This window comes from Helicobacter winghamensis ATCC BAA-430, from assembly GCF_028751035.1.
GTDB lineage: Bacteria > Campylobacterota > Campylobacteria > Campylobacterales > Helicobacteraceae > Helicobacter_D > Helicobacter_D winghamensis.
In genome coordinates, this window is the sequence record NZ_CP063533.1 from 749,729 (window position 1) to 807,399 (window position 57,671).

Annotated in this window: 63 protein-coding genes (2 of these 63 running past the window's edge); 40 read left to right on the plus strand and 23 right to left on the minus strand. The window is 35.6% G+C overall.

Going from position 1 to position 57,671, the window contains the following annotated elements; all coding sequences use genetic code 11:
• The 7 genes from IP358_RS03830 to ccoG all read right to left on the minus strand — a co-directional run.
• A protein-coding gene (locus IP358_RS03830) for a pyridoxamine 5'-phosphate oxidase family protein (protein WP_006803159.1) crosses the window boundary here: on the minus strand, positions 1-55 show its 5' end (the start). The gene continues 533 nt to the left of window position 1, outside the view; only the first 55 of its 588 coding nucleotides appear in the window; it begins with the start codon at positions 53-55; its stop codon lies beyond the left edge, outside the window.
• A gap of 1 nt (position 56) precedes the next feature.
• Positions 57-1,037 (minus strand): iron-sulfur cluster assembly scaffold protein NifU, encoded by a 981-nt coding sequence (locus IP358_RS03835; protein ID WP_006803158.1) that lies wholly within the window; start codon positions 1,035-1,037, stop codon positions 57-59.
• A gap of 10 nt (positions 1,038-1,047) precedes the next feature.
• Positions 1,048-2,220: a NifS family cysteine desulfurase gene (locus tag IP358_RS03840; protein WP_006803157.1), complete on the minus strand. Its 1,173-nt coding sequence runs from the start codon at positions 2,218-2,220 to the stop codon at positions 1,048-1,050.
• A 150-nt stretch (positions 2,221-2,370) separates the two neighbouring features.
• Entirely contained in the window at positions 2,371-3,084 is a 714-nt protein-coding gene (kdsB, locus tag IP358_RS03845) for a 3-deoxy-manno-octulosonate cytidylyltransferase (RefSeq protein ID WP_006803156.1), read from the minus strand.
• Positions 3,085-3,086: 2 nt separating this feature from the next.
• A complete protein-coding gene (locus tag IP358_RS03850; protein ID WP_006803155.1) occupies positions 3,087-3,368 on the minus strand; it encodes a TFIIB-type zinc ribbon-containing protein in 282 nt (93 codons plus the stop codon).
• 156 nt (positions 3,369-3,524) lie between these two features.
• The gene (locus tag IP358_RS03855) at positions 3,525-4,592 is read right to left on the minus strand and encodes an AI-2E family transporter (RefSeq protein ID WP_006803154.1); all 1,068 of its coding nucleotides are present in this window, start codon (positions 4,590-4,592) and stop codon (positions 3,525-3,527) included.
• Positions 4,593-5,960 carry a cytochrome c oxidase accessory protein CcoG gene (ccoG, locus tag IP358_RS03860; protein ID WP_040498853.1) on the minus strand — a complete coding sequence of 456 codons (1,368 nt, stop codon included), beginning with the start codon at positions 5,958-5,960 and terminating at the stop codon, positions 4,593-4,595.
• A gap of 182 nt (positions 5,961-6,142) precedes the next feature.
• Here ccoG and rpsU point away from each other — a divergent pair, with 182 nt between their 5' ends.
• Positions 6,143-6,355 carry a 30S ribosomal protein S21 gene (rpsU, locus tag IP358_RS03865; protein WP_006803152.1) on the plus strand — a complete coding sequence of 71 codons (213 nt, stop codon included), beginning with the start codon at positions 6,143-6,145 and terminating at the stop codon, positions 6,353-6,355.
• Between the two features lie 44 nt (positions 6,356-6,399).
• Here rpsU and alaS read toward each other — a convergent pair whose 3' ends face one another.
• From alaS to IP358_RS03895, 6 genes are all read right to left on the minus strand, one after another.
• Positions 6,400-9,291 (minus strand): alanine--tRNA ligase, encoded by a 2,892-nt coding sequence (gene alaS / locus IP358_RS03870; protein ID WP_006803151.1) that lies wholly within the window; start codon positions 9,289-9,291, stop codon positions 6,400-6,402.
• Between the two features lie 114 nt (positions 9,292-9,405).
• Positions 9,406-10,317 carry a hypothetical protein gene (locus IP358_RS03875; RefSeq protein ID WP_006803150.1) on the minus strand — a complete coding sequence of 304 codons (912 nt, stop codon included), beginning with the start codon at positions 10,315-10,317 and terminating at the stop codon, positions 9,406-9,408.
• Positions 10,317-11,393 (minus strand): chorismate synthase, encoded by a 1,077-nt coding sequence (gene aroC / locus IP358_RS03880; protein WP_006803149.1) that lies wholly within the window; start codon positions 11,391-11,393, stop codon positions 10,317-10,319. Before aroC ends, IP358_RS03875 begins: the two co-directional genes overlap by 1 nt.
• Before the next feature lies 1 nt (position 11,394).
• The gene (rnc, locus tag IP358_RS03885; RefSeq protein WP_006803148.1) at positions 11,395-12,066 is read right to left on the minus strand and encodes a ribonuclease III; all 672 of its coding nucleotides are present in this window, start codon (positions 12,064-12,066) and stop codon (positions 11,395-11,397) included.
• A 5-nt stretch (positions 12,067-12,071) separates the two neighbouring features.
• Positions 12,072-12,497, minus strand: a complete 426-nt coding sequence (gene rnhA / locus IP358_RS03890) for a ribonuclease HI (RefSeq protein WP_006803147.1) — start codon at positions 12,495-12,497, stop codon at positions 12,072-12,074.
• Positions 12,472-13,569 (minus strand): tetratricopeptide repeat protein, encoded by a 1,098-nt coding sequence (locus IP358_RS03895; protein WP_006803146.1) that lies wholly within the window; start codon positions 13,567-13,569, stop codon positions 12,472-12,474. Before IP358_RS03895 ends, rnhA begins: the two co-directional genes overlap by 26 nt.
• Before the next feature lie 557 nt (positions 13,570-14,126).
• Between IP358_RS03895 and IP358_RS03900 the strand changes: the two genes are divergently transcribed.
• The 29 genes from IP358_RS03900 (at position 14,127) to folE (ending at position 39,942) form a co-directional block, all read left to right on the plus strand.
• Positions 14,127-14,390: a hypothetical protein gene (locus IP358_RS03900; protein WP_370521177.1), complete on the plus strand. Its 264-nt coding sequence runs from the start codon at positions 14,127-14,129 to the stop codon at positions 14,388-14,390.
• 30 nt (positions 14,391-14,420) lie between these two features.
• Positions 14,421-14,666 carry a hypothetical protein gene (locus IP358_RS03905; RefSeq protein WP_197550497.1) on the plus strand — a complete coding sequence of 82 codons (246 nt, stop codon included), beginning with the start codon at positions 14,421-14,423 and terminating at the stop codon, positions 14,664-14,666.
• Positions 14,667-14,770: 104 nt separating this feature from the next.
• Positions 14,771-17,116, plus strand: coding sequence for an autotransporter outer membrane beta-barrel domain-containing protein (locus IP358_RS03910; protein WP_370521176.1), 2,346 nt, complete (start codon positions 14,771-14,773; stop codon positions 17,114-17,116).
• Between the two features lie 371 nt (positions 17,117-17,487).
• A complete protein-coding gene (dnaG, locus tag IP358_RS03915; protein WP_006803144.1) occupies positions 17,488-19,167 on the plus strand; it encodes a DNA primase in 1,680 nt (559 codons plus the stop codon).
• The gene (locus IP358_RS03920; protein ID WP_006803143.1) at positions 19,145-20,122 is read left to right on the plus strand and encodes an argininosuccinate synthase domain-containing protein; all 978 of its coding nucleotides are present in this window, start codon (positions 19,145-19,147) and stop codon (positions 20,120-20,122) included. The genes dnaG and IP358_RS03920 overlap by 23 nt, the downstream gene beginning before the upstream one ends.
• A 2-nt stretch (positions 20,123-20,124) precedes the next feature.
• A complete protein-coding gene (locus IP358_RS03925; RefSeq protein ID WP_006803142.1) occupies positions 20,125-20,724 on the plus strand; it encodes a nitroreductase family protein in 600 nt (199 codons plus the stop codon).
• A 118-nt stretch (positions 20,725-20,842) separates the two neighbouring features.
• Positions 20,843-21,949 carry a methyl-accepting chemotaxis protein gene (locus tag IP358_RS03930; RefSeq protein WP_006803141.1) on the plus strand — a complete coding sequence of 369 codons (1,107 nt, stop codon included), beginning with the start codon at positions 20,843-20,845 and terminating at the stop codon, positions 21,947-21,949.
• Positions 21,950-22,030: 81 nt separating this feature from the next.
• Entirely contained in the window at positions 22,031-22,801 is a 771-nt protein-coding gene (locus IP358_RS03935) for a putative metalloprotease CJM1_0395 family protein (RefSeq protein ID WP_006803140.1), read from the plus strand.
• Between the two features lie 24 nt (positions 22,802-22,825).
• Positions 22,826-23,728 (plus strand): methionyl-tRNA formyltransferase, encoded by a 903-nt coding sequence (locus IP358_RS03940; protein ID WP_006803139.1) that lies wholly within the window; start codon positions 22,826-22,828, stop codon positions 23,726-23,728.
• Positions 23,728-24,366, plus strand: a complete 639-nt coding sequence (locus IP358_RS03945; RefSeq protein ID WP_006803138.1) for a biotin--[acetyl-CoA-carboxylase] ligase — start codon at positions 23,728-23,730, stop codon at positions 24,364-24,366. Before IP358_RS03940 ends, IP358_RS03945 begins: the two co-directional genes overlap by 1 nt.
• Positions 24,367-24,377: 11 nt before the next feature.
• The gene (locus IP358_RS03950; protein WP_006803137.1) at positions 24,378-25,166 is read left to right on the plus strand and encodes a ParA family protein; all 789 of its coding nucleotides are present in this window, start codon (positions 24,378-24,380) and stop codon (positions 25,164-25,166) included.
• Positions 25,166-26,056 (plus strand): ParB/RepB/Spo0J family partition protein, encoded by an 891-nt coding sequence (locus IP358_RS03955; RefSeq protein ID WP_006803136.1) that lies wholly within the window; start codon positions 25,166-25,168, stop codon positions 26,054-26,056. Before IP358_RS03950 ends, IP358_RS03955 begins: the two co-directional genes overlap by 1 nt.
• 72 nt (positions 26,057-26,128) lie before the next feature.
• Positions 26,129-26,554: a FoF1 ATP synthase subunit B' gene (locus tag IP358_RS03960; protein ID WP_006803135.1), complete on the plus strand. Its 426-nt coding sequence runs from the start codon at positions 26,129-26,131 to the stop codon at positions 26,552-26,554.
• Positions 26,555-26,567: 13 nt separating this feature from the next.
• Complete coding sequence (locus tag IP358_RS03965) at positions 26,568-27,089, plus strand: F0F1 ATP synthase subunit B (RefSeq protein ID WP_006803134.1); 522 nt, start codon at positions 26,568-26,570, stop codon at positions 27,087-27,089.
• Positions 27,090-27,626, plus strand: a complete 537-nt coding sequence (locus tag IP358_RS03970; RefSeq protein ID WP_006803133.1) for a F0F1 ATP synthase subunit delta — start codon at positions 27,090-27,092, stop codon at positions 27,624-27,626.
• Between the two features lie 20 nt (positions 27,627-27,646).
• Positions 27,647-29,161, plus strand: coding sequence for a F0F1 ATP synthase subunit alpha (gene atpA / locus IP358_RS03975; protein ID WP_006803132.1), 1,515 nt, complete (start codon positions 27,647-27,649; stop codon positions 29,159-29,161).
• A 16-nt stretch (positions 29,162-29,177) separates the two neighbouring features.
• Positions 29,178-30,065, plus strand: coding sequence for an ATP synthase F1 subunit gamma (gene atpG / locus IP358_RS03980; protein ID WP_006803131.1), 888 nt, complete (start codon positions 29,178-29,180; stop codon positions 30,063-30,065).
• Positions 30,066-30,089: 24 nt separating this feature from the next.
• Complete coding sequence (gene atpD / locus IP358_RS03985; RefSeq protein WP_006803130.1) at positions 30,090-31,493, plus strand: F0F1 ATP synthase subunit beta; 1,404 nt, start codon at positions 30,090-30,092, stop codon at positions 31,491-31,493.
• Positions 31,494-31,502: 9 nt separating this feature from the next.
• Positions 31,503-31,895, plus strand: coding sequence for an ATP synthase F1 subunit epsilon (atpC, locus tag IP358_RS03990; protein WP_006803129.1), 393 nt, complete (start codon positions 31,503-31,505; stop codon positions 31,893-31,895).
• Positions 31,892-32,464, plus strand: a complete 573-nt coding sequence (locus IP358_RS03995; RefSeq protein WP_006803128.1) for a MotA/TolQ/ExbB proton channel family protein — start codon at positions 31,892-31,894, stop codon at positions 32,462-32,464. The genes atpC and IP358_RS03995 overlap by 4 nt, the downstream gene beginning before the upstream one ends.
• Before the next feature lie 15 nt (positions 32,465-32,479).
• Positions 32,480-32,878 carry an ExbD/TolR family protein gene (locus tag IP358_RS04000; RefSeq protein WP_006803127.1) on the plus strand — a complete coding sequence of 133 codons (399 nt, stop codon included), beginning with the start codon at positions 32,480-32,482 and terminating at the stop codon, positions 32,876-32,878.
• Positions 32,871-33,605: a TonB C-terminal domain-containing protein gene (locus IP358_RS04005; protein WP_006803126.1), complete on the plus strand. Its 735-nt coding sequence runs from the start codon at positions 32,871-32,873 to the stop codon at positions 33,603-33,605. The genes IP358_RS04000 and IP358_RS04005 overlap by 8 nt, the downstream gene beginning before the upstream one ends.
• Position 33,606: 1 nt before the next feature.
• Positions 33,607-34,887 (plus strand): Tol-Pal system protein TolB, encoded by a 1,281-nt coding sequence (gene tolB, locus IP358_RS04010; protein WP_040498816.1) that lies wholly within the window; start codon positions 33,607-33,609, stop codon positions 34,885-34,887.
• A gap of 75 nt (positions 34,888-34,962) precedes the next feature.
• Positions 34,963-35,466, plus strand: a complete 504-nt coding sequence (locus tag IP358_RS04015; protein WP_006803124.1) for an OmpA family protein — start codon at positions 34,963-34,965, stop codon at positions 35,464-35,466.
• A 21-nt stretch (positions 35,467-35,487) separates the two neighbouring features.
• Positions 35,488-36,762, plus strand: coding sequence for a tetratricopeptide repeat protein (locus IP358_RS04020; RefSeq protein ID WP_050754835.1), 1,275 nt, complete (start codon positions 35,488-35,490; stop codon positions 36,760-36,762).
• A gap of 15 nt (positions 36,763-36,777) precedes the next feature.
• Positions 36,778-37,290 (plus strand): FKBP-type peptidyl-prolyl cis-trans isomerase, encoded by a 513-nt coding sequence (locus tag IP358_RS04025; protein WP_006803122.1) that lies wholly within the window; start codon positions 36,778-36,780, stop codon positions 37,288-37,290.
• A 15-nt stretch (positions 37,291-37,305) separates the two neighbouring features.
• On the plus strand, positions 37,306-38,427 hold the full coding sequence (gene truD / locus IP358_RS04030) for a tRNA pseudouridine(13) synthase TruD (protein ID WP_006803121.1): 1,122 nt from the start codon (positions 37,306-37,308) through the stop codon (positions 38,425-38,427).
• A gap of 1 nt (position 38,428) precedes the next feature.
• Positions 38,429-39,352 (plus strand): zinc metalloprotease HtpX, encoded by a 924-nt coding sequence (gene htpX, locus IP358_RS04035; RefSeq protein ID WP_006803120.1) that lies wholly within the window; start codon positions 38,429-38,431, stop codon positions 39,350-39,352.
• Between the two features lie 11 nt (positions 39,353-39,363).
• Positions 39,364-39,942: a GTP cyclohydrolase I FolE gene (folE, locus tag IP358_RS04040; RefSeq protein WP_006803119.1), complete on the plus strand. Its 579-nt coding sequence runs from the start codon at positions 39,364-39,366 to the stop codon at positions 39,940-39,942.
• Here the strand turns inward: folE and nth are convergent.
• On the minus strand, positions 39,939-40,595 hold the full coding sequence (nth, locus tag IP358_RS04045; protein ID WP_006803118.1) for an endonuclease III: 657 nt from the start codon (positions 40,593-40,595) through the stop codon (positions 39,939-39,941). The genes folE and nth overlap by 4 nt on opposite strands.
• A gap of 10 nt (positions 40,596-40,605) precedes the next feature.
• Positions 40,606-43,191, minus strand: a complete 2,586-nt coding sequence (locus tag IP358_RS04050) for a YhdP family protein (RefSeq protein WP_006803116.1) — start codon at positions 43,189-43,191, stop codon at positions 40,606-40,608.
• Here IP358_RS04050 and mltG point away from each other — a divergent pair.
• From mltG to IP358_RS04080, 6 genes are all read left to right on the plus strand, one after another.
• The gene (gene mltG, locus IP358_RS04055; protein WP_101312928.1) at positions 43,172-44,071 is read left to right on the plus strand and encodes an endolytic transglycosylase MltG; all 900 of its coding nucleotides are present in this window, start codon (positions 43,172-43,174) and stop codon (positions 44,069-44,071) included. The two genes, IP358_RS04050 and mltG, sit on opposite strands and share 20 nt — an antisense overlap.
• Positions 44,072-44,227: 156 nt before the next feature.
• On the plus strand, positions 44,228-45,169 hold the full coding sequence (locus tag IP358_RS04060; RefSeq protein ID WP_006803114.1) for a malate dehydrogenase: 942 nt from the start codon (positions 44,228-44,230) through the stop codon (positions 45,167-45,169).
• Between the two features lie 97 nt (positions 45,170-45,266).
• A complete protein-coding gene (locus tag IP358_RS04065) occupies positions 45,267-45,578 on the plus strand; it encodes a 4Fe-4S binding protein (protein ID WP_006803113.1) in 312 nt (103 codons plus the stop codon).
• 10 nt (positions 45,579-45,588) lie between these two features.
• Positions 45,589-46,716 (plus strand): 2-oxoglutarate synthase subunit alpha, encoded by a 1,128-nt coding sequence (locus IP358_RS04070; RefSeq protein ID WP_006803112.1) that lies wholly within the window; start codon positions 45,589-45,591, stop codon positions 46,714-46,716.
• A 1-nt stretch (position 46,717) separates the two neighbouring features.
• On the plus strand, positions 46,718-47,551 hold the full coding sequence (locus tag IP358_RS04075; RefSeq protein WP_006803111.1) for a 2-oxoglutarate ferredoxin oxidoreductase subunit beta: 834 nt from the start codon (positions 46,718-46,720) through the stop codon (positions 47,549-47,551).
• The gene (locus tag IP358_RS04080) at positions 47,548-48,102 is read left to right on the plus strand and encodes a 2-oxoacid:acceptor oxidoreductase family protein (RefSeq protein ID WP_006803110.1); all 555 of its coding nucleotides are present in this window, start codon (positions 47,548-47,550) and stop codon (positions 48,100-48,102) included. Before IP358_RS04075 ends, IP358_RS04080 begins: the two co-directional genes overlap by 4 nt.
• 56 nt (positions 48,103-48,158) lie before the next feature.
• On the opposite strand, the gene IP358_RS04085 is transcribed toward IP358_RS04080, so the two are convergent.
• The 8 genes from IP358_RS04085 to IP358_RS04120 are packed head-to-tail and all read right to left on the minus strand — an operon-like array spanning position 48,159 to position 55,434.
• On the minus strand, positions 48,159-48,758 hold the full coding sequence (locus IP358_RS04085; protein ID WP_148401144.1) for a hypothetical protein: 600 nt from the start codon (positions 48,756-48,758) through the stop codon (positions 48,159-48,161).
• Complete coding sequence (locus IP358_RS04090) at positions 48,706-49,014, minus strand: AtpZ/AtpI family protein (RefSeq protein WP_006803108.1); 309 nt, start codon at positions 49,012-49,014, stop codon at positions 48,706-48,708. The genes IP358_RS04085 and IP358_RS04090 overlap by 53 nt, the downstream gene beginning before the upstream one ends.
• Before the next feature lie 2 nt (positions 49,015-49,016).
• The gene (gene hemL / locus IP358_RS04095; RefSeq protein ID WP_006803107.1) at positions 49,017-50,330 is read right to left on the minus strand and encodes a glutamate-1-semialdehyde 2,1-aminomutase; all 1,314 of its coding nucleotides are present in this window, start codon (positions 50,328-50,330) and stop codon (positions 49,017-49,019) included.
• 9 nt (positions 50,331-50,339) lie between these two features.
• Positions 50,340-51,509, minus strand: a complete 1,170-nt coding sequence (locus IP358_RS04100) for a glutathionylspermidine synthase family protein (protein WP_040498812.1) — start codon at positions 51,507-51,509, stop codon at positions 50,340-50,342.
• A 1-nt stretch (position 51,510) separates the two neighbouring features.
• A complete protein-coding gene (locus IP358_RS04105) occupies positions 51,511-52,134 on the minus strand; it encodes a UPF0323 family lipoprotein (protein ID WP_006803105.1) in 624 nt (207 codons plus the stop codon).
• A 34-nt stretch (positions 52,135-52,168) separates the two neighbouring features.
• Positions 52,169-53,848 (minus strand): AAA domain-containing protein, encoded by a 1,680-nt coding sequence (locus IP358_RS04110; protein WP_006803104.1) that lies wholly within the window; start codon positions 53,846-53,848, stop codon positions 52,169-52,171.
• On the minus strand, positions 53,848-54,969 hold the full coding sequence (hypD, locus tag IP358_RS04115) for a hydrogenase formation protein HypD (protein WP_006803103.1): 1,122 nt from the start codon (positions 54,967-54,969) through the stop codon (positions 53,848-53,850). The genes IP358_RS04110 and hypD overlap by 1 nt, the downstream gene beginning before the upstream one ends.
• 12 nt (positions 54,970-54,981) lie before the next feature.
• On the minus strand, positions 54,982-55,434 hold the full coding sequence (locus IP358_RS04120; protein ID WP_006803102.1) for a hypothetical protein: 453 nt from the start codon (positions 55,432-55,434) through the stop codon (positions 54,982-54,984).
• Positions 55,435-55,498: 64 nt separating this feature from the next.
• Between IP358_RS04120 and truB the strand changes: the two genes are divergently transcribed.
• The 4 genes in view from truB to smpB are tightly spaced (each overlapping or abutting the next) and all read left to right on the plus strand, a layout consistent with a single transcriptional unit that may run on beyond the window.
• The gene (truB, locus tag IP358_RS04125; protein WP_006803101.1) at positions 55,499-56,347 is read left to right on the plus strand and encodes a pseudouridine synthase family protein; all 849 of its coding nucleotides are present in this window, start codon (positions 55,499-55,501) and stop codon (positions 56,345-56,347) included.
• Entirely contained in the window at positions 56,341-56,571 is a 231-nt protein-coding gene (gene csrA / locus IP358_RS04130; protein ID WP_006803100.1) for a carbon storage regulator CsrA, read from the plus strand. Before truB ends, csrA begins: the two co-directional genes overlap by 7 nt.
• On the plus strand, positions 56,571-57,401 hold the full coding sequence (locus IP358_RS04135) for a 4-(cytidine 5'-diphospho)-2-C-methyl-D-erythritol kinase (protein ID WP_050754834.1): 831 nt from the start codon (positions 56,571-56,573) through the stop codon (positions 57,399-57,401). The genes csrA and IP358_RS04135 overlap by 1 nt, the downstream gene beginning before the upstream one ends.
• Positions 57,401-57,671, plus strand: the 5' portion of a protein-coding gene (gene smpB / locus IP358_RS04140) for an SsrA-binding protein SmpB (protein WP_006803098.1). 191 nt of this gene lie beyond the right edge of the window; 271 of the gene's 462 nt are visible here — the first part of the coding sequence; its start codon is at positions 57,401-57,403; its stop codon lies off the right edge, out of view. Before IP358_RS04135 ends, smpB begins: the two co-directional genes overlap by 1 nt.

Here is a 57,671-nt window from a genome sequence, read left to right on the forward strand (position 1 = left end):
CTAGCATAGATTCCATCAGCTCGGAATCTATGCATTCAAATTCATTGCGTCTCATTTTATACAGGGAATACCCTAATACTAGAATCTAAAGATTCTTGCAAGACAGATTCAATGGCAAAGAGCGTTCCAGTAGCACTGCTAGCACAACCGCTACAAGCTCCTAAATATCGGATATAAACATCAGTATATCCATCACTTCCATTTTTTAAATCGATGATTTCCATATTTCCACCATCCATCATTAGCATTGGACGGATTTTTTCATCAATAGTGTTTTCAATGGCTTTAATCTTTTGCACCATTGTCATTTCTGTAAATTTCAAATCCCCTTGACTTTGTGCATCTGCTTTTTCTCTTAGGGATTCCTCTTCCATTTCAGCACGCACTTCCTTTAAAATATCAACTAAATAATATTCTCTCTCTTCGTGCCCCCCAGGCTTAATACAGCTTTTGCAAAATGCGCCTGCTTTTGTATATTCTGTGATTTCTTCTACGCTTTTTAAATTATTAAGTTTAATCACTTCTTTAAGTGTTCCAAGACTTACTCTAGCGCATTCGCAGACAATAATCTCATCTTCAAAATCTTCAGGATTTTTTCCTAGATAAAGTGCAGCTGCTTTTTTAATTACATCATATGCCATTACAGAACAATGCATTTTTTGTCCCGGAACTGCTGGAGTATCTGGATTGTCGCGCAAGGCTTTTTCTACATCAATATTTGTGATTTTTACGGCTTCTTGCACTTTTTTGCCCAAGCAAAGCTCAACCATCATATCACTACTTGCAATCGCCGTCCCACAACCAAAACTCTTAAATTTTGCATCTACAATCACATCATTAGAATCCACAAGCCAATATAAACGCACAGCATCGCCACACGCTTCTGCACCATAATCTGCAACAATTAATTTTAAGCCTCTCTTATCGGCTTCTTCTTGTGTGATAACTCCTAAATGCGTGGGATTGTCCATTCTATCGCTAACTTTTTTAGAATATGCGTCCCACAATGCTCCACCTAATAATTCATTTTTTGCCATATTTTTTCCTTTAATAACTGCTTGAAATTTTTCTTAAGCGTTCAATGGATTTCTTAAAAACTCCAATTGCATAATCAATCTCTTCTTCACTTGTAAAGCGGCTAAGTGAGATCCTAACTGCCGTGTGTGCCAATTCTTTATCTGCACCAATAGCACTCATTACTGGATTTGCTTCTAAATCCTCACTTGCACAAGCGCTACCTGTTGAACAAGCGATTCCATTTTTATTTAAATCCCAAAGCATTGCTTCACCTTCAACACCGCGAATGCTAATTAAAATTGTATTTGGCACCCTTAAAGAGCGATCTCCTACCACAAAAGTATCTTTAATCCCTAAAAGCGCGTCTTCTAATTTATCGCGTAATCTTCTAACATTATTGCGTTCAAAGTCAAGATAGAGTGTTGCTTGACGCATTGCTTCACCCATTGCTACAATATAAGGCACATTTAAAGTTCCGCTACGGCGTCCGCCCATATGTTCGCCGCCGTGGAATAGGGGAGTGAGTCTCACATCTTTTTTAATGTATAAACCACCAATTCCTTTTGGTCCATGGAATTTATGCGCACTAAAGCTTAATAAATCAATATTGCACTTTTGCACATCTACGGGAATTTTACCAATAGCTTGCACGGCATCTGTATGAAAAAGGATTCCATATTTTTTGCAGATTGCTCCGATTTCTTCAATAGGAAAAATGATCCCTGTTTCATTATTTGCCCACATTATACTAACAAGGGCGGTTTTATCTGTGATTGCTGCTTCAAGGTCGGCAACACTTAGCGTGCCATTCTCTCCAATGGGTAGATATGTAACATTCACTCCCAAATCTTCCAAGAAGCGACAGGTTGCAAGAATCGCTGGATGTTCCACTTCTGTTGTAATAATATGGTTTTTCTCACCAAAACGCAAAATATCAAAATATACGCCCTTTAAAGCCCAGTTATTGCTCTCTGTTGCACAAGAAGTGATAATAATATCATCTTCATCGCGTGCATTAATACCTTCATAAAGAGACTCAAAGGCTTCTCTAATTGCTGGATGTGTTTCTGTGCCAAAACTATGCAAAGAGTTGGGATTGCCATATTTTTCACAAAAATACACTTCCATTTTCTCTTTTGCTTTTGGATCTAACATTGTTGTGGCGTTATTGTCTAAATACACCCTTTTATTAGATTTCTCCATACTTATTTGTCCTTTCTTTAGTTTAAAATAAATAATATTTAGTTTATGCTGTCAATGTAAATTGCGTTTAGCTTTTACTCTAAAAATGCTTAGATTATTTTTAAGCTTAAAAAGCAAAAGTGAAAATGGAATTTTATGGATATAGCCAAATTAATTAAGATAGGTTTTTAAAGCGCGTTCTAAATCTTCTTGGGTATCAATACCAAAAGATTTTGATTCTACCTTTGCCATTGCGATGGTTTTACCATTTTCTAATGCGCGGAGTTGTTCTAGCTTTTCAACAGATTCTAAAGTGGATTTTGGCAAGGTGCAAAACTCTTGCAAACTCTCTGCACTAAAAGCGTAAAGCCCTAAATGCCCATAGTAAATCACGGAATCCAAATTGTCTCTATTGTAGGGAATTTTAGCGCGTGAAAAATAAATCGCTTCGTTATTTGCATTTAGCACAACTTTGACAAGATTGGGATCTTGTGCTTCTTCTTGTGTGATGATCTTTGCGCAACTTCCCATAAATGGGGTTTTAGTGTTATGCATTAAGTGTTTTAGGGCTTGTATCACTTCAATTTCTAAAAAAGGCTCATCAGCTTGTAAATTTATCACAATTTCAGAGCTTCTAAGCTTCAGAATACGCGCACATTCAGCGATTCTATCTGTGCCACTTTCGTGTGCATTGCTTGTTAAGACAGAAGGAATCTTGTATTGTGCGCAAATATCAACAATACTAGAATCATCACAAGCTACCACAGCATCATCAACTTTTTGAGCGAGCATCGCGGTGCGAACAACCATAGGGATTCCATTAATTTGCGCTAAGACCTTGTTAGGAAAACGCGTAGATTTAAGTCTTGCTGGAATAATAATCATTGCTAAAAATCAAAGAGTTCGCTAAAGAAACTTTCGCGCTTTTTGTATTTATAATCTTTATGATGGCGGTAATCTTGGGGGTGGTGCTGTGTGTTTTGGTAGTTTGGTTGTGGGGCTTGCTGATAATTTTGCCTTTGCTCTCCTTGATTATTGGAACGCTCAATAATTTTATCTAACTCTCCACGATCAAGCCAGACGCCGCGACATTTTGGGCAATAATCAATCTCAACGCCACTTCGCTCACTCATTACTAAATCTACACCGACACAGACAGGGCATTGCATAATCACTCCTTTTAAAATTAAAGTAGCATTATAGCAAAATGAAGTCAATTATACAGATAAAAAAATATTTTTTTAGAATAACTTGCAGAGGGTAAAAATCAATGCAATATTTATTGCATTGATTTTTAAGAATTAAAATAGATTAGAAGCTTAAAATTAATCCTTGTTTGAGTTTAGAAGTGTTTGGTAAATCCTAAGTAATGCAATAAATAGTGCAGTAATTGCAGGTCCAAGCACAATTCCCCAAAATCCAAAGCTTGTAAGACCAGCAATGATGGCAAAGAATATTAGCATTTCATTAATTTGCACAGGGGTTTTAATTAACACGCGGTTAATAAAAGCAATGATAAAGGGTTTTATGCCATTATCAGCAAGGGTTGCAATGATAATAATAGAGTAGAGTGCAATAACAATAGCATTTGTGTAATTACCAAGATAAAGTTCATACCCGACAATAGGAAGCCACACAAGAGAGCCGCCAACAACTGGAACAAGGGAAGCAAAGCCATAAAAAACAGCAAGTAAATAGGAATTGTAGCCAAAAAAAAGCATTAGGATTCCAAAAAGCGTGCCTTGTAAAATCATTGAAAAAATAGAGGAATAAAACACCACGCTAATAACAGCACTCACTTCATTGTAAAGAGATTTTGTTTGTGTGGGATTAAAAGGAATTAGTCCTAAAAAGTAACTCCCCAAAGTATTTCCATAATAATAAAAAAAGAAAAGAAAAACTAGGATAAATAGCGTATCACTAACAAAAGAAATGCTATTTTTTGAAGCTTTGGCAATGAGATTTAGTCCTTGCTTAAGAATATCTCCCCAGTTTATTGCGTGAAATTGCTCTAAATAGGTATTCATTTCATTTTGTATAATATCAGGCAAATATAAGATTAAATCTTTGCTAAAAAGTGTTAAGCGAGCTTGTGTATCTAGCAAGAAGTTTTGAAAATTGCCTAAATCTAAGTTTGTTGCAATATTTGCAAGGCTTAGTAAAATATAAAAAATCGGCACAAAACAGAGCGTGATAAGTATCAAAACCATCAGCGCAGAAACAAGAAGTTGGGATTTTAGGCGTTTTAACAATGCACAATAAATACCTTGTGTAGCAATAAAGAGTAAAAATGCAATTAAAAGATTCATTAAAAAAGGCGCATAAAGCCTAAAGAGTGCTAAAAGAGTTAGCACAAAGGCGATAAGAAAAAAATAGATTCCACTATTACGCATTTATCTATTAATCACTTTGCTGGGTGGATAGATAAATACGCTTTTTCTATGCACTTCAATAGGTTCTTTGCTATCTAGCGCGTAGGCTTTGATTTGAAGTTGAATATGCGTGTTTTTTTGCGCATCTTGTGCGAGATTTTTGTCTGTATAGAGTGTAACAGGCTGTTTTTGTTTCTCACCAGCTTTGATTAAGAAAGGCTTGCTAGGGCGTTTAATCTTAATTGCATCGTTATTTTCAACTTCAAAATAGAATTTATAATCTTCATTGCTTGTGTTTTGAAATAAAAAGATATAAGAGTTTTCTACAATATTATTATCACGGATTGATAGCTCGCCACGATTAATATTTAAGAGCATATTCTCTTTTGTAGAGCTCATTGCCAAAAGTCCTGCAAAAACGATTCCAAGCGCAACCACATAAGCAATGGTTTTAAAGCGCACATAACGCACTTTTTGGCGTTCTTCAATACTTTGCGGGCTTGTCCAAGAAATCAGCGTTTCTTTACCAAGTTTTCCCATTACACGCGTGCAAGCATCAGAGCATTCAAGGCAGTTAATGCACTCTAACTGCATTCCTTTTCTAATATCAATGTGTGTGGGGCAGATTTTCACGCATGCTTCACAGCCAATACATTCAGCATTTGGCGTTTCAGGCTTTTTCCAAAGCTTGATACCTTTAGGATCAAATACAGCTCCACCACGCTTATAATCATACACAGTCATAATTGTATCATTATCATATAAAACACTTTGCACGCGGCTATAAGGACACATATAAATACAGAAATTTTCCTTGATAAATACAATATCAGCAATTAAAAAAAGTGCGATTCCAAGTAAGAAAATCAGCAAATACTTATGCTCTAGTGGATTTTGGATATAGGTAAAAAAATCCGCTGGTGGCACGAAATACCACATAAAATTTGATGCTGCAACCAGCGCCAAAAGCGACCAGATTAACACCGCCACAACCTTTTTTACTTTATTAATACCTAAGCTCATATCAGGTTCTAACTGGCGATTTTCAATTCGTTTGCGTAAGCGTAAAATTTTAGTTTCTAGCAAATCCCTATACAGCACGCGAAAAATCGTTTGCGGACACGCCCAGCCACACCATACACGCCCAGCAAGCGTGGTTAGAAAGAATATGGATAAAAACATTAAAATTAACAAAAAGGGCATTAAATACAATTCCTGCATATCAAAAGCAACGCCAAGTAAATGCAATTGTTTGTGATCAAAAGATAAGAGAAAAATTTGATTGCCATTGATTTGGATAAATGGAATCGCAAAAACAATAATTGTTGTGATAAGATACATTACATAGCGTTTTTTGAAATATTGTCGCATATTGCGCACTTGTTCCATAAAAGCTCCTTGAAAATATAAAAATTTTGCCACAATACTAGCGCAATAAGTGTAAAAAGTAGCAAAAAAATAAAATTTTTTGTGTTTGTTATGTGATTTTTTCACATTTTTTACTTGCTTTATGCTAGAATTACGCGCTTTAATTTTGAAGCTATAATTTTTACACGAAGGTGGTGATTTAGATGCCAGGTATCAAAGTTAGGGAAAACGAATCTTTTGATGATGCGTATAGAAAGTTTAAAAAACAAGCAGATAGAAACCTTGTTGTAACTGAAAGTCGCGCGAGAAGATTTTTTGAACCAAAAACTGAAAAGCGTAAAAAGCAAAAAATTAGCGCACGCAAGAAAATGCTTAAACGCTTATATATGCTTAGACGCTACGAATCAAGGCTCTAATATAAAAGGATTCCATTTGGAATCCTTTTTACTTCAATATTTCTTTAATTAAATATATCTTGAAAAACCTTTTCTGCTAACCCCAAAGCTTCTTTTATCTTGTTAGAATCTGTAATCTTGCCTCCAGCAGTGGCAAAGTCATCTCTGCCCCCGCCATTACCGCCAAGAATTTGTGCGACTTGTTTTACCCAAGCTCCAGCTTTGAGTTTGGATTCTACACCTTTTACTCCAGCAGTAATTGTAACTTTGCCACTAGATTCTGTGATAAGTAGAATTGCAACTTTTTCATTTTCATTTTTTGCGTTATCTACAAGCTCTTTAGCTTCTTTTGTATCGGTATTTTCTAGCTTTAAGGCTATAAGCTTGACGCCATTTAGCATTTTAGATTCCAATGTTTTTGCACCCGTGCTACTCTTGCTAGCCTTTTCTTTAAGCTCTTTTATCTGCTCTTTTAGCTTAAAGATTCCTTGTATTATATCTTGTGCTTTAAGGGCTTCTTTTGCCTGTTTTATGGACTCTAGCGCATTTTTTCCATAGTGATACGCTGCTTTTCCACACACTGCTTCAATGCGCCTAACTCCGCTACTCACGCTACTTTCACGCACAATATAAAAGCTCCCAATCTCCGCAGTATTTTGTATGTGAATCCCTCCACATAGCTCAATAGAATCTCCAAAGCTAATAACCCGCACATTCTCCCCATACTTTTCGCCAAAAAGTGCCATAGCCCCTTTTGCTTTAGCTTCTGTAATCCCCATAGTTTCGCACACTTGCGGGGAGGATTCTGCAATTTTGCTATTAACTAAGGCTTCTATTTGCTCTAGCTCATCTGTGTTTAACGCCTTTGGATGGCTAAAATCAAAACGCAAACGATTTGTCTCTACAAGGCTTCCAGCTTGGGCAATATGGCTACCTAGAATCTGTCTTAGTGCATAATGCAGCAAATGCGTGGCGGAGTGGTGCTTGGCAATTTCAAAGCGACTAGAATCTACTTGTGCTTTTACCAAATCCCCCGCCTTTAGCATACTTGTAGCAACGACTTTGGAAAGGTTTAGCCCAAAGTATTTTTGGGTATCTAAAACTTTAGCGACTATATTTTGCGGACTACTAGAATCCACTTTGTGAGAGTCTTGGCATTCTAAGGATTGAGATGAGAAATCAGGGTTGTGTAAGTCTTGCGAATGAGACACACTAAGCGTGCGTTGCAGTGAGCAATACGAAGCACCCCCTGATTTATCGCTCAATACTGAATGCCCTAATAAAAAACCTTTATCCCCTACCGGTCCCCCTGACTCTGGATAAAACGGCGTAGATTCTAACATCACCCAGCCCTCTTGCCCCGCTCCTAAAGATTCCACTCTTTTAAAGCTAGAATCCAAAAGGGCTAGAATCTTAGATTCTACGCTAACATTTTCATAGCCCACAAACGCATTTTCCCCAAATTCACTCAAAAGTGCGTTAAAATCGCCATCTTTGGCGCTATCACCGCTTCCTTTCCAATGTGCTTTGCTTCTATCTTTTTGTTCTTGCATACATTTTTCAAAGCTCTGCATATCCACATCTAAGCCAAGCTCACGCAACATATCTTGCGTTAAATCAAGCGGGAAGCCATAGGTATCATAGAGCTTAAAGGCTACCTCGCCACTAAAACGCGTTGCATTTGAGCGATGAATCGCGGATTCTGCATTGGATGCTCGGTCATTACCCTCTAGGTAACTCCCTTCGTCTCCGCCTTGAAAACCGCAATTTCTCATCTCAACTGCTTCCGCGTTATCATTATTTAATCCAAAAGCCTTTGTGTTAGTTTTTGCTTTTAGCGTTTGAATCTCTTTATTAAACAACGCCATTCCGCTTTCTATCGTCTCAAAAAACCTTTCTTCTTCCGCCTTGCATTGTTCTTGCACAGCATTTTTACGCTCTTTTAAATAGCCATAATGCCCCCCCATAGTATCACACACAACGCCTACTACTTCATATAAAAACGCCTTTCTTAAGCCTAGCAAATAGCCGTGCCTTACCGCTCTTCGCAAGATTCTACGCAAGACATAGCCTCTGCCTTCTTTGTCAAAATTTACCCCTTGTGCGAGTAGAAACGCCACAGCGCGCGCGTGATCGGCAATTACACGAAAGCTCGCACCACTTTCATAGACATAAGTTTGTTTGCTTAAGGATTCTACCTTGTGGATTAAAGGCATAAAAATGCTAGAGTCAAAATTAGAGCGTTTGCCCTCCAAAAGTGCAGCTACTCGCTCTAGCCCCATTCCTGTATCGATACTAGGCTTAGGTAAAGGTTTTAAGCTCCCATCGGCACTTCTTTCATACTGCATAAACACAAGATTCCATATTTCTAAAAATCTATCCCCATCTCCGCCAAAATAGTCTTCTTCACCATTAAAAAATTCCGCTCCTTGATCCACAAAAATTTCACTACAAGGACCACAAGGACCTGTATCGCCCATTTGCCAGAAGTTATCCTTATCACCCATTCTTTTAATACGACTAGAGTCTATATGTTTGCACCATAGTTCAAAAGCTTCATCATCACTTTCATGGATTGTTACATACAGCACCGATTTATCAAAGCCTAAAACTTCTGTAACAAACTCCCACGCATACGCAATCGCATCTTTTTTAAAATAATCGCCAAAGCTAAAGTTACCAAGCATTTCAAAAAGTGTGTGATGGCGTGCGGTGTAGCCGACATTTTCTAAATCATTATGCTTTCCACCTGCGCGGATACAAAGTTGCGCGCTTGTAGCACGCCTTTGCTTAGGTGTTGGAATCTTACCTGTGAAAATATCCTTAAATTGCACCATTCCTGCATTAGTAAAAAGCAAGCTCGCATCATCTGGCACTAAAGGCATAGACTCATACACTTGATGCCCCTTAGATTTAAAAAATTCTAAATACAAAGCCCTTATATCTTTTGTTTTCATTGTGATACCTTCAACTAAAAATTCCAAAATTCTACTTTTTTTCAATTAAAAACTCGCTTTATTATGCGGTTTTTCAAGTGTTTTTTGAAGATGGCTTCAGAAATGTTTTAAAGATTAAAACGCGCCTTTCCATAGATTCTTATATGTTAATAATGCCTTAGCAATGCGGCGGTGCTTCAAGCGCAAGGATAGATTTTGAGACTTTTTGACAAGCTCTATAACGCTTTGTAAAATTTGCTCTTTTGGCATAGCATAGGCTTTTGGAAGATTTAAGGTGCAAGTTTGAAAACTTTCTAAATTTGCGCTTTGATTATCTGCAACTTCTAGCGCAATAACTGGCACTCCACAATAAAGAATCTCTCTTAAACTCTGTCCGCAAGCACAAATACAAAGATCCATTGAGCGGATACATTGCACCATTTCTTGAGCATTTAGTTGGGAGTAAGCTTTAACGCATTTTGGTAGTTGGAGAGAATCTTTTGTGATGCAATGGATTTGTAAGCTTGGAAAAGTGTTTGAAAGCGCGTAAGATATGGGGGTGTTTAAAACTAAAATATCATCACCGCCTAGCGTGATTAAAACGCGCTTTATGATAGGATTAAGTTTTTTGAGGCTTTGGTGCTTAAAGGCGCGTTGTGTTAGTGTGTATCCATTGCCTAAAAATAGTGTGTGATTAGGGTATTTTTCTTTGTATTTTTTAGATTCCATATTTGCGCTATTAATAATAATCCCTTGTGGATAATTAAGACGCAAAGTATCATCAAAAAATAAGCATTTTTTGGCATATTTTGTAGCTAAAACATAGGAATCTAAGGGCAATACATAAGAATCAATAACAATTAAATCATAAAGTATTTTTAGATTGCAAGAATCTAAAAAGTAGGAATCCAAAAAGCAAGAATCTAAAATTTTTGCTACAAAACCTTGTTCTTCTAATTCTTCTTTAAGAGCAGTGCAACGGCTAATATGCCCTAAACCTACGCCAAGTTTTTCATCAGCAAAGAGTAGAGCAGTTTTTGTGGGCATTAGAGTGTATAGAGTTTTTGTAGATTTTCAAGCTTGCTTGTTGCGTTTAATAAAAGCATATCCGCTAAAATTAATGCAAGTTGTGCTTCACAAACTACACTTCCACGCACTGCAACGCAAGGATCGTGTCGCCCTTTAATATTGCATTCTACTACATTGCCTTGAATATCTTGTGTGTTTTGGGGCAAGAAAATGCTAGGCGTAGGCTTAAAATGCACTTTAATAGCAATTTCATCTCCCGTGCTAATTCCTCCTAAAATTCCGCCACAATGGTTACTTAAAAACCCTTGAGCGTCCATTTCATCATTATTTTCTGAACCTAGCAAAAGTGTAGATTCCACACCTTTGCCAATTTCTACCGCCTTAACCCCATTTAATCCAAGCATTAATGCGCCAATGGCACTATCAAGCTTGTAATACAAAGGCTCTCCAAGTCCTGCTGGCACTCCACTAGCACAAATTAGCGCAACGCCACCTATGCTATTATGTGCGTTTTTTGCTTGCATTATGGCTTCTTTTTGTTTGGATTCCATTTTTTTATCTAGGGCAAAAATCTCGCTTCTCTTTGCGTAATTAAAATCAACTTCTTCCCCCTTAATTGCACCAATGCTTAGGATTCCACTTTGCACCTTAATGTTAAAATGTCTTAAAAACATTTTAGCAATCGCTCCAGCAGCAACGCGCGCTACACTCTCTCTAGCACTGCTTCTACCGCCACCTCTAAAATCTCGGAATCCATATTTTTGAAAATAAGTAAAATCCGCGTGTCCGGGACGGAATAAATCCTTAATAGAATCATAATCCTTGCTTTTATTAGCAGAATTTTGGACAAAAAATCCAAGTGGCGTGCCTGTGGTTTTGCCCTCAAATACACCGCTTAAAATTTCAACTCTATCGGCTTCTTTGCGTTGTGTGGAGTAAAGATTCCTACCGCCCATACGCCTTAGCATTTCTGTTTGTAAAAATTCTTCATCAAGCACAATACCAGAAGGTAACCCATCAATCACCCCGCCAATCCCAGCTCCGTGGCTCTCCCCAAAGGTTGTAACCTTAAGCGCGATTCCAAAAGTGTTCATCTTAACCCTTTAAGGCTTCAATGGCGATTTTTGCACAAATTTGCTGGGCTTCTTTTTTGCTTTTGCCACTTGCTTTTGCAAACTCTTTTCCCTGAATTTTTACACCTATTAAAAAGTTTTTATTATGATCTGGTCCGCTAGAATCTAGCAAAACATATTCTGGAGTTTCTCCAAACTTTGCTTGCGTAAGTTCTTGCAGGGCTGTTTTATGATCGTAAAATAAGCTGTTTAAATCAATGCTTGGATACACTGCGCTTAAGAGATTATGCATTAAATTGCGTGCTATATCTAAGCCACTTTCTAAATAAATTGCGCCAATAACTGCTTCAAAGGCATTTGATAAAATAGAATCCTTTTTTCTTCCATTGTTTTGCTCTTCAGAATTTGAGATAAAAAGATACTCACCAATATTTAAATATCTTGCAATTTTGGCAAAGGCTTTTTCATTAACCATTGAAGCGCGCATTTTAGAGAGCTCACCCTCTCTTGAATTTGGGAATTTATTATATAAAAACTCTCCAATAATCAAATCCAAAACCGCATCACCTAAAAACTCCAAGCGTTCGTTATGTGTGCCTTTTTTTGCACTTTTGTGTGTCAATGCTTCTTTAAGCAAATTTTGCGCCTTAAAGTGATAGCCCAATGTTTTTTCAAAATGTTTTAAATTCACCATAATCCTTAAGTATTTTTGAATTTTAATGCTTCTTCTTTGGCAATCTTATCGCACCGCTCATTTTCGCAATGCCCACTATGCCCTTTGACCCATTCTACTTTGATTTTATGAGGCTTTGCAGCTTTGATGTAGCGTTGCCAAAGTTCAGTGTTTTTGACATTTTTAAAGTTTTTAGCAATCCAGTTTGGAAGCCACTTGCTAAGTCCATCTAAAACATATTTAGAATCACACACCACAAGCACTTCGCAAGGCTCTTTTAGAGCTTCTAAGCTCATAATTAACGCCGTTAATTCCATTTGGTTATTTGTAGCGACTCTTGCACCACCGCTTAAGACCTTTTCAGACTCTTTATAGCGCAAGATTCCACACCAACCACCAAAACCCGGATTTCCCAAAGAAGAACCATCACAAAAAAGAGTAACACACTTCATCTTTTCTTTCCTTTAAAAATACCAGTGTTTTTGAAGTTAATAATCCATCACAATGCGGACAACGATCAAAAGCAAGCGGGGAGGTTCCGCTACAATTTGTGCATTGATAGCTAAAGCGCAAATCCCCTTGATAGTTAGTATTTGCACGCAATAAACACAGCGTTTCTAACTCAAAAGTTGCTTTTTTGGATACGCTTAAAGGCAAGATTCCTTTTGCTTCTAAAATATCTTTTAAAAGACTTTGATTATTCTCTAAAGTGGTACTTTCTAACTCTTTTAGCAAAGAAGTTGGAATCTCTTTTTGATTCCATATTATATCTAGGATTTGTGCGAGCGCATTATAAGGAATCTCTAAGATGCATTGCCAAAATAGCGTAGGATGATAGTCTTTTAAAAAACTTAAAATTAAACGCGTAAGCTTTGGCTCTTTTTTTAGCAAAGAAAGAAGCCTAGAGGGAAGTTGATTTTGATTGGTTGCGTTTTTATGAGTTAAAATTAGAATTTTAGCCTTTAGATAGAATTTGTGAAGCTGTGTGTTGCCTTGCATTTCTTCTAGGCAATCTAGCGCATTTAGCGCATCTTCAAAGGCGTTTAACTCTTCATAAATTTTAATAAGAGCATTTAAAACCACAGGATTACGCGGATAATGATGAAGAATTTCTAAATAAATCTCTTTTGCACGCAAGGGAAAGCCAGCCTTGCTATAAACAAGCCCTAAAGATTCTAAAATAGGAATCTTATCAAGGGGATTTTTAAGGGAGTCCAAAAGTGTGGCATAAAGACGGATAGCCTTTTCATAATTTGCACTTTTTTGATACATTTTTGCCATAAAGAGTAGAGATGGAATCGGATTTGGGCTTAGGGCTAAGAATTCCTTAACTTCCTTATCAAAACCAACATAATCAAAACTTTCTATAAATTTACTTAAAGATTTTTGTTGTTTTTGGCTAATGATATAATTCCAGTAATACCCAAAAAGACTCACAAGCCCTATACAAAAAATCAGCACTATAATGCCAAAAAGCGGATCGCGATACTCAATATTATATATTGCGTAGTCAAAAAAATCCACGCCATTCCTTTTAAAATTTAAAATATAAAAAATTTGGCAATTATACTAAAATTATTCTATCACTTAATATAAGATATTTTGAAAGCATTCATAATCTTCTATTATCTGTTACTAAATGTAACTTTAAAAAATAAAATTTTTATAAATTTAAGATTTAATATAAATATTAATAAATCCCTATAATATGCAATTAATTTTTATATTTTTCTTTGTATTATAAAAATGATTTTTATTTCATTAAAAAAATAGTAACAATGTTACTTTTATTTTTAAATGATTTATTATATAATGCTTAATTTCCAATATTAAAATTAACATTAAAAAAAGGAGAAAATATGGAAAAATCATTAGACAATCATTCTAATATTCCTGCGGGGGGGGGGGGGCATTTAAGAGACATTTATTAGCCCCATTTACTAGCAAGGCAATTTATTATAGTGTTCTTGCAACTTCACTTTCTACTTTATTAAACACAACAGCCCAAGCACAAGCATTTGATCCAAACAATTCAAACTCTCACACTATTAATCAACAATCACAAGTTACTAATGGTTCAAATGGAAACACTGGACAAAGTGGGAGCAAGGCAACACAAGATTATACTCCATCAGGTGGCTTTAATAATAAATTTAACAATGCAACAAATGCTTGGGATAGGCAACAACAAGGAGGGGGTGGCACTAAATATGCGCAGGGAAACAATGGAGGAAATGGGACAAGTGGAACAACAGGAAATGGCGGAGCAGATGGCTCAAGCCAAAATTCCAATATTAATGTTACTGCCTCAACTGCTTCTAATCAAACAATTACTAATAAACTAACTATTACATACACAGCAGGAAATGGGGGAAATGGCGGTAAAGGTGGTGATGGAGGAAATGGTGGTGATGGAGGAAGGGGGGAATCTATTTGTGATAAGGACGACGCAAGCGGTATTAACCAAGTTATCGGGGGAACTGGAGGAACTGGTGGGCAAGGCGGAAATGGTGGAATTGGTGGTAATGGAAGTGATGGAGGGAATATCACAGCCACTCTTTTTTCAGGTAAAACTGATAATTATAAGCTCACTTTTCAGCAAGACATTGAAGCAACTCTAACAGGAGGAACTGGCGGTAAAGGTGGTGATGGAGGAAATGGTGGAACTGGTGGGCAAGGCGGAGCCGGTGGTGATGGTGCAACCAAAGTAACATTTGCTGGCGGTATGCCAATGCAAGGAAATGCAAATGGCGGAAATGGCGGAAATGGAGGTGCAGGAGGTAAAGGTGGTGATGGCGGAAATGGCGGAAAAGGCGGAAGTGTTGAAGCTACTCTTTTTGATATAGGCAATAATGCTGGGCAAAGAATCAATGCCACTCTTAAAGCTACTAATATTTCTGTGAAATCCATAGGGGGAAATGCTGGACAAGGCGGGCAAGGTGGAACCACTGGTAATGGTGGAACTGGTGGTGGAAATGGAAGTGCGGCTGCTTGCAATAATGCGGCAAATAATTGTCAAGTAGTAGGTGGAGGTGGTGCCACACCAGGTGGACAAGGAACCGCAGGCGGAGCAGGTAAAACCCCAGATCAACAAGTTGCAGATAAAGCAAATGCAAATATTGTTAATGTAGCAAACGCCAATTTATCATTAGGACATACTAATAATACAGGAACACTAAATATTAAAGTAGAAACTGATAATGCCATTGAGAAAAAAGCTCAAGCTATTCAAGCAACAAATTCAAATATTACTCTAACTTCTGCCCTTAATATTGAAACAAAAGCTCTTGCTAAAGAAATCACTAAAGCAAATCAAGCAGCACCCACTTCCAAAGCAATTGGTTTAATGCTAGAAAATGGAACACTTGATGTTACAGATAAACTTACTATCAATACACAAGCACAACTCCAAAAAGAAAATGCAGGGGATACTATAGATACAACAAATCTAAAAAGCTACTCTCTTTATGCAAATGCTTCAACACTTAATATTGGTGCAGATGTAAATCTCACTGCAAAAAATGAAGTTTTAACAAATAATGCTGGCACTCAAGGTGATAGAATATATGAAAATAGTGGATTCTATCTTGGGAATGGTTCAACACTAAACTTCAAACACACTTCTACAACAAGAGCAACTACAACTTACTACACCCTTACTACAGATAGACTAGAAGCAGAAGGGGAGAATAACCTAAACTTCTACACAGATTTAAAAAACAATACAGGAGATAAAATCACAATCACTGATTCTGTGGATTTCACAAATCTTACAAAGCTTAATATTCAAATCTCTGGAGATGATTTCTTTAATCCAACAATCATTGGGGAGCAAAAAATACAAGGGAAACATACACTTGTTGATATGTTAAATGCTAATCCTAACAATCTTGCAGATAAACTCTTGGGAAATAAATTGCAAAGCCCAGTATGGAAAGAAGATAATGGTGCTTTAAAATACACATTACAAGCCCAAGTTACACAAGATCAAACAAATGGTAATATTAACTTAGAGGGTATTATTATCTCTAATTCTAGCAAGCCCACTAATCCAGATAAACCTAACCCTGATAAGCCTGCTGATCCTACTGATCCAGATAAACCTATCCCAGATGTTGATCCCTCTAATGCTGTTATAGGGATTTTAGACAATGCGTTTTTAATCAATAGAATGTCTTTCTTAGCAGATTCTCAACTCTCTGAAAGATTTAGAATCTTAAAAAATGATGGAACTACACAAGCACAATCAGGCTTTTGGTATCAATCTTATTTTACAAATACAGATTTTAACACTAAAGTTTATAATGATTTAATGGCAAAAACAAATTTCACATTAAATACAATGGGAATTGATGAAGTTTCACATTATGATAAGTTTGATGTAATGAAAGGTGTTTATGGAAGTTATGGTTTTATGAATGCACAATATGGAGGTGATATTGGGCATTCTAAGATAAAAAACACAAACTTTAATGCTTATGGAGCTATTGCTTGGCATAATGGATTTTATGCAGAAACAGATTTAGGAGTGAGTTTTTATAAATCTAGCCTTGATACTTCTGTTGAAGGAAGTAAAGAGCGTGTGAATGCAGATTATAGCACACGCGCTTTAAATGCTTCTTTGGCTTTAGGTAAGAAATTTTATTTAAGTGAAAATTCTTTGTTTGATATTAATACAAAGATGGATTACACAGCATTCTTTAATGATGATTATACAACTTCAAATGGATTGTATGTTAAACAAAACTTCTATCAAAGTTTAGGATTTGTAGCTTCTGCTTTACTTGGAGAATATATGAATAATGGCAAAACAATTGCTTATGGCAAGATTGATGCAGGCTATTACTTCAGTGATGCAGACAAATATACAACAATCCGTGATACTAATAGAGATATGCGCTTTAACTTTAGAAATCCAAAATATGATTTTTATTTTGGAAATGCAATTATTGGTGTAAAACATCGTATTAAAAATGTAGAGTTATCTTTAGAAGGTAATCGCTACATTCTTTCTAACTTCTCTTCTAATTTAAATCTTGGAGTAAGAGGCGAGATTAGAATCCTGTTTTAGGGGTTCTAATCTTTTCTTATGCAAGATTAATTAAAATTAATTTGAAAATTAATCAATAAGATTCCATAGTTGAATGGTTATGCTTTAATTAATAATGGCTAACAACCTTAATATGGGAGTAAGAGGGGAATTACGCTACTTATTCTAAGTTTTAGAATAAGATTAATTCCTTTGTCATTCTTGTATTAAAGCATTTGAAATCCAATAGCTTGGATTTATTCTTCTCTCTTTTATGCCACTAGGGGTATTCCTTGGTGGTATTCTTTGTAGCAAGTTAAAATTGTTTTTGTTTTATCTATTAAAAAATAAGATTTATAGTTTAGATTTTGTAAAATGCGCTTTTAAAACAAACTTAGATTCTTGGAGCAGCATTGATACAACAACAAAGCATTGACGCGCTTAAAAATCAACTAGATATTTTAGAAGTTATAAGCCATTATATTGAAGTTAAGAAAATGGGGAGTAGTTATAAAGCTTGTTGTCCTTTTCACCAAGAAAAAACACCAAGTTTTGTTGTGAATGCCAATAAAGGCTTTTACCATTGTTTTGGTTGTGGTGCAAGTGGTGATTCTATAAAGTTTGTAATGGAATATGAAAAATTAAATTATGCAGAAGCCATTGAAAAACTAGCACAACTTTATAATGTGCGTTTGGAATATTCTCAAAAATCCCAAAATAATGAGAATTATAAAATAATGGATTTTATGAATGGTTATTACCAAACAATGCTAAATGCTGAAGTAGAATCTTATATTAAGCAAAGGGGGATTACCACAGAGATTAAGGCGCGTTTTGAACTAGGTTTCGCACCGCAAAATCACGAGATTATGGCGCATTTACAACGCAATATGGTAAATTTACAAGATGCGTTAAATTTTGGAATCTTAGGTGTGGATTTAGAAAATGGAGTAAAGCGTTATTATGCGCGATTAACGCAACGCTTGATTTTTCCCATCCGTTCAGCTCAAAATAAAATCATAGGCTTTGGTGGGCGCACACTTGTAAATCACCCTGCAAAATACATTAACTCCCCGCAAACAAAGCTTTTTAATAAATCACAAGTGCTTTATGGTTATCCACAGGCAAAGGAATCTATTTATAGATTGGAAAGTGTGATTATCACAGAAGGCTATTTAGATGTGATAATGCTACATCAAGCAGGCTTTACAAATGCTGTTGCTACACTTGGAACAGCACTCACAAAAGAACATTTGCCCCTGCTTGCAAAGGGGAATCCCAAAGTGATTTTAGCCTTTGATGGTGATAATGCAGGAATGCAGGCGGCTTTTAAAGCGGCAAGTTTATTAAGTATTGCTAAAAAACAAGGCGGAGTTGTGCTATTTGAAGGAGGATTAGATCCTGCTGATATGGTAAAAAATAGTGAAATTGAAGAGCTAAAAAGCCTTTTTGACTCTCCAATTCCATTAATTGATTATGTTTTAGAGAGTATTATTAAGCGCTATGATTTACAAAATGCAGCGCAAAAAGATGATTGTTTGAAAGAGATTTTAGAATATCTTCATCAGTTATCCCCTGTAATCCAAGAAGAATATAAGCTTTGGCTATCCCAGCGTTTAGCATTGCCAGCGCATTTAATCCAAACTAAAAAGCCTAAAGCGCAAAACCAAAGCATTACAAAAGAATCCTTGCGCTTTAGTGAAGCAAGTTTTTATGACTTACCAGAAAAAATTATTATTAAAAGTGTGTTAGAAAATATGGAGCTTTTAGGATTTGTGCTAGACTACCTTGATCCAAAAATGTTTCGCACGCAAAAAGAAGCGTATAATAAACTTTTAAAAAATGAATTAGAAGATCCATTATTAATTGGAATCTTATTAGATGAAAAAATAAAACCACAAGATAAGGAGCATTTAAGAGAGCAAATTATTATGGTTTTATATCAACATTATGATCAAGAACGCAAAGCTTTAAGCTATAAAAAGGGATTATCTTTGCGTGAAAAGGCGTTTTTGTTGAGAAAATATCAAAAATATTTAGATGATTTAAAGAGAGGAGAATTGGCATTATATGAAAGCATTAGCGTTATTTAGTGGTGGGCTTGATAGCTTGCTTGCAATTAAGATTATTAAAGATATGGGAGTTGATGTTTTAGCGTTACACCTTAATATAGGCTTTGGTGCAAAACGCGATAAAAGTGAGATTTTGCGCCAGCGTTTAGATCAAATTGGAGTGGAGTTAAAGATTGTGGATATTAGGAAGCAATTTTTTGATGATGTGCTTTTTAAACCAAAGTTTGGTTATGGAAAATACTTTAACCCTTGCATTGATTGCCACGCAAATATGTTTTCACACGCTTTAGGTATGCTAGAGAGTGAGGGGGCTAGCTTTGTAATTAGTGGAGAAGTGTTAGGGCAAAGACCAAAGAGTCAAAGAGCAGAAGCGTTAGGACAAGTGGAGCGACTAAGTAAAGGGGAGGGCTTAATTGTGCGTCCGATGTGCGCAAAGCTTTTGCCTATCACAATTCCTGAACAAAAAGGCTGGATTGATAGGGAAAAACTACTTGATATTCACGGAAGAGGTAGAGAGCGACAATTGCAACTTGTTAAAGAGTATGGTTTGGAATATTATGAAAATCCCGGTGGGGGATGTTTGCTTACAGAAACTTCTGTGGCAAATAAAATCAAAGATATTCAAGCGCATCGTGAAGTTGTATTTGAGGATATGGAGCTTGTGAAATTTGGGAGATATATGATTTTGCCAGATGGTGGGCGTTGTGTGATTGCAAGAAATGCCGAAGAAAACGAACGCTTGAGTTTTAATCATCCAAAAATGAGCAAAATTGAACTTTTAGATTGTATTGGTCCCTTAGGACTTGTGGAAAATAGCGCAAGCAAGAGCGATAAGAAGCTTGCAATAGAGCTTACATTATTGTATGGTAAGTCTGAAGAAAATAAGAGCTATCAAGTGCGTTTTGAAGGAAATGAACTAAGTGCTAAAGCCTTTGAAAGCAAGGAAAAAGCAAAAGAATTTTTGATTAAGGAGTAATTATGGAGTTTTTAGAGATTGTAAAGGCGCGTTATTCTTGCAGAGCTTTTAAGGATTGTTTAATTGATGAAAAAGATTTGGATTATATCTTAGAGGCAGGGCGTTTAGCTCCTAGCTCTTTAGGATTGGAACCTTGGTTTTTTTATGTGGTGCAAGATGTTAAGAAGAAGCAAGAAATTGCACAAATTGCCAATCATCAAAGCCATGTTGAGCAATGTGGAGCGATTATTATCATTGTTGCGCGCTTGGATTTTGGGGAATATTTTGAGAGTAAGTTAAGGGAGCGCAAACTTAAAGAAGAAGAATTACAGAAGCGTTTAAAGATGTATAAGCCATTTATTGATGGAATGAGTGTAGAGAAAAAGCTGGGTTATGCAAGAGAGCAGGCACATTTGGCATTAATGAATATGGCAAACGCTGCTACTTCTTGTAATCTTGCATCTTGTATTATTGGCGGTTTTGACAATGTAGCACTTGATAAGTATTTGGGGCTAGGTGAGAGCGAAAAAAGTGCGGTAATGCTTGTAGTGGGTGAGCCAAAAGATTCTGTAATTGTGGAAAAAATACGGAATCCCAAAACAGAGATTGTAAGGTTTTTGTAGGGAAATTTTATAAAGTTTTTATATTATATTTAAAGTTTAGCTGTAATTAAGATATAATGCGCGGTATTTTTTGCAATATTTTATGATATTGCCCAAGTTTGAATTATAAGGAGATCCTATGTTTGGAAATACAAAAAGAGAGCAAGAGTTAGTTGCAAAAAATAAAGAATTGCAAGCAAAAATTGAGCAACTTCAAAATGCGTTGCGCCAGCAAAATGAAGAAAATGAAAGAAAAGATGCTTTGATTGCGGAGTTTAATGAAAAAAAGGAAAAGTCTGTAATTTCAAGTGGAATCTTTCAAGCAGTAATGGGATCTTGCGCTAGAAATTTGCAAGTTTTGCAAGATAATTTTGCTTCATCGGTAGAAATGTTGGAGAATGCTAAAAGTGCTTCTACGGATAATGCGAAGCAAACAAAGCTTTTAGAAAGGGCAATTACAGATAGTGTGCTTCAAGTAACAGAACGCTTAAATAGTTTTCAAGGAATGATTCAGCAAGTGTATCAGGATTTGGATTCTATCTCTAATGTGATTAATCTTATTACAGATGTTAGCGATCAAACAAACTTGCTAGCACTTAATGCTGCCATTGAAGCCGCAAGAGCAGGGGAGCATGGCAGGGGTTTTGCTGTGGTTGCAGATGAAGTAAGAAAGCTAGCAGAACGCGCACAAAAGGCAACAAAAGAGATTGAAATGAACATCCAAGTGCTGCGCCAAAACTTCTCTGAAGTGCAAACTTCCACAGAAGAAATCGTGGATAATATGCACGCAGTTAATGATGAAGTGGCGAAGTTTGTAGAAGTTGGTGAAAGCACAATGGATGTTAGACAGGATTCCGCAAATGTGCTTGATACGACTTTTATTGGTCTTGTGAAGTTAGATCATTTGCTTTTTAAAATCCGTGGATACAAAGCGATTTTAGAAGAAGATTTAGAAGCAGAACTTGTCTCTCACCACGATTGTCGTTTGGGTAAATGGTATGAACAAGGAATCGGAAAAGAAGCATTTGGTCAATTAGCAGATTATCCAAGCTTAGAATCTCCACATGCTGGCGTTCATGATTGCTTTAAAGGAGCAATTGAAGTATTTAAAAACAAAGGCGTTGAAGGGAATGCAGAAGAGATTTTAGGGCTTCTAAAAGAAGGTGAAATTGCTTCTGATAAAGTTGTAGAAGTGCTTGATAGAATGTTAAGCGCAAAAATTGCAGAACGCAATAGTCGTGCTTAATTAGCGTTAATAAGAATACTTTTTGGAATATTTGCTTTAGGTATTTTGAACTATAATGCTATGAGAGATTAAGGAGTGGCGATGCAAGTTGGAAATGGATTGTCTATTTTACAAAATAGCTATTTTTCTACATTTAAAGAGCAAACGGAAAATGCAAACTCTAGAGATTCTACTAAGCACGCATTCTTTGAAAAAGAGATAAAAGAAGCGGAATCCAAAAAAGATTCTATGGAAAATATGGATTCCGTAGAGTCTGATAGCACTAAAAATACAAAGTCTTCTATTGATAATAAAGCAATCAATGGAGAAAATTTAGAACCAGAAGAAATGCAATATGTAAGAGAGCTTGAGAGTATTGATAGAAATGTCCGCGCACACGAAGCAGCACACATTGCGGCAGGTGCTGGTGTAGTAACTGGTGGTGCGTCTTTTACTTACACACGCGGTCCTGATGGAAAAATGTATGCAACTGCTGGTGAAGTGCCTATTGCAATGAAAGAAGGTAGAACTCCAGAAGAGACAATCCAAAACGCACGCCAAATTGTAGCAGCAGCGATGGCTCCATCAGATCCTAGCCCGCAAGATTACAAAGTTGCAGCAAGTGCAGCACAAATGGAAAGTAAGGCTAGAAGCGAGCAAGCACAAGAGAAGACTAAGGAAGCAGAAGAAGCACTTAAACAGCAAGAATCTAAAGCGCAAGAAACACAGGCACAAAAACCACAAAATACACAAGAAGAGCAAAATGTTACTGATGATTCTAGTGCGCAAGACTTATTTTTGCGCAATTATGCAATCCAAAGTTATAAAGCAAACTTTAAAAATTCTTCTTTAATGCTTGAAATTGCCGGCTAGGTATTTTTAGTTTTAGGATAAACAATGCGAATTATTTTTATGGGAACGCCAGATTATGCGGCAGTGATTTTGGATTCCTTATTAGAGCAGCATATAATCTGCGCTTTGGTATGCCAAAAGGATAAAAAGGCAGGGCGTGATATGTGCCTAAAAGCTCCAGCTACAAAGGAACTTTTAATGCTAAAAGCACCCAAGATTCCTATTTTTCAACCAGAGAGTTTGGATGAGGCTTTTGTAGCGGATTTGCAGGCATTAAAGCCAGATATTATTATTGTTGCAGCCTTTGGAAAAATTTTGCCAAAAAAAGTTTTGCAAATCGCGCCTTGTGTGAATTTACACGCGTCAATCTTACCAAAGTTTCGTGGAGCAAGCCCAATTCAGCAAAGTATTTTAAATAAGGAATCGTATTTTGGTGTGAGTGTTATGCAAATGGAAGAAGGCTTAGATTGTGGCGATATTTTGGGCTTTAAAGTGGTTAAAAACACAGGACAAAATGCGCTTGAATTGTTTAATGTATTAGCAAAACTTGCTGCAGAATTGACCTTAGAGTATTTAAGGCGTATTGACTTTATTGTTCCTTTGGCACAAAACAATGCAGATGCGAGTTATTGTAAGAAAATTAAAAAAGAATTTGCCCTTGTGGAGTTTGATGATGCTAGAATGCTAGAAAACAAAGCTTTAGCGTATAGTGGGTGGCCAGAGATTTTTCTAAGAAGTGGCTTAAAATTAAAGGTTTTGAAATTGGATTCCGCAAATGGAGAATATAAACAAGGCGAGATTTTAGAAATTACAAAAGATGGAATCAAAGTTGGTTGTAGCAAGGGTAGTGTGTGGATTGAAGTTTTGCAAGCCCCTTCAAAAAAGGCAGTAGGGGCATATGAATATGTGCAAGGGAAGCGCTTAAAAGTAGGAAATATTTTAGAGTAATGGAAGTTTTAAAATTTGATTGCTTGGAATCTACACAATTATATGTAATGGAAAATTTACGCAATCAAAGCTTAAAAAGCCCCGTTATGGTGGTAGCAAATACGCAAAGTGGGGGTATTGGCAGTCGTGGAAATGCGTGGGAGAGCGTGCAAGAAGGGCTGTATTTTTCACTAGCGCTTCCATTATCTCTGCTCCCGCAAGATTTGCCATTAGAATCCACTTCTATTTATATGGGATATATTTTTAAAGAGATTTTAAATCAAAATGGTGCGGAAGTGTGGCTAAAGTGGCCTAATGATTTGTATGTTGAGAACAAAAAGGCAGGGGGCGTGATGTGTTCAATGCTTTTAGGAAATGTTATTGTAGGTGTTGGAATTAACTTAAAAGTGCGTGATACACGCTTTGGTGCATTAAAAGTTGGAATCCAAAAAGACACAATTTTGCAAACATTTATAGAAACTTTTGAGCAAAAAAAGTTTAGCTGGAAGCAAATTTTTAGTAAATATGCGTTAGAATTCTATAAAAATTTCAATTATGGATTCCATTATAAAGGCAGGGTTGTGGAGATGAGCGAAGCAGTTTTGTGTGATGATGGCGCGATTTTGATTGAAGATGAAAAAATTTATAGTTTAAGATAGTGGGGTGAATGATGTGTGAAGTGATTTGTATTGCAAATCAAAAAGGTGGCGTTGGCAAAACAACAACAGCAGTAAATCTTGCCGCTTCCCTTGCGGTAGAAGAGAAGCGCGTGTTGTTAATTGACGCTGACCCACAGGCAAATGCCACGACAAGTTTGGGATTCCATCGCAATAGCATAGAGTTTAATATTTATCATGTTTTAATTGGCACAAAAAAGCTCTCACAAATCATTCAAAAAACTGCAATTCCAACTCTGCATTTAGCGCCTTCTAATATCGGTTTAGTTGGGATTGAAAAAGAATTTTATAGCCATAAGCGCAATGGGCGAGAGTTGATTTTAAAAAAGAAAATTGAAGATATTTTAGATGTGTATGATTATGTGATTATTGACTCTCCACCAGCTCTAGGACCACTTACAATCAATGCGCTATCAGCTTCAAATTCTGTGATTATCCCTATTCAATGCGAGTTTTTCGCTCTTGAAGGCTTGGCGCAACTTTTAAACACTATTAAAATTTTACGCAAAGAAATTAATCCAGATTTGGAGATTAAAGGTTTATTGCCAACAATGTATAGCGCGCAAAACAACCTTTCAAGGCAAGTGTATGCGGACTTAGTGCAGCATTTTGATGGGCAACTCATTAAAGAAGTAGCTTCTAAAACAACCATTGCAATTCCGCGCAATATTAAGCTTGCAGAATCTCCCAGCTTTGGCAAACCAGTGATTTTATATGATGTGCGTTCGCAAGGGAATATGGCATATCAGAATCTAGCGCGTGCGATTTTAAAGAGAGCCTAATGGCAAAGAAGGGATTAGGGCGCGGACTTGGTGCTATTTTAAGTGAAGTCGAAGAAGCTTATCAAAACGACTTACAAGACAATTCAGGCTTAGTTGTGGAGCTTGATATTGATAAAATTAAACCAAACCCATTGCAACCGCGCAAAGTTTTTGAAGCAGCTTCTTTACAGGAGCTTGCCACTTCTATTGAAGAACATGGATTATTGCAACCTATTTTAGTTTATGAGGATAGCAAGGATACAGATTTTTATTATTTGATTGCTGGTGAGCGTCGTTTGCGTGCAAGTAAGCTTGCCAAAAAAGAAAGCATTAAAGCAATTATTGTAGATGTTCAAATGGATAAACTGCGAGAATTAGCGTTGATTGAAAATATCCAAAGAGAGGATCTAAATCCTATTGATTTAGCGCGTTCTTATAAAGAACTCATTGATGATTATGGAATTACACATGAAGAAATGGCAAAACGCTTATCAAAATCACGCACGCAAATTACTAATACACTTCGTTTGTTAGATCTAAGCAAGGAAGTGCAAGATTTAGTTTTGGAAAATAAAATCTCACAAGGACATGCAAAAATTTTGGTTACATTGCCAAAAGAGCAGCAAAATCTCATTGCAAATTCTATCGTCGGGCAAAAGTTGAGCGTGCATGCAACGGAAAAGATTGTGAAAAATTGCAAAGAAACAAAAATTTTAAATAAGATTCCAAATTTCAAAAATTCTTTGCAAAAACAGAAAGATTTAAATAAAGACTCTATTGCAGCTTTAAAGACTGCTTGTGCAGAACTAAAAAGCAATGGAATTATGGCATTTGTGCAAAAAAATCGGTTAATTGTAGAGTTTAGTAACGACGAGGAGGTGAAAAAGTTTAGTAAAATTTTACCATTATGAAGTTTTTAAGAAAAACTTAGAAAAAGTCGTGTTAAAATAAAAGCTATTTTAGAAATAGAGAAAGGAGTGCAAATGACTATTATCCCAACTCCTTGGGTAATGGCGTTAGTTTTTGTTATTTTTCTTGTATTGGTGTATTTGCTTAATCGTATGTTATATAAACCTTTATTGGGCTTTATGGATACGCGTGATGCCTCTATTAAGAAGGACAACGAAGGAATAGAAGGTAACGCCGCAGATATTAAGGCGTTAAAAAAAGAAGCAGACGATATTTTGCAAAAAGCTAGAGAAGAGGCGGCTTTGATTAAAAATAAAGCTTATGAAAGTGCAAAAGAAACTGCGGAAGTTAAAATTACCGACAAAAAGAATGAATTGACTCAAAAATATAATGCTTTTATAACAAGTTTGGAGGATGAAAAAGAGAGACTTAAAATGTCCTTGCGTTCAGAAGTTCCATTCTTTAAAGAGAGCTTACAATCTAAGCTCGGAAAGCTTTAAAAGGGAGTAGTGAATGCAAAATAGAAAAGTATATTTTTTAACATTGTCGTTTATGCCGGCTATGCTTTTTGCAGCAGGTGGAGAGAGCGCCAATTATGATATCATTGAAAGAACCATTAATTTTGTTATTTTCTTTGGGCTTGTGTATTACTTTGCGGCAGATGCAATTAAAAATACTTTTAAAGCACGTAGAGATGAGATTGCAAATTCTCTAGCAAAGATCCAAGAAAAGTTGCAAGAATCCAAAAAAGCAAAAGAGAAAGCTCAAAATCAGTTAGAGGAAGCCAAGCGAATTGCACATGATATTGTGGAAACTGCACATAAGGAGTCTGTAATTATTACACAAAAAGTGGAAGAAGCAGCAAAAACAGAGATTGAAAGCCTTGTGCGTCAATATAATGATCATATCGCATTTGAGCAAAGAAAAGCAGAAAAACTGATTGTTGATGAGATTTTATCAGAATTTTTAAACAAAGATTCTGTTGCATTAAGCAAAGATGTTTTGGCTAAATCCCTGTTAAAAAAGGTAGCTTAGATGAAAGATTTGATTGCAAAGCGTTATATTAAAGCACTAGCTAGTGTGGTATCGCAAAAAGAATTGGAAGAAATTGTGCTTTTTCTTGGAAAGCTAGCAGGAGCAAATTCAATTTCAAAGTTTAGAGATATTATAGAATCTCCTTATGTTTCCACAGCGCAAAAAGTGGATTTTATCCTGGAAAGGGTTTTGGATAATTCTGCTAATGCAAAGTTTTCTAATTTTATTAAAGTTTTGGCAGAACATAAGAGATTGGATTTATTTGAGGAGCTTTATAGTGGGCTATCATCCCACTTGGCAACTTTAAATAAAGAGTATATTGCACAATTAATTGTTAATGAAGGTTATGATGAATCAGTCTTAAAGGAGATTGAAAGCAAGTTTAGTAAAAAACTTGGCGTTAATCTTTTGTTAAAACAGCAAGTAGTAGCAAGTGTTGGAATTAAGCTGGTTGTTGAGGATTTAGGCGTAGAAGTTTCTTTTTCGCAAGAGAAATTTGTTAATGATTTAAGAAATCATATTTTAAAAGCATTTTAATTTTTATATAAGGAGTTGCAGTGGTAGCAAAATTACAAGCAGATGAAATTAGTTCTATTATTAAAGAAAGAATTGATAACTTTGAACTTGATTTAGATATTGCGCAAACAGGGAAAGTTGTTGCATACGCTGATGGTGTTGCAAAGGTTTACGGACTTAAAAATGCAATGAGCTATGAAATGGTAGAGTTTGATACAGGCGATAAAGGATTGGCATCAAGCTTGGAAGAAGGCAGTGTTGGTGTTGTGGTTTTAGGTGCCGGAAAAGAGATTAAGGAAGGAACTTCTGTTAAGCGTTTAGGCAAACTTTTGCGTGTTCCGGTTGGCGATGGTATGATGGGGCGTGTTGTAAATGCTCTTGGCGAACCAATTGATGGAAAAGGTGCTGTTGAAGTTAAAGAGTATCGTTTTATGGAAGAAAAAGCTCCTGGAATTATGGCTAGAAAATCCGTTCATGAACCTCTTCAAACGGGATTAAAGGCTATTGATGCGCTTGTTCCAATCGGTAGAGGGCAAAGAGAGTTAATTATCGGAGATAGACAGACAGGAAAAACAACTGTTGCGATTGATACAATCATTAATCAAAAGGGACAAGATGTTGTTTGTATTTATGTAGCAATTGGTCAAAAGGAATCCACAGTGGCACAAGTGGTAAGAAAGCTTGAAGAGCATGGCGCAATGGAATATACAATTATTGTGAATGCTCCAGCTTCAGATTCTGCTGCTATGCAATATCTTGCTCCTTATGCAGGTGTTACAATGGGTGAATACTTTAGGGATAATGGCAGACATGCATTAATTGTTTATGATGATTTAAGTAAGCACGCAGTTGCCTATCGTGAAATGTCTTTGATTTTAAGACGCCCTCCAGGTCGTGAAGCATTTCCGGGTGATGTTTTCTATCTACACTCAAGATTGTTAGAGAGAGCGGCTAAGGTTAGCGATGAGTTAGGTGCTGGATCTTTAACAGCATTGCCAATCATTGAAACACAAGCAGGAGATGTTGCAGCATATATTCCAACAAATGTTATTTCCATTACAGATGGTCAAATTTTCTTAGAGACTGATTTGTTTAATTCTGGAATTAGACCTGCTATCAATGTTGGTTTATCTGTTTCTCGCGTGGGTGGTGCAGCACAAATTAAGGCGACAAAACAGGTTTCTGGAACTTTAAGACTTGATCTTGCTCAATATAGAGAGCTTCAGGCTTTTGCGCAATTTGCTTCAGATTTGGATGAATCTAGCAGAAAGCAGTTGGATAGAGGACAAAGAATGGTGGAGGTATTAAAACAGCCTCCTTATTCTCCATTGCCAATTGAGCGTCAAGTTGTAATTATTTTTGCAGGTGCTAGGGGATATATGGACGATATTGCAGTGGCTAATATCACAAAATTTGAAGGAGATTTATATCCGTTCTTGGAGGCAAAATATCCACAAATTTTTGAAGATATCCGCTCTAAGAAAATGCTAGATAAAGATATTGAAGAAACACTTTGCAAAGCGTTAGAAGAATTTAAATCTAGTTTTGCTGTATAAAAAGTAGGGAGTTGTTATGGGAAACAACCTAAAGGATATTAGAAAGCAGATTTCAAGCGTTTTAAATACGCAAAAAACAACGCGTGCAATGAAGCTTGTATCTACTTCTAAGCTTAAAAAAGCCGAAGAAATGGCTAGACGATCTAGAATGTATGCAGGAAAGATTGTTGAAGTCTTAGAAGAGATTAAAGTTAAAGTTGCAAGTGGGGAAAATGTGCAAGAAAATCCTTATTTTAACGCAGGAAATAAGGATTCTAAACTTGTTGATATTATTTTGGTAACAGCTGATAAAGGGCTTTGTGGTGGCTTTAATATCAATACAATTAAAGAAGTTAATCGCATAATTGCCGAACAGAAAGAAAAGAATCTAAAAGTGCGTTTGCGCGTTATTGGAAAGAAAGCCATAGAATATTATAAGTTTAATGAGATTGAGATGCTAGATAGTGTGGTTGGTTTAAGTGCTACACCACAATATGCAGACGCAGCAGAGTTTGTTAATAAGGCAGTTGCAGATTACCTAAATGGTGTGACATCTAAAGTAATTTTAGTGCATAATGGATTTAAAAATATGATTTCTCAAGAAATGAAAGTTTCGCAGCTTTTGCCAATTGAGAGCATTACGCTTTCAGAGGAATGTGCTTCTGTGTTGGAAGTGGAACCAAATGAGCAGGAGAATGAGATTTTAAATGAGCTTGCTAAGAAGTATGTTGAATTTAGTATGTATTATGCGCTTGTGGATTCTTTGGCAGCAGAACATAGTGCTAGAATGCAAGCAATGGATGCAGCAACAAGCAATGCAGGAGAATTAGCAAAAAGCTTAACGATTGCTTATAATAAAGCGCGTCAAGAGGCTATTACAACAGAGCTAGTAGAGATTAATACTGGCGTTGAGTCAATGAAATAAGGAGTAAAATAAATGTCAGAAAATATGGTAGGAAAAATCATTCAAGTAATGGGTCCTGTGGTTGATGTAGATTTTGAGTCTTATCTACCGGCAATCAATGAAGCATTAGATATTGATTTTGAAATTGATGGGCAAAGCCGTAAGTTGGTTTTAGAGGTTGCAGCACACATTGGGGATAATCGTGTGCGTGCAATTGCTATGGATATGACAGAGGGTCTTACAAGAGGAGAAAAAGTCAGTGCTAGAGGAAACCCTATTACTGTTCCAGTGGGAGAACAAGTTTTGGGTAGAATCTTTAATGTGACAGGTGATGTAATTGATGGTGGAGAAGAACTAAATAATCCAGAGAAGTGGTCAATCCATAGAAGCGCACCAACTTTTGAAAATCAAAGCACAAAAACAGAAATGTTTGAAACAGGGATTAAGGTTGTTGATTTGTTAGCGCCTTATTCTAAGGGTGGTAAAGTTGGTTTATTTGGCGGTGCCGGTGTTGGTAAGACGGTTGTTATTATGGAGCTTATCCACAATGTCGCCTTTAAGCATAGTGGCTATTCTGTGTTTGCTGGAGTTGGTGAGAGAACGCGTGAAGGGAATGATCTTTACCATGAAATGAAAGAGTCTGGAGTTTTAGATAAAGTTGCTTTATGTTATGGGCAAATGAATGAACCACCAGGTGCTAGAAATAGAATTGCTTTTACAGGTCTTACAATGGCGGAATATTTCCGTGATGAAAAAGGTTTGGATGTATTAATGTTTATTGATAATATTTTTAGATATGCGCAATCTGGTGCAGAGATGTCAGCACTTCTTGGAAGGATTCCATCCGCGGTAGGTTATCAACCAACACTAGCAAGTGAAATGGGTAAGTTACAAGAAAGAATCACATCAACCAAAAAAGGATCTATTACTTCTGTTCAGGCAGTTTATGTTCCTGCTGATGACTTGACTGACCCGGCTCCGGCTTCTGTTTTTGCTCACCTTGATGCAACGACAGTATTAAATAGAAAAATTGCAGAAAAAGGAATTTATCCCGCGGTAGATCCACTTGATTCTACTTCTAGAATTTTAGATCCTCAAGTTGTAGGAGAGGAACATTATAAGGTTGCTACAAGCGTGCAGCAAGTACTTCAAAAATATAAAGATTTGCAAGATATTATCGCAATTTTGGGTATGGATGAACTTTCAGAAGAGGATAAGAAAGTTGTTGAAAGAGCTAGAAAGATTGAAAAATTCTTATCTCAACCTTTCTTTGTTGCAGAAGTTTTCACAGGAAGCCCCGGTAAATATGTAACTTTACAAGAAACTTTGGAAGGCTTTAAAGGAATTCTAGAAGGCAAGTATGATCAGATTCCAGAAAATGCTTTCTATATGGTAGGAAATATCAATGAGGTTCTTGAAAAAGCGGAGAAAATGAAAGCTAACGCGTAAGGAGCTTTAATGGAAACCTTGAAATTAGATATTGTGACTCCAGAGGGAAAGATTTTTTCTAATTCTGTAAAAAGCGTTACTCTTCCTGGGAGCGAGGGGGAGTTTGGAGTTTTGCCCGGGCATGTTGGAATTGTAACAACATTGCGTCCTGGTGTAATTGAAGTTGAGAAAGTTGATGGCAAAAAAGAGATTGTTGCAATTAACTGGGGACATGTAAAAGTAGATGAAACAAGTGTTGATGTTTTAGCTGAAGGTGCGGTAGATATTAATGGAGATAGCGAGAGTGAAATTGCTCAAGCTATTGCAAATGCAAAGCAATTGCTTGAAGAATCTACGGATAATAATATGGCTGTTTCAATGGTGGTTTCACACATTGAAAATGCTGCAAAGAATTCATTGTGAGTTTATTTTCTCTATTAGATAGCTACGGGATTACTACCGTAGTTGTTCTTCTTTGGCTTTCTTTATATTTTATTTTAGTGCTTTGGATTTTTATATATCGTTATTTTTCAATTACAATGACTCTATCAGGTGAAAAAAAATGTCTGGAGATATTGTTGGAAGGACGCAATGCGCTGCCTAAAAATTCTTTGCTAGGTTCTAATTTAGCAAAAATTGATAAAAGATTAACAGAGCCCATGTTGCAATACGCCTTAGATAAAGCAATTAAAGATGCGACAATTGGCTTGACATTTTTAGCAATTGTTGCTTCCACTGCGCCTTTTATTGGATTATTTGGTACAGTTGTTGAGATTTTGGAAGCATTTTCAAAACTTGGTGAAAATTCAAAGGCGACTTTGGATGTGATTGCGCCGATTATTTCAAAAGCTCTTGTCGCGACTGCAGCTGGAATTTTAACAGCAATTCCTGCTTATTCATTTAATTTATTTTTGAAGCGCAAGGTATTTGAGTTAAATACTTATTTGCAATTGCAAATTAATGTTTTAAGCTCTCCAAAAGCTTCAGTTTAGAGTCTGGAGTAATTTTTGAAGTCGCATTATAATTGGGATGAAACTCCAGAATTAAACATTACTCCTTTGGTGGATATTATGCTTGTGTTGTTGGCGATTTTAATGGTAACAGCACCTGTAATTGTTTATCAAGAGGAAATTGCTTTGCCGCAAGGTTCAAAAAGTGCGAAAATGCAAGAAGATTCCAAGATTGAAATCCGGGTAGATTTAAAGCGTAATATTTACTTAAAAAACGAAGTTTTAAGCTTTGATAGTTTTCCAGATGCTTTTATAGTTTTTGCAAATGCGTATGATAAAAATACGCAAGTGTATATTCGTGCAGATAAAAATTTAAAATATGATGATGTTATTTATATCTTAAAGATTGCAAAACAAAGTGGATTTTCAAGGGTCTCACTCGTTACTGATGGCTAGAGTTGTTTTATTTTTTACCAGCGGTAGCGTTTCTCTTTGTTGCTATGCTTTAATTATTATTCTTTTGTTTTGGCAATTAAATTCAATTAGTGAGCCACCAAAAGCCTACACAGCTTACAAGGAAACAACTTTTAGTATTGATTTAATTGAAGAGCCTAGTCCTAAAAAGGCAATTAAAATCACACAAAAAAAAGCAGAAAAGAAAGTTAAGGATATTCCAATAAAAAAAGAAAGTGCATCTGTGAGTGCAAATGTTGGACTTGGAATTAACGATCTTTTTAAGCAAGTGGAATCCAAAATGCCTGTTAAATCTATAAAGCCTGCAAGTCAAGATGATAAAATTGCCAAAAATAAAAAAGCCAAAGAAAGTGCACAAACTAGAGATTTAAATGATGAGCTTGAAAAGATTATGGCTAACTTGGACACGCAAAAGACATTAAGTTTTGCTGTTCCAAAAGGAGAATTTGACGCTTTTTATGCAAAAGTGCATGAGATTTTAGCGCAAAGTTGGAATCCTGTGCGTACAAGTGTTGAACATTTTTCAGAGGTTGCTATCACCATTGATTCACAAGGCAGATTTTCTTATTCTATTATTAAAAAATCTGGAGATTTAGAATTTGATGAGGCTCTGAAGGGCTTTTTGGATATAATGAGTGTTCAAGAATTTCCACGCTATGAAGGTGGAGATAGCACTAAAATTATGGTAACTTTTAAAACTGAGGTGTAAAATGAAAAAAATTGTTTTTGTATTAATGAGTCTATTTGGACTTGCTTGTGCAAATGGGGTGGATGCTACTTTGGAGGTTGTAAAAAAATTTGGGAACCTTCCTAATATTTTGGTTCAAAATGTAGGCAGTGATTATTTTGAGCGTGAATTTAGTCAAAGAATTTTCAAAATGCTTATTGCAGATTTAAAGGTTACAGGACATTTTACGGTTCAAGAAGAAAAAGAAGTTATTTCTAGTGAAATGCTTGTAAATTTTGATGAATATCGCAAAAACAAAATCGATTTAGTTGCTCGTATTAAAGCAGAGAAAAGCGAGAGTGGTGTGATTGCAAGATTGCACCTTTATGATGTGAATTCTGGTTTGGTTGCTTTAAGTAAAGAATATAAAAATATGCAGCAAGAAACATATCCATTTTTAGCGCATAAAATGGCAATTGATATTAATGCTTATATTAAGGCTCCAAGTGTAGATTGGATGGAGCGTATGGTTATTCTTGCGTACTATACAAAGCCAGGAGAGAGTGATATTATAATGAGTGATTATACACTGACTTATAAAAAGAAAGTGATAAGTGGTGGTTTGAATATATTTCCTAAATGGGCAAATGCTGCACAGAATGCTTTTTATTATACAAAATATCTTGATAAGCCTACACTTTTTAAATTTGACCTAGGAACAGGACAAAATAAAAAAATGTTCGACAGCAGTGGAATGCTTGTAGCTTCAGATGTAAGCAATGATGAAAATAAAATTTTAGTAACAATGGCTCCAAATGAACAACCAGATATTTTTATGTATGATATAACAAATGGTGCATTAAAGCGTCTTACAAAATATAGCGGTATTGATGTAAGTGGGAATTTTATTGATAATGAAGAGCGCGTAATGTTTATCTCTGATAGGCTTGGCTATCCTAATGTCTTTGCGATTCCAGCTAGTGGAGAAGTGTCTGGAAATGTAGAACAAATGGTATTTCATGGGCGCAATAACAATGCAGCAAATGCAAATGGTAACTATATTGTGTATTCTAGTCGTGAAAGCAATGAAGAGTTTGATAGAAACACATTTAATTTATATCTTGTCTCTACTAAAAGCGATTTTATCCGTCGTTTAAGTGCAAATGGTGTGAATCAGTTGCCGCGTTTTTCTAAAGATGGAGAAACGATTATGTATATCAAGCACGAGGCAAATCAGAGCGCACTTGGAATCATCCGCTTAAATTATAATAAAACATTGTTATTTCCATTGCAAGGTGGTGTAATTCAATCAATGGATTGGTAAAATAGAAAATTTTGTAGAAAAATAGCTTTTTTCTGCTATAATAATGCGTTTTTTAAAAAAAATTAGGGAGAAGAAATGAAAAAGTTTCTAGTTTTAAGTTCATTGGCGGCTGCGTTATTGGTAACTGGTTGTAGTCAAAAAAGTGGCGTAGATTCTAGCGCAGATGTAAATCAAGGCAAGAACTATGTGGGTGGTCAGGATAATTTTGCAACAGTTGAAGAAAGAATTAATTATGTAGAAAACCAACTGCAAAATATTTTCTTTGATTTTGATAAATTTGTTGTGCGTGCTGATATGCAAAATGCGATTGATAATGATGCTAGTGTTTTGACTTCTTCGGCAATGGGACCATTAACAGTAAGAATTGAAGGTAATACTGATGAGTGGGGAACAGATGAGTATAACTATGCTTTAGGTTTAAAAAGAGCAGTTGCTGTAAAAGAAGCACTTATTGCTAAAGGTGTAGAAGAGAGTAAAACAGTTTTAGTAAGCTATGGTGAAAGCAAGCCAACTTGCACAGCTAAAACAAAAGAGTGTTGGGCTGAAAACAGAAAAGTAACATTTAAAATGTTACCATAAGTAATAATTGGGAAAAGTCTATTGCAAAAGTTATTTGCTTCTAGCCTAGTTGTTGCGAGTTTAGTTTTTGGGCAAGAACCATCTGCATTTAATGCAGGTGGGATTGCACCACAAAGAACAGAATCGCAAATTTTTAATGAAAAACTTTTTAATCTTTCTACACAAGTAAGAAATCTTGAAGAATCACAAGAAGGCTTAAAAAGTGTTTTTGAAGGGCAACTTCAGAGAGTGCAAGATATTGCAAGTAGAATAGAGCTTCTCAAAGGGGAAAATAATGCAACAATTACTGGAATCAAAGAGCATGTCGATTCTAACTTTGCTTTACAAAATGAAAATATTGAAAAGATTAAACAAAGTATTTCTGCGCTTGGAGCGTTGATTAAAAAAACAAATACTCAAATGCAAGGCGAGATTGATAGTTTAAGGGAAAAGGTTGCAGAACTAGAAAGTGCTCAAGTTGCTACAACTAACAATGTGGAATCTAAAAAAGAAATAAATAATACCGCAGATAATGTAGCTGAAACCATAAAAGATGTGCAAGATTCTAAGATTGATGATGGCATAGAACAGAGTGTATTGAATGAAGTTGAAAGTGCTTTTGTAAGCGCGCCTATAAATTCATCTGCAAATACAACGGTAAGTGCATCTGAAAGTTTGTCCGTGGGCGCTCTAATTGCAAGCGTAGAAAGCAATGCAACACAAATCAAAATGCCAAGCTACGAGACTGAGGAATTAAAGCCACTTAATGCGCAAAGTATCGAGAGTTTACCTGTTGATAAAGAGATAAATAAAGTAGGTGAAAAGAAGGATATACAAGCAAATATAAACAAAAAGATAAAAGATAGTAAAGAGATTGAAAAAGTTGAGCCAAAGGTTTTGGAGAATATAGAATCTAAAAATAATATCACCAAAACACCTGAAATTAAAGATTTGAAAAAGATTCCTTTGGCAAGTGTGTTTAAAGAGGGTGAACAATTTTATAAAGATAAAAATTATCAAAAAGCTGATGAATATTTGCAAGTTGCTGTTAAAGGTAATTATAAGCCAGCGCGTGGAAATTATTTATTAGGTGAAGTCGCATTTGAGCAAAAGCGTTATGAAGATGCAATTTATTACTACAAAACAAGTGCAACGCGCTATGATAAAGCAGATTATATGCCGCGTCTAATGTTGCATAGCGCAAAATCTTTTGAAGCACTTAAAGAAAAAGATAATGCAAAGCGTTTTTTGGAGACTCTAATTGCTTTGTATCCAACTTCTAGTGAAGCAAAAGAAGCAAAAAAACTTATTAAATAAAAATAGGAGAAAATAATGATTGATAAAAATCAAGTTGTAAGTATTGAGTATTCCGTAAAAGAAGAAGGCGCAAATGATGTTTTGGATTCTAATATTGGTGGAAAACCATTAGAGTTTATTATGGGAGCTGGTGAGATTATTAAGGGCTTAGAGGAAGCGGTTGCAGAAATGAAAGTGGGCGATAAAAAGGAAGTAATTATTGCTCCGATTAATGCTTATGGGGAGTATCAATCTGATTATGTGCAAGAAGTTCCTCGCGATCAGTTTGTAGGGATTGATTTACAGCAAGGAATGACACTTTTTGGTCAAGGAGAAAATGGAGAAACTGTGCAAGTAATTGTCAAAGATTTTAATGATGAGATGGTTATTGTTGATTACAATCATCCATTAGCTGGTAAGACTTTGAATTTTTCTGTAACAATTTTAGCAACGCGTGAAGCAACAGAAAAAGAATTGAGCTGTGGATTACATTATCAAGAGCATAATCATGGTGGTGGTTGTTGTGGTGGTGGATGTGGTTGCCATTAAAACTTGCTTAATGTAATGAATCTATCTTTTGCCTACACGCATTCCCCGATAGAATTTTATTTTAGACAAAGTCCGCGTGATTTTGTTGTTGAAGAGGTGCCACTCTATCCCTTCAATGGTGATGGAATGCATCTTGTTTTGAAAATCCGCAAGAAAAATCTCACAACTTTTGAGCTTTTAAAGATTCTGTCCAATCATCTAGGAATTAAAGAAAAAGATATTGGCTATGCAGGGTTGAAAGATAAAAATGCTCTTACAATCCAGCATATAAGTTTGCCTTATTTTATAAAAGATAAACTAGAGAATTTTATACACCCTGATATTAAAATTTTAGATTCTAATTTGCATCATAATAAAATCAAAATTGGGCATTTAAAGGGTAATAAGTTTTTTCTTCGTGTTAAAAAACTTAGCCCATTAAACGCCCAAAAAATCGTGCAAGCTGTGGAATCTATTAAAAAGTTTGGAGTCCCAAATTATTTTAGTTATCAACGCTTTGGAGCAGATGGTAGAAATTATTTACAAGGACGAGAGATTGTAGAGAAAAAGCGCCGTTTGCGTGATAGAAAAATGCATAATTTTTTAATCAGCGCATATCAAAGTTATTTGTTTAATTTGTGGCTCTCTATGCGCATAGATATTTCGCATATTATTGCTTCATACGATATAAAAGAGATTTCAAAAGCATTAGAGCTGTATTTACAGACAAATGATATTCCAGCTTGTTTTAAGGAAAGTATGTTTTGTAATAAGATTAAATCACAAAAGCACCCTTTTAAATTGCTTGAAGGTGATATGTTATGCCATTATCCTTATGGAAAGCATTTTTTTTTAGAGAGTATGGAAAAAGAATCTTTGCGCTTTTTACAAAAAGATATTGCTCCAACAGGATTGTTAAGTGGAAAAAAGGCAATGTTTGCTTTAGGTTGTGCGGAGTTTTTTGAAAAGAAATTTTTGGATTCCAACATTTTAAGCATTGGGCAACGTCGCTATGCTTGGGTTTTTCCGCAAGATTTAGAGTTTTTTTATAAAGAACAAGAAGCGCAAGGTGAGTTTAGTTTTTTCTTGCCAAAAGGAGCGTATGCGACAAATTTATTGCGCGAGATAGCCCATAGAGAGATAAAAGAAGAGGAATAGAATGTTTGATAGAATTATTAAAGAAAATCAGTTTAAAACAAATTGTGTGATTGCACTATATGTGCTGATTTTTACGCTAATTGGATTGCTTGTAGACATTGTTAGGATTAATGCTAATACACTTGGAGGTGGATTTTATTCACTTTTAACTTTACAAGAATTTCCGCTAGTTACTCTAACCTTGTTTGGAATCGCTTTTGTGATTGTGCTATTTACTATTAGTAATTTTAAGCAAATTTTACTTAGCGGAAGTGAGTATAAGGAGGTTTTAGCAGGCTCTGAAGCAAGTGCTCAAGAGAAAAATTTAACAAAAATGCTTGATGAGTTAGTAGCGGTTGTAAATCTGCCCTTTCGTCCAAAACTTTACATAATGGATGCGCCTTATATGAATGCGTTTGCTAGTGGCTGGAATGCGGATAATTCCTTGATTGCACTAACTACTACTTTAATACGGAATTTAAATTATAATGAGCAAAAGGCAGTGATGGCACACGAATTAAGCCATATTCGACACGGAGATATTCGCTTAACTTTAATGGTGGGCGTACTAAGTAATATTATGCTTTTAGTGGTAAATTATGGTGTCTATATATTTTTAGGAAACTCTAAAGAGAAGGGTGCAAATGCAGCTAGAATGATTTTGCTTATCTTGCAATTTGTTTTACCGCTTTTAACGCTAGTGTTGCAAATGTTTTTAAGTCGCTCAAGAGAGTATATGGCAGATTCTGGGGCAGCGTATTTGATGGGAAATAGCGCACCTATGATTCAAGCTTTGCAAAAGATTAGTGGAAATTATGCACAATCAGATTTTTCACAAAGCGATAGGAATCCTACGCGTCAAGCCTTGTATATCTTTTCAGCTGGTGAGTTATTTAGCACACATCCTAGCATTGAAAATCGCATTCAAGCATTACTTCATCAATAAGGAATCCGAAAATGCCAAAAAATATAAAAGAAAACACAGGTGAATCCACTCAAGAGTTAATCCGAACCATTTTTGATTGTATTGGAGAAGATCGCAATAGGGAGGGATTACTAGATACTCCAAAGCGTGTGGTAAAAAGCTGGGAACATCTTTATAGCGGATACAAAAGCGATCCTAAAGAGATTTTAGGCAGGGTTTTTACAGAAGGTGCTTGTGATGAAATGGTTGTGCTAAAAGATATTGAGTTTTATTCTGTGTGTGAGCATCATATGTTACCATTTTTTGGAAAGGTTTCTATTGGTTATATTCCTGATTCTAAGGTGGTTGGAATTTCAAAATTAGCACGCCTTGTAGAGGTGTATTCTAGGCGTTTGCAAATTCAAGAGAAAATGACAGCGCAGATTGCAGATACTCTAATGGAAGTGTTACAGCCAAAAGGCGTGATGGTGGTAGCTGAAGCAAAGCATATGTGTATGGTAATGCGTGGCGTGGAGAAGCAAAATAGTCAAATGTTAACAAGTGCAATTCGTGGGCTTTTTAAAAGCGATCATCGCACAAGAGAAGAGTTTATGGGATTAATTCGCAGTTAATTGCAACGATAGCTTGTTTTGCTTTTGCAAAGATGGTTTAAAAAGCATTCTTGGCATTGTGGATTAATGGCTTTGCAAGTATAACGCCCAAAAAGTACCATTGCTTGATGAAGAGTGGCAAGATTATCTTTGAAAATTTTTGTAAGATCTGCTTCTGTGGCGAGTGGCGTTGTGGCAAAGCTTAAACCCAAGCGATGGGAAACCCTAAAAACATGAGTATCTACAGCGATGAAATTTGCTTCTTTAGATTCTATTAACACGACATTTGCGGTTTTTTGCCCAACTCCGGGCAATGTTTTTAATATCTCTCTATCAAGTGGAATTTCTCCATTATATTTTTCATAAACTTCTTTTGCCATTGCTTTGAGATTTTTTGCTTTATTGTTGAAAAAACTGCAAGTTTTAATGCACTCTTTAATGGAATCTAAATCTGCTAGGCTTAGTGCTTGTGGCGTGGGGAATTTTTTAAAAAGTGCAGGCGTAATGAGATTTACGCGTTTATCGGTGCATTGGGCTGAAAGCATTACAGCAATTAAAAGTTCAAAATCATTAGAAAATACGAGTTCTGTTCTAGCGCCTTTAAAATGTTCTAAAAAAAGTGCTTTTATCTCTTGTATTTCCTTTTTTGTGGCTTTTTTGATTTTCTTTGTCATATGAAATTCCTTAATTAAAAACTTCAAAAGGTGAAGTGATTACGCGCTTTAGTATATTAAAAGGGGAGAGTAGAATATCTTGAGCAGTTTGAGTGTGGATTTGTGGCTTTTCAAGAGTTCCGTTAATTTTAAAGTTAGTAGAGATTGTGCCATTTTTGCCAAGCACAATATAATTAACAAGCGGAATTTTATTGATAATTCCACTTAATGCCTTAGCGGTAATTAACTCGGCATTAAAATCAATATTTTTGGATTCTAATTGTATGATTCCTTGTCCATTAATATCAATAGAAGAGCCTTTAAAATGGAGTTTGTCAATAGCTAAGAATTTATCATTTAAGCCAAAAAGAATGCTACCATTTTCTAAATAATAGCCATCATTGTTAAAGCCCGGAAGTTTTAAGCTAAGTAAAGAAGGAATTGTATCAATAAAAGCCATAAGATTTTGCAGGACATTTAGCTCTTTAACAGAAGTGTTAAGCAACTTCATTTCGCCCATAATCACTCCTTTTTCATTTGTATTTGCGTTAAGAAAAAAGCGACCCTTATTAAAAATATGTTTGTTTGCAATGGTGTTTAAAAAAGTATCACCAAACTCTCTAGCATCAAGCGTGATAAAATTTTCATTTTTATAAAGATCGGCACTTCCATTTTTATGTTTAAGTGTGCCTTGAATTGTATTGTTATAGAGACTAAAATTGAAAGAATCACTTAAAATTGTGTAATCCTTAAAGATTAGATTTGTATTGTTTCCTTCTATCCGTGTTGGAATATCAGTATTTTTTGGGTTGGTGCTTGTGAGATTTTGGCTATTTAAATTGAGATTAATATCTTTAAAACTTATCCTTTTATTGCCTTGTGTGTCTGTGTAGATAAAAGAATCGCTTTTTAACTCAAAATTATTAGTGTTGTAGCGCAAGTCTAAATTAATCGTGGAGAGCGGCATATTGTCTTTTTTGCTTAAGAGAATGTTTTGTGAGCTATTAACAGAAATTTTTGCTTGGTATTCCAAAAAATCTTGCGTGTTTAGGTTTAATGTTCCATTGCTAACTTGATAGTCTTGCAAGATTTTAGAAAAAGGGATAAAGTGGCTTAGGCTTTCTATGTAAAAATTATAAGGTGCATTTAATTTAGCATTAAATGTAAGTGTTGGCAAACTTAAAGTAATGGCTTTTTCATCTTTAAAATCCACGCTAAAAGGCACAGAATGGTTAAAGATTTGCAAAACACTAGGATTAACTAAAGCCAGAGAGTGGATAAGTATGTCTCCGCTAATTTCTTTATCTTGTATGTTGATAATAAAATTAGAATCACTTTTTATAATATTTTGATAAGTTAGATTTTTGGATTCCACCTTTACAATGTGATTATCTAGTGCAATATTTAAATTGTCGGTTTCTAAAGGAATACCATTAAGCAGGATTGTAGAATTGCGTGCTTTAAAAATCCCTTTAGTTTGCAGAGTGTGATTAAGTAAATCTAAGTGAATAAAAAGATTTGTTGCAATGTTTGCCTTGGGTGCATTTAGAGGGAGTGTGATATTATAGGCATTTAAAACCTCGTGAATGTTGGAATCCAAAGGCGAAGTAGTATTGAGATTAACTTCTAGACTTGGGGCTTTGCTGGTAATATCCTTTAGTGTGATTGTTGTGCCATTTGCTAGATATTGTTTGTAGGTTGGATTTTCTGGGTAAAATTCTAGTGCATTATTTTGAAAGAGTAATTTTACGGATTTTGCGTGTGCGGCTTGAAGTTTGGGATGAAAAATTACTTCAGCATTTTTTGCTGTGGCTAGGACATATAGGGAATTAATGGAATCCTGTAAAATGTGATTACTTTTTAGTGGGATTGTAAGAGAAAAGTCATTGATTTGGACATTTTCAACGCTATAATTGTCAAAAATCCACGCTTCTACAAGTTTGTTTGAAATCTCCGGGATTAAAGATTTTAGAAATTTAATATCGCTAAAAACATTGCTAGAACCTTTGATATTAAGCGTTTTTAAATCACTAAAAACATTTAAATCTAAACGAACATAAGAATAATAATTTTCTTGATTTAAAAAATCCAAAGAGCCATCTAACATTACTTCTTGGCGTCTTAAGTCATACACGCCTTTTCCTTGATAATAGATTCCATAGGGCTTTAGATAAAAATCGTGGATTTGAATAAGGACTTTAGAAGCATCTTCAGTGAGATTAAGTTTTGCATAAAACTCTGGGAGATTGAGTGTGAAATTATCTCCATCGTAAAATAAATTTGCTTGATAATCTTTAATAAAAATATTTTTTATATCAATTTTTTGAAAATATTGAAGGATAAAATGCAAATTTTTTGCGATGGTAACTTGTGTGGAGATTGAAAAATCTTTATGGGAATCATCGGAATTAAATTGTTTTAAATGTAAAGATTGAATTTCTAAAATGAGTTTTTTATCTAATCTTAGATAGAATCCTTCAATTTGTGAGCCAGCTAGATGAAATCGTTCTAGTTTAATTCCTGTATGCAAAAAGGTGTAAAGCGTGATAAATAAGCCTGTAAGAAATGTAAGAAACAAAATAAGTTTAAGTGTTTTAATGGATGGTATTTTAATCATTTTAATCATTTTATGCTTTTATTTGCAAACTTCAATGCAATCTAGTCGTGTTGTGTATGTGCCAAAAGGCGGAACAAATGCAATTATAGCATATTTACAAGCAAATAACTTTGATGTAACCACTGGTGATAAATATTTGGTGCGATTTTTTGGTTATCCACAAAGCGGTTGGCTAAATATTGAACAGGAGAGAATAAGTAAGGGGGACTTTCTTTATAAACTTGCAAACGCAAAGGCGGCGTTAGAAGATATTACGCTAATTCCTGGAGAAACTTTGTATTTTTTCATCAAAGAAGTTAGCGTAAAACTTGGATTAGATGAAAGAGAGTTGCAAATTGCCTATGATAAATACGCTCCAATGCCAGATGGAGTGATTTTAGCAAATACTTATAAAGTTCCAAAAGGTATTAGTGCTTCACATTTAATGTATTATCTTGTCAAGACCTCTTTGAATGAGCATAAAAAATTAGCGATTAAATTTTTAGGGGAATATGATGTAAAGCAATGGTTTAAATATGTAATTATTGCTTCAATTATCCAAAAAGAATCCGCAAACGAAGAAGAAATGCCTATTGTTTCTGCAGTAATTAGAAATCGTTTAGATAAGAAAATGCGCTTGCAGATGGATGGTTCTTTAAATTATGGAAAGTATTCACATACAAAAGTAACGCCTGCAATGATACGAAATGATACAACTAGTTACAATACTTACCGTAATGATGGAATTCCAGAAGCTCCTGTTGGAAGCGTTGGATTTAAGGCGATTCAAGCGGCAGTATTTCCGGCAAATGTAGATTATCTTTACTTTGTGCGCAATAAAAATGGCGTGCATTCTTTTAGTAAAACTTATAATGAACATGTTAATAATTTCTCAAAATAGTAAAAAAATTACCAAAAGCATTAAAAATAAGATTAATTTAAGAAAAAATACTTAACAATATCTCAAATTAAGTTAGAGAAAAAAGTTAAATAAAACTTTGCTTTTTGTTGCTTGATGGTTGGAATCCAAAATTATCAAAATTAAAGGAAAGATACAATGGAGAGAGTTAAAAAGGTTGGAATCATCGGTGCGGGCAATGTGGGTTCTACTTTAGCCTATATTCTTTCAGCAACAACTCCTTATGAAATCGTTTTGCAAGATAAAGATAAAAACAGAGCTAGAGGAATGCTGCTTGATATGTTTCAAGCTTCTTGTGTAGGTCCAAAATTTACAAAGCTTGGCGTGATTGCATCACCTAAAGACTTAAGCGATTGTGATGTGATTGTAATTGCTGCAGGCTCTCCAAGATTACCTGGAATGAGTAGAGATGATTTGCTCTTAGCAAATGCAAAAGTTATTAGTGAGATTGCAAAAGATATTAAAGAAAACTCTCCAGATGCTATTGTCGTGCTTGTAACAAATCCTTTAGACGCAATGGTTTATACCGCCTTAAAAGAAACAGGGTTTAATCCAAGACAAATTTTAGGAATGGCGGGGGTTTTAGATAGTGCTAGAATGGCAAGTTTTATTTATGAAAAACTTCAATGCGCTCCTGGGCAAATTATGTCCCCAGTAATGGGAGGGCACGGCGATGATATGGTGCCTTTGGCGCGTTTTTGTATGGTGAATGGCGTGCCTTTAGCAGAGCTTCTTAGTCAAAGTGAGATTGAAGAAGTGATAGAGCGCACAAGAAATGCAGGAGCAGAGATTGTGAATTGCCTAAAAAAAGGTTCGGCGTATTTTGCTCCAGCAAGAGCCACGGCGGAAATGGTTGTTGCAATTATGAGTGATAGCCATAAGATTTTGCCTTGTTCTGTTTTATTGCAGGGTGAGTATGGATATAGTGATGTTGTTAGTGGAGTTCCAGTAGAGCTTGGGATTAATGGAATTGAGCGCATTGTAGAGTTAAAACTTAATACCGATGAAAAAGTGCAGTTTGATAAATCTGTTCAATCTGTTAAAAGCTTGATTGACACATTAAAAAAAGATTATTTTTAAATCTATTTCAAGGAGGCGTAGTTTAAGAAAACTTTTAATGGTTGCAGGCAATTTTAGGTGAAATAGATTTAAGTTTAGAAAATTTAAGGAGTTTAAAATGGGATTATTAAAAGCCCCTGATAATACACCTGTTTGGGTGAATGAGAATCGCTGTAAAGCTTGTGATTTATGTGTATCCGTATGTCCTTCAGGGACATTGGCAATGCGTCTTGATGAAAATAGAGTCTTGGGAAAAATGGTAGAGATTATTCATCCTGAAAGTTGCATTGGTTGTCAAGATTGTGAGTTGCATTGTCCAGATTTTGCAATTTCAGTTGCAGATAGAAAAGAGTTTAAGTTTGCAAAGATTACTGATGAAGCAAAACAAAGAGCAGAAGCAATTAAAGCTAATCACTATATGGCAGTATAAGGAGTAATGTGTGAGTAGAGAATTAATTTCAAGTGGAAATGAGCTCGTTGCGCACGCTGCAATTGATGCTGGTTGTAAGTTTTTTGGTGGGTATCCTATTACACCTTCTAGTGAAGTTGCACATGAAATGAGCGTAATGTTGCCTCAAGAAAATGGATCATTTATTCAGATGGAGGATGAGATTGCTGGGATCTCTGTGGCTCTTGGTGCTTCAATGAGCGGTGTTAAATCTATGACAGCAACTTCTGGTCCGGGAATCTCTTTGAAATCTGAACAAATCGGACTTAGCTTTATGGCTGAAGTTCCTTTGGTTATTGTTAATGTTATGCGCGGTGGTCCATCAACAGGGCTTCCAACGCGTGTTGCGCAAGGAGATATTGCGCAAGCAGCAAATCCAACGCATGGAGATTATCAATCTATTGCATTGTGTCCTGGGAGTTTAGAAGAAGCTTATACAGAAACAGTGCGCGCCTTTAATTTGGCAGAAAAATTTATGACTCCTGTATTTTTACTCTTGGATGAAACGCTAGGGCATATGCACGGAAAAGCGATTGTTCCTGATCTTAGCGAAGTGCAAAAGTCCATTGTAAATCGACAAGAATTTACAGGGGATAAAAATTCTTATAAGCCTTATGATGTTGCAGAGGATGCGCCAGCTGTGTTAAATCCTTTCTTTAAAGGTTATCGCTATCATATTACAGGATTACACCACGGACCAACAGGATTCCCAACGGAAGATGCGGTGTTATCGCAAAAATTAATTGATAGATTATTTAATAAAATCTTAAGTAAGACAGATGAAATTGTAACCTATGAAGAATATAAGTTAGATGATGCAGATACTCTACTTATTGCTTATGGTTCAGCTTCAAGAAGTGCAAAAGAAGCGGTAGATAGATTAAGAGAAGAGGGTAAAAAAGTGGGATTGTTTAGACCAATTACGCTTTGGCCTTCTCCCAAAAAAGAGTTAGCAGCACTTGGAAAACGCTTTGATAAAATCTTGGTTGCTGAACTAAATAAGGGGCAGTATATTAAAGAAGTAGAACATAGTATGAAAAAAGATGTGGCACTTTTAGCAAAAGCAAATGGGCGTCCATTGTCCCCGATTGAAATTATCAATAAAATTAAGGAGTTATAAGATGGCATTTAATTACGATGAATATTTAAGAGTGGATAAAATGCCTACACTTTGGTGCTGGGGCTGTGGTGATGGTGTTATCTTAAAAGCAATTGTGCGTGCAATTGATAAACTTGGTTGGAATATGGACGATGTTTGTTTGGTGAGTGGGATTGGCTGTTCTGGGCGTGTAAGTTCTTATGTAAATTGTAACACAGTGCATACTACACACGGGCGAACACTGGCTTATGCAACAGGAATTAAGCTTGCAAATCCTACAAAAAAAGTGATTGTTGTAGGAGGGGATGGTGATGGTTTGGCTATTGGTGGAAATCATACAATTCACGCTTGTAGGAGAAATATTGATATTAATTATGTGTTGATTAATAACTTTATCTATGGGCTTACAAATTCACAAACTTCCCCAACAACACCAAAAGGAATGTGGACAGTAACTGCGCAATATGGCAATGTTGATCCAGAGTTTGATCCTTGTAATTTGGCAATTGCTGCTGGTTCAAGTTTTGTTGCGCGTGAGTCTGTGCTTGATCCTAAAAAACTTGAAAAAGTTTTAGTAGAAGGATTTTCGCACGAAGGTTTTGCATTTTTTGATATTTTTAGTAATTGCCATGTAAATTTAGGTAGAAAAAATAAAATGGGTGAGGCGATTGATACACTAAAATGGATTGATAGCAGAATCCTTTCTAAGAAAAAATTTGATGAATTAAGTGATGAAGAGAAAGTTGGGAAGTATCCAACAGGAATTTTGCACCACGATACAAATAAAATTGAATATTGCAAAGCATATAAGCAAGTGCAAGAAAAAGCACAAGCTAAAAAAGGAGGTGCAAAATGAGAAGACAGCTCCGTTTTACAGGTGTTGGAGGACAAGGTGTTTTGCTAGCAGGTGAAATCCTAGCAGAAGCGCAAATCCGTACAGGCGGTTATGGCGTGAAGGCGGCAACTTATACTTCACAAGTGCGTGGAGGACCAACAAAAGTAGATATTCTTTTGGATAATGATGAGATTTTATATCCTTATGCTAATGAGGGTGAAGTGGAGTTTATGCTCTCTACTGCACAGGTGAGCTATGATCAATTTAAAGATGGCTTGAAAGATAATGCAATTATTGTTGTAGAGCCAAATCTTGTAACTCCTAGTGAAGAGGATAAAAAACGCTTTAAAATTTATCCAATTCCAATTATTAGTATTGCCAAAAATGAAGTTGGAAATGTGGTTACACAATCTGTTGTAGCGCTTGCTGTAACGGTAACGCTTACAAAATGTGTAGATAGAGATTTAGTGTTTGAAACAATGATTAGCAAAGTGCCAGCAAAAGTGGTAGATCTAAACAAAAAAGCTTTTGAGCTTGGAGAGAAATACGCTAAGGAAGCATTAAATCAATAGATTCAAGTAGAAATCCTACGCACTTTTAGTGTGCTTAGGATTTAGTTTATTTAGCCTTATATTCCAAAAGTAATCCCTAGAATTAAAACAAGATTTGCAAAGACTAATCCGCTAAAGAAAGCTAGTGTATTAAAAATTTCGTGTTGGATTAAAATCAAAATTCCAATAATTAAGATTCCATAAGTTAAAAGGCGTAAAGGAAAAAAGAATATTTTAGCCCCTGTTTTTATATTGATTGCGCTAAAGTTGTCTAAAAATTTATGCTTTTTTAGTGGAATTTCTTGTGTATTTTGTGAGTTTTTTTCATTGAGTTCTATGGAATCTTTTAAAAAGTTAGAATCGCTTTTGGAATCATCTAAAAAAAACTCTTCTTGTTCTTCATCTTGTTTTTCTTGCTTGCTTTTATAGACTTCTACTAAGGTTTCTAGCTCTTCTTTAGAAGCACCATTTAGTAATTTTAAAATCTTTCTTTTTTGTGTGTAGAAAACACCTAAAGCAATTAGTAAAAAAGACAAAAATGCGAAAATGAAATTAAGCGTGAAAACATTGCCAAAAGCCAGCCAAACACAGCAAAGAATCACCAAAAAAAGAACGAAAAAAAACTTAGTCTTCATCATATTTGCAATGAGCGTATTTAGGATCGTTTGCCAAGGCATCTAATTCTTTTTTTTGCCGCTTATAAGCCTTATATACATTTAAAATTGCTGCACACACGCCCCAAGCAACGCCTAGCCAAAAGAGCCAGCGAACCCCCCCAAAAAGAGATTCAAGTCCATATCCAATTCCAATCCCAATAAGCACAGCAAGCACCATTGAGATTCCAAGAGTAGCGTTAGAATAGGCAAGTATAGCATCTTTGTATTTTGGCGTATCTTTTTGCGATTCAAAATTTGTGTTATTTTTGGATTTCATTTTTATACTCTGCTGATTTCTTGTAACACAATTTGAGCCTTTTGTAGCACTTCATCAATCATTTTAGAATCCATCGTGGCGCAAATAAAGCCAGATTCAAATTGCGAAGGGGCAAAATACACTCCAGAATTTAACATTCCTTGATGAAAAGCCGCATACATTTTAGTATCACTCTTTAGTGCGTCTTGGAAGTTTTTAACAGGATTTGCATTAAAAAAGAATCCAAACATACTGCCGCGCACGCAAGTTTGTAAAGGAATCTTAAAGGAAGCACAAAGTTCTTTTAAGCCATTTGTAAGTTGCAAGGCTAGAGATTCTAAATGTTTATAGACTTTAGGATTTGCGCGTAATTTTTGTAAAGCCACAAGCCCAGCTGCCATTGCTACGGGATTCCCACTAAGTGTGCCTGCTTGATATACCGCACCATTAGGGGAGAGTAAATCCATAATTTCAGCACTTCCGCCAAATGCTCCAACAGGCATTCCCCCGCCAATAACCTTGCCAAAAGTGGTTAAATCCCCACGCACCTTGTAAAACTCTTGCGAGCCGCTAAGTGAAGCTCTAAAGCCACTCATTACTTCATCTATAATTAAAAGGATTCCGTGTTTATCACAGAGACTTCTTAAACCTTCTAAAAACTCCACTTCACTTGGAACAAGCCCCATATTCCCAGCAATAGGCTCTAAAATCACACAGGCCACACCGCTACCTTGTTTTTCACTTAAAGCAATGCAGGATTCCACACTTGCTAAATCATTATAAGTCGCTACAAGTGTATGCTTTGTAAAATCGCTTGGAACACCAGGTGAGCTAGGGTTTCCAAAGGTTGCAAGTCCGCTTCCCGCAGAAACTAATAGTGCATCGCTATGCCCATGGTAGCAACCTTCAAATTTAATAATATCTTCTCTCTTTGTGTAAGCCCTAGCAAGCCTAATTGCGCTCATTGTAGCTTCTGTGCCACTTGAAACAAAGCGGATTTTTTCAATCCCTTCCATTATGCTAATCACTTCTTTAGCAAGAGCAGTTTCTAAAGGTGTTGGAGCACCAAAAGACAAGCCTTTTTTAGCAGTTTGCACAACAGCTTCTTCAATATCTTTATCACAATGCCCAAAAATCAAAGGTCCCCAGCTTTGCACGAAATCAATGTAAGTATTATTGTCTACATCAACTAAATATGCTCCCTTAGCGTGTGCAATAAAAAGGGGCGTGCCTCCTACGCTTTTAAACGCGCGCACAGGGGAATTTACGCCACCAGCAATCACTTGTTTTGCAGCATTAAAGTCATTAATACTATTTAAAAATTCTAAAGATTCCATTTTTAAGCCTTATTTAATTTTATGTGCGACAAATTTTGAGAGATTATCTAGGATTTCTCCGCCTTTACGGAATCCTAACGCACACGCTTCATATGCATAAAACACATTGGGTTGATAAAACACACCATTATTGCTATTTTGTAAGGCAAATTCTTGATAAATTTCTGGATAGTTTCCATAATCTCCGTTTTGAGTGTGGATAGGATTGCCTTGTGCATCAAGAATGCTCACACTCTCTCCCTCTCTACCAAAGGCGTGTTTTTTGACTTGTCTTTTACCTAAAGGTTGATAGGAAGTTTCAAGCAGTAAGGGGTGATTTGGGAATAAATCCCATAGAATTTTAAGCATTCTTTTACTTTGAAATAAAAGTGTGTAAGCAGGATTTAAAAAAATTGTGTTTTTGTTTGCAATCATTGCATTAATAAGTTGTGCAAGCTCTGGTTCATCAATAGCAATACTCTCCCAAGGAATGAGTTTAAACCAAAATTCATAAGTTTCCCCATTAAAGCTTAAGCCATTTTGTTCATCTAAATGCGCTTCGTGTGCGTAACAAAAGCCTGTATTAAAACCCGCTTCTTTGGCAATCACTTCTAAGAGTTTGGTGGTTCGTTCTTCTTCAATGCTTCCTTCAATACTAGAGAATAAAATTTTCCAACCTTCATAAATGTTTTGGAATTGTGAAATATCATCTCCTAGCGTAATCATTCTTTGAAAATTATCGCGAAGTGCTTCATAGAGATTATTAAATTGTAAGGACTCATTGAATCCATTTTTCTTAAGCAACGCCCATTGAATAATAGAGCTTTCATAAACCATTGTAGGCGTGTCTGCATTAAATTCTAAAAGCTTAATGGGTTTACCATCTAGTCCCCCCGCAAAATCAAATCTCCCATATAAATGCCAATGCACTTCCTCTTCCCAACTTTGTTTAATGGTATCTACAAGGTTAAAAGGAATCCCTAAATCAAAAAATAAATCCTTATCAATTACATATTGCCCCGCTTCTACATACATATCATAAAGTGTATTTGCCGCATCATAAAAGCTTTGGGCTTCTTGCTCGCTAATTTCTATGATTTCATTGCTAATATAGGAAGTTTCATCGCTATCTGTGTGCCAAGCAAGCCCTAGCTCTTCTAAATCTGTGTTGCTTAAAGGTTGTGCGTTTAAAATTTGCATTTTATCCCCCATAATTGCTTGTAGCACCGCTTGTGCTGCGGTTTTGTGTGCTTGTGTTATTAGGACTATAAAAACCACTTCTGCCTGCATTTGTTCCAGCGCTTGAGCGGTTAAAAGAGTTTTGAGAGCGTTCATAAGCTTGTGGAGTTTTATAAGTTGTGCGTTGTTGGTTTTGGAAATTTTGGTTGTTAAAAAGCTTGCTTCCAATCCAGCTTCCAAGAATTGCCCCAGCAGCACTTGCTAAAATCGTTTCACCTAGAGATAGCCCACCACCTGTTGGATTTGTAAGCTGTGAAGTGCCACTATCAATTTTTTTAGCCTCATCAGCGATGATTTTATCAATTTCAGCTTGGCTTAAAATCCTTTCACTTCCATCTTTTTCGCGCAAAATTACACGCGTTTGCGCACTTGGAACTTCATCTAGAATTTTATAACTTCCATCGGCTTGTTGTTCAATAGTAACTGTTGCACCATTTTTTGTAGCTTCTGTGATTCCGCTTTGTGTTTGATTTTGCTCACTTGAATTACAACCTGTGATGAGTAAAATCGCAACAAGCCCTAAGCCACTTTTGCTAAAAATTCCTGCAATTTTTGGATCTGAAATCTTTTTTAGATACTTTTGCATTCTATTCTCCTAAATGAAATTTATAAAATTATATCTAAAATTCATAATCTTTAGACAAATCATAAGGCTCACATAGTGCAATTAAATCACTTAAAAATTGTCCCTTTAAGCTTGACCAATAGCGTTTATCGCAGATGATAATAATGCCCTTTTTTGCGCGAGAGAGTGCGACATTTAGGGCAAAAAGTGCGCTTTGGTTTGTAGAATCATTTAAATGATAATGTAGCATTACAGGTGAAAAAATCACATAATCAAATTCCTGCCCTTGCGCTGAATGGATTGTTAGCACGCATTCTTTATGATAAAGGCTAGGCATTGTTTTTAAAATTAACTGCCTTTGATTGACAAAGGGAGTAAGAATTGCAAAGTCTAGAGTTTTATCTATAAAACTCTCCGCAAGCTTGCAGCATAAAGAAGCTTCTAAAGGATTTGTGCGCTCCATTTTGGATTCTAGCTTTTTAAGCCCAGCAAATTCTACAATATCAAGGCAATATAAGCGCGTGTGTGTGCCACGCCCTTGCAAGTTATTTTGATAAATATAAGAATCTAAAAGTTTTGCTAGATTATCTCCATAACGGTAAGTTTGACTAAGTGTAAAAAAATGCGTGATTTGCGGTATTTGCTTAGGATCTTTAGTATTAAATGCTTCTTGTGTTTTAAAAAAGGATTCCAAAAATAGAGCGGAAAAACTCCAAAATTTAGAGAGATTCCATTGCTGCTCTTTGGAATCCTTAGAGCTTAGAGCGTTGATGGGTTGAAGTTGTTTATGGTCGCCTAGCAAGGTTATAGGCTTATTAAATGCGCATAAAGGTAGAATCTTAATTAAAGGTGTAAAGGCAGCTTCATCTACAAAAAAATGCTTAAAATCTAAAGCTTGCAAATCCGATCTATGCAAGAAAGTATCTAAGGTCATCGCAAGAATTTGGGCTTTGGATAGGGATTTTTTATGGAAGTTACTTGGTATGTTTTGCTCTTGAATAATGTGTTCGCAGTTTTGTGAAAAGCTCTCTTTGAAGCTTTGCGTTGGTGCTCCTAAGCGCAAGATTCCATTAGTGCTTAATCCGATACTCTCTAAGTTTATTAATAGAGTTTTTAAGCATTGTTCTAGTGCGTTGTTTGTCGGAGCTAGGATTGCAACTTTTAATCCTGCTTTTAAATAAAAGGACAGGGCGTGGAGTAGCACGACTTTTGTTTTACCACTTCCAGCAGGTCCCCAAATGTAGCAAAAAGGGCTTGAAAAGATTCCGTGCAATGCGTTTAATTGTTCAGCGTGTGGGGGAGCTTCTAAGTCTTTTAAAGATTCAATATTTGGAGTTAAGTTTGGCGCATTTATGGGGAGAGATAGGGGCAATTCTTGGCTATAAAAATCAATTACATTTTGCACTAAAAAGCGCAAATCAGAGATTAAAACTATGGAATCTTTTTTTAAAAATAAAGTCTCGCATAAATTAGATTCTACATTTAAATATAGTATTTTATTGCGTTCATCATAAGCGGAAATGTTAATCTCACTTTCTGTATTATTTAAAAGATATTCTCCTAAACTTGTGCGTAACAGCAAGGATTCTAGGCTTTTAAGTTTGGATTCTAATTGCAATATTAAACCAAAAATATCTCGCGCAATACTTCTAATTTTGATAATTTCATACCCTTTATCAAAGGCTATAAGATAGTGGAGATAGTTTTGCGCGCAATCAGTTAAAAAAGGATACATCAAGAAGCGCTAATTCCTTTGTATTTATAATACGCCGCACAAGCTCCCTCGCTGCTTACCATACAGCTACCAAGTGGATTTTGTGGGGTGCAAGCCTTGCAAAAAAGCTTACAATCATAAGGTTTTTTATTTCCCTTTAAAATCTCGCCGCACAGGCAGTTTTTATGATCATCTTTAGCAATTCCGCCCAAATAATCCTTAAAAACAACATTTGCATCGTATTTTGCAAACTCATCTCTTAAGCGCAAGGAAGAATATGGAATCTCTCCCAAACCACGCCAAAAAAAGTTGGAATCTAAAATGAAATATTTCTCTACAAGTTGCTGGGCTTTAAGATTTCCTTCTCTTGTAACGCTTCGTGCATATTGTGTTTCTACCTTTGGTATGCCTTCAAAGACTTGTCTAAGAATACTTAGCAAACTTTCTGCTACATCTAAAGGTTCAAATCCACATACAACAATGGGGATTTGATACTGCTCTAAAAGGGGTTCATAAATTTTAGAGCCAGTGATAACACTTACATGAGATGGAGCTAAAAGAGCGTTAATTTGGCAATTTTTTGCGCTTAAAATAGAATGTAGCGGAGGTGGAACTAAAATGTGATTACTATGGATTAAAACATTTTCTAGTTTTTGCTCAATAACGCGCTCTAGCAGTGCGGCACTCATTGGCGTTGTTGTCTCAAAGCCAATAGCAAAATACACCACGCGTTTATTGGGGTTCTCTTGTGCGATTTTTAGCACATCTAAAGGGGAATACACAAAACGCACATCAAGCCCGCTAGCACGAGCATTTTGTAAGCTTCCATAGCTTCCGGGAACTTTTATCATATCGCCTAGTGTAACTAAAATAATATCTTTAATTTTTGCAATTTTATAGGCATAATCAATTCGATTTTTGGGCATTACACACACAGGACAGCCCGGTCCGTGTATGAACTCAATATTTTTAGGAAGCAATGAGGGTAAGGCGTATTTCATAATAGTATGCGTGTGTCCGCCACATACTTCCATAATTTTTAAAGGTTTTTTTAGGGATTGACTAAGTTTGTTTATTGCGCTAAAGACACGCTCAATACTCTTGCTATTTCTATAAGTGCTAATGTATGGATTTTCTTGCATTTTTTCTGCCTTTTATTGCTCTAAAATTTTATATAAAATTCCATCAAAATCTTGTGTATAAGGAGAATTAAAGGTTGCTATAGGAATAGAATAACTTTGAGTGAAATTTTGTGTGTGGGTATGATAAACTGCTTGCGCATTTAATCTTAAATGATAACTTGGGGCAAAGTTAAAACTTGGAATCCGAAAATCTTCTGTCGCATCGTTTGCGTAATCGCTAAAATAAAAACGCAATTCTTTTAGGTTTGGATTTGGCATTTTTTCAAAAAGAATCTTAAAACGATTTATAAAGGTTTCAGCAAAGTTAGAGGGAATTATATTGGAATCTTTTGCGTTTATATAAGCAATTTTTGGATAGGGAAAGTTATTATTTGCTAGAGGTTTAGAACAGCTAGTAAGAATAAAAGGCGCAAAAATTAAAAGAAAAAATGTTAAGATTATGCTTAGTGTTACACTTCTTTGCATTATACCTCTTTAATTTTATAATTTTAAAATTCTAGCAAAATTATTAGAGCAAATAGATTAAGGATTGAAATTGGATAGAATTTTTGTTGCAAAAAAACCGCTTTTTATTACTTCAAATGGCTACTTAAGCAAGCTAAAACGCCAATACAATGTCAAAAAAGCTGGCTTTAGTGGAATCTTAGATCCCTTTGCTTGCGGTGCTTTAGTTGTTGCATTTGGGCAATATACAAAACTTTTTAGCTTTTTGGAAAAATCTCCAAAAGTTTATAAGGCAACATTGTGGCTAGGCTTACAGAGTGATTCTCTAGATTTAGAAAATGTGCGTGGAGTGCAAGAAACTAAGCCTTTAGAGCAAGCAAGGGTTAAGGAAGCCTTGCAAGAGTTTTTAGGGGAGGTGCGTTTTACTCCACCACATTTTAGTGCTAAAAAAATTCAGGGCAAAAAGGCATATCAACTTGCTAGAAGTGGGGATTTAGAAACATTAAAAGAAGGCTTAAAAGAACAGGTTATGGAAGTTTTTAAGTTAGAGTTTTTAAACTATTCCCACCCCTTTGTTAGCTTTAAAGCAAGTGTGAGTGAGGGGGCTTATATCCGCTCACTTGGTGCATTAATTGCTCAAAAATTAGGTTGTATTGGCGGGCTAAGTTATTTAGAGAGAATAAGCGAGGGAAGATTACATTTTGATAATGAAAAGGCGTTAGATCCGCTAGAGATTTTGCCTTTTGAAAAAATTGATTTGCGTGGAGATTTAAAAATAAAAGAGATAATTGTAAATGGTAAAAAATTTAATCCAAAACTTCTTAAAATTTCTGAAAATACAAAATATATAGTGCAATTTGAGGATTTTTTTTCTATAATTTCAAGCAAAAATGAAAATGTGCAATATTTAGCAAATAGGATTCCTTTATGTTGATATTATCCCGAAAAGAAAATGAAAGCATTACCATTGGTGATTCTATAAAAATTAAAGTCATTGGTATTGATAAAGGCAGTGTAAAGCTGGGCTTTGAAGCACCGCCAGAGATGTTAATTTTACGCGAAGAGCTAAAAATTGCTATCCAAGAAGAAAACAAAAAATCCTTACAACATAGCAAGACTGCACTTAATCAACTCTCTTTAATTAAAAAGAAAGTGTAATGCCTTTTAACACTTCATTAAATACTTGCTCTGTGGTAGCTAAAGCGTATGCAAAAGTAAATTTGTTTTTAAAAATCGTTGGCAAAACACAGATAAATAACACTTTCTATCACCTTTTGCAATCGCGCTTTATGCGTGTTTCTACGCTTTTTGATACCTTAGGATTTAATTTTAATGCAAAGAGTTTTGAAATTTTAGGAAACTTTGATTGTAGCTTAGAGCAAAATACGATTTATAAAGCATTTCAAGAACTTTTGCCTTATCTTAATGCTGCACAAAAAGAATGCTTAAATCACACACAAATTATTGTAGAAAAACAGATTCCAAGTGGTGGTGGATTGGGTGGTGGAAGCTCCAATGCAGCGTGTTTTTTGCAAGTTATAAATAAAGAATTTGATTTAAGATTAAGCAAGCAAGAGTTAAGGGAAATTGGTGCTAGCATAGGGAGTGATGTTCCGTTTTTTCTAAGTGGCTTAGAATTGGCAAATGTAGAGGGCAGGGGAGAGATTATAAGCCCTTATGAGTTGGAATCTAAATTTGAAGTGGAGATTATTAATCCTAATTTGCATTGTAGCACAAAAGAAGTGTTTCGAAGATACGCAAAAGAGTTTTATAGCGCAAATGCAATTTCACAAATTAAAGCAGAGTCTTGGCTTACAAAAAGCAATGCAGAGATTTTAAACAATGACGCCTTTAGCAATAATGACTTGCTTAAGCCACTTTTGAGAATGTATCCAAAGTTGGAATCGTATTTACAAAAGGATGTGTTTTTAAGCGGTAGTGGAAGTTGCTTTTGGACTTGTAAAAACAAGAGCTCAGGGGAAGCGTGATGAAAATTATTGCAACAAACAAAAAGGCAACCTTTGATTTTTTCATTTTAGATAAATTTGAAGCAGGCATTGCATTACAAGGTAGCGAAGTTAAGGCAATCCGTGCAGGTAAAGTGAATTTAAAAGACAGCTTTGTAAAAATTGTTAATGGTGAAGCCTTTTTGTTTCAAGCGCATATTGCAACACTTGCTACAACCAATTTGCATTATAAACCTGATGAAAAGCGACCGCGCAAGCTTTTACTACACAAAAAAGAGATCGATAAACTCT

Coding starts and splice junctions, on each gene's coding strand:
- IP358_RS03835 (WP_006803158.1), bottom strand. CDS start 1,037: ATGGCAAAAAATGAATTATTAGGTGGAGCATTGTGGGACGCATATTCT.
- IP358_RS03840 (WP_006803157.1), bottom strand. CDS start 2,220: ATGGAGAAATCTAATAAAAGGGTGTATTTAGACAATAACGCCACAACA.
- kdsB (WP_006803156.1), bottom strand. CDS start 3,084: ATGATTATTATTCCAGCAAGACTTAAATCTACGCGTTTTCCTAACAAG.
- IP358_RS03850 (WP_006803155.1), bottom strand. CDS start 3,368: ATGCAATGCCCTGTCTGTGTCGGTGTAGATTTAGTAATGAGTGAGCGA.
- IP358_RS03855 (WP_006803154.1), bottom strand. CDS start 4,592: ATGCGTAATAGTGGAATCTATTTTTTTCTTATCGCCTTTGTGCTAACT.
- ccoG (WP_040498853.1), bottom strand. CDS start 5,960: ATGGAACAAGTGCGCAATATGCGACAATATTTCAAAAAACGCTATGTA.
- rpsU (WP_006803152.1), top strand. CDS start 6,143: ATGCCAGGTATCAAAGTTAGGGAAAACGAATCTTTTGATGATGCGTAT.
- alaS (WP_006803151.1), bottom strand. CDS start 9,291: ATGAAAACAAAAGATATAAGGGCTTTGTATTTAGAATTTTTTAAATCT.
- IP358_RS03875 (WP_006803150.1), bottom strand. CDS start 10,317: ATGCCCACAAAAACTGCTCTACTCTTTGCTGATGAAAAACTTGGCGTA.
- aroC (WP_006803149.1), bottom strand. CDS start 11,393: ATGAACACTTTTGGAATCGCGCTTAAGGTTACAACCTTTGGGGAGAGC.
- rnc (WP_006803148.1), bottom strand. CDS start 12,066: ATGGTGAATTTAAAACATTTTGAAAAAACATTGGGCTATCACTTTAAG.
- rnhA (WP_006803147.1), bottom strand. CDS start 12,497: ATGAAGTGTGTTACTCTTTTTTGTGATGGTTCTTCTTTGGGAAATCCG.
- IP358_RS03900 (WP_370521177.1), top strand. CDS start 14,127: ATGGAAACACTGGACAAAGTGGGAGCAAGGCAACACAAGATTATACTC.
- IP358_RS03905 (WP_197550497.1), top strand. CDS start 14,421: ATGGCGGTAAAGGTGGTGATGGAGGAAATGGTGGTGATGGAGGAAGGG.
- IP358_RS03910 (WP_370521176.1), top strand. CDS start 14,771: ATGCCAATGCAAGGAAATGCAAATGGCGGAAATGGCGGAAATGGAGGT.
- IP358_RS03920 (WP_006803143.1), top strand. CDS start 19,145: ATGAAAGCATTAGCGTTATTTAGTGGTGGGCTTGATAGCTTGCTTGCA.
- IP358_RS03925 (WP_006803142.1), top strand. CDS start 20,125: ATGGAGTTTTTAGAGATTGTAAAGGCGCGTTATTCTTGCAGAGCTTTT.
- IP358_RS03930 (WP_006803141.1), top strand. CDS start 20,843: ATGTTTGGAAATACAAAAAGAGAGCAAGAGTTAGTTGCAAAAAATAAA.
- IP358_RS03935 (WP_006803140.1), top strand. CDS start 22,031: ATGCAAGTTGGAAATGGATTGTCTATTTTACAAAATAGCTATTTTTCT.
- IP358_RS03940 (WP_006803139.1), top strand. CDS start 22,826: ATGCGAATTATTTTTATGGGAACGCCAGATTATGCGGCAGTGATTTTG.
- IP358_RS03945 (WP_006803138.1), top strand. CDS start 23,728: ATGGAAGTTTTAAAATTTGATTGCTTGGAATCTACACAATTATATGTA.
- IP358_RS03950 (WP_006803137.1), top strand. CDS start 24,378: ATGTGTGAAGTGATTTGTATTGCAAATCAAAAAGGTGGCGTTGGCAAA.
- IP358_RS03955 (WP_006803136.1), top strand. CDS start 25,166: ATGGCAAAGAAGGGATTAGGGCGCGGACTTGGTGCTATTTTAAGTGAA.
- IP358_RS03960 (WP_006803135.1), top strand. CDS start 26,129: ATGACTATTATCCCAACTCCTTGGGTAATGGCGTTAGTTTTTGTTATT.
- IP358_RS03965 (WP_006803134.1), top strand. CDS start 26,568: ATGCAAAATAGAAAAGTATATTTTTTAACATTGTCGTTTATGCCGGCT.
- IP358_RS03970 (WP_006803133.1), top strand. CDS start 27,090: ATGAAAGATTTGATTGCAAAGCGTTATATTAAAGCACTAGCTAGTGTG.
- atpG (WP_006803131.1), top strand. CDS start 29,178: ATGGGAAACAACCTAAAGGATATTAGAAAGCAGATTTCAAGCGTTTTA.
- atpD (WP_006803130.1), top strand. CDS start 30,090: ATGGTAGGAAAAATCATTCAAGTAATGGGTCCTGTGGTTGATGTAGAT.
- atpC (WP_006803129.1), top strand. CDS start 31,503: ATGGAAACCTTGAAATTAGATATTGTGACTCCAGAGGGAAAGATTTTT.
- IP358_RS04005 (WP_006803126.1), top strand. CDS start 32,871: ATGGCTAGAGTTGTTTTATTTTTTACCAGCGGTAGCGTTTCTCTTTGT.
- tolB (WP_040498816.1), top strand. CDS start 33,607: ATGAAAAAAATTGTTTTTGTATTAATGAGTCTATTTGGACTTGCTTGT.
- IP358_RS04015 (WP_006803124.1), top strand. CDS start 34,963: ATGAAAAAGTTTCTAGTTTTAAGTTCATTGGCGGCTGCGTTATTGGTA.
- IP358_RS04025 (WP_006803122.1), top strand. CDS start 36,778: ATGATTGATAAAAATCAAGTTGTAAGTATTGAGTATTCCGTAAAAGAA.
- truD (WP_006803121.1), top strand. CDS start 37,306: ATGAATCTATCTTTTGCCTACACGCATTCCCCGATAGAATTTTATTTT.
- htpX (WP_006803120.1), top strand. CDS start 38,429: ATGTTTGATAGAATTATTAAAGAAAATCAGTTTAAAACAAATTGTGTG.
- folE (WP_006803119.1), top strand. CDS start 39,364: ATGCCAAAAAATATAAAAGAAAACACAGGTGAATCCACTCAAGAGTTA.
- nth (WP_006803118.1), bottom strand. CDS start 40,595: ATGACAAAGAAAATCAAAAAAGCCACAAAAAAGGAAATACAAGAGATA.
- mltG (WP_101312928.1), top strand. CDS start 43,172: ATGGATGGTATTTTAATCATTTTAATCATTTTATGCTTTTATTTGCAA.
- IP358_RS04050 (WP_006803116.1), bottom strand. CDS start 43,191: ATGATTAAAATACCATCCATTAAAACACTTAAACTTATTTTGTTTCTT.
- IP358_RS04060 (WP_006803114.1), top strand. CDS start 44,228: ATGGAGAGAGTTAAAAAGGTTGGAATCATCGGTGCGGGCAATGTGGGT.
- IP358_RS04065 (WP_006803113.1), top strand. CDS start 45,267: ATGGGATTATTAAAAGCCCCTGATAATACACCTGTTTGGGTGAATGAG.
- IP358_RS04075 (WP_006803111.1), top strand. CDS start 46,718: ATGGCATTTAATTACGATGAATATTTAAGAGTGGATAAAATGCCTACA.
- IP358_RS04080 (WP_006803110.1), top strand. CDS start 47,548: ATGAGAAGACAGCTCCGTTTTACAGGTGTTGGAGGACAAGGTGTTTTG.
- IP358_RS04085 (WP_148401144.1), bottom strand. CDS start 48,758: ATGCCTTGGCAAACGATCCTAAATACGCTCATTGCAAATATGATGAAG.
- IP358_RS04090 (WP_006803108.1), bottom strand. CDS start 49,014: ATGAAATCCAAAAATAACACAAATTTTGAATCGCAAAAAGATACGCCA.
- hemL (WP_006803107.1), bottom strand. CDS start 50,330: ATGGAATCTTTAGAATTTTTAAATAGTATTAATGACTTTAATGCTGCA.
- IP358_RS04100 (WP_040498812.1), bottom strand. CDS start 51,509: ATGCAAATTTTAAACGCACAACCTTTAAGCAACACAGATTTAGAAGAG.
- IP358_RS04105 (WP_006803105.1), bottom strand. CDS start 52,134: ATGCAAAAGTATCTAAAAAAGATTTCAGATCCAAAAATTGCAGGAATT.
- IP358_RS04110 (WP_006803104.1), bottom strand. CDS start 53,848: ATGTATCCTTTTTTAACTGATTGCGCGCAAAACTATCTCCACTATCTT.
- hypD (WP_006803103.1), bottom strand. CDS start 54,969: ATGCAAGAAAATCCATACATTAGCACTTATAGAAATAGCAAGAGTATT.
- IP358_RS04120 (WP_006803102.1), bottom strand. CDS start 55,434: ATGCAAAGAAGTGTAACACTAAGCATAATCTTAACATTTTTTCTTTTA.
- csrA (WP_006803100.1), top strand. CDS start 56,341: ATGTTGATATTATCCCGAAAAGAAAATGAAAGCATTACCATTGGTGAT.
- IP358_RS04135 (WP_050754834.1), top strand. CDS start 56,571: ATGCCTTTTAACACTTCATTAAATACTTGCTCTGTGGTAGCTAAAGCG.